We start from the raw sequence: 55680 nt of genomic DNA, 5'->3' as shown, positions 1-55680 counted from the left end.
TCGTGATGCGGTCGGGATTGGCATTGCCGCAATGAGGGCAGTTCGGACCATGAGGCCAATGAAGGCTTTCAAGGTGCTCGCGGGCCTTGTTTTCGTCAGTGTAGATCGGATCGGTGAGTTTCATGGGACCGCCTCTGAATTGAAGCGATCCTATCAAGTAAGCCGTGGTACGTCAAGCCGATAATTGCCGTTTTGGCAGGTTGACGCAAATGGCCGCGGTCGGCGTTGTCTTTGCAATCGCCGTTGCTGCACGCATCGTCTTCAAACCCGCCGCCGACACTGTGCTGTTTTTCTACACCACGCCAATCCTGTTTGAGTTCCTTGCCGGCATGGCTCTCGGCCACCTGGTCCGCGGGCTGACGCGTTTGCCTGTTTTCCTGGGTGCCTCGGCAATCGTGTTCGCCATCATGTCCGTGCTGGTGATGGTACTTGGCTTCAACTTGCCGCGAACCCTTGCTCAGGGAATCCCGGCGTTGATCCTTGTCGCGGCTTGCATCAGCCTGGAAAGCTACTTCCGGCTTTTTGCTCCTCGCGTGCTGGCAATATTGGGCGATGCTTCCTACTCTCTCTATCTAACGCACCCTATCGTGCTGCTTGCGACCGCTCCTGTCGTTGCAAGCGCCAATCTGTCACCATGGCTTGCAGGCGTGGTTATTGTCACCGCCTGCATTGCCGTCTGCCTGGCCAGCTACAGTTTTATTGAAAAGCCGCTTTTGGCCATATCGCGGATGAGCCGTTCCGCCCATCAGGTGAAGGCGCAATGAGTTGCTGCTGCGCCCCCACCAACTTGGTCGGCGTGCTATGGAGGTGCGTTGCACCTCTTGCGCACCCTCGAACACAGCGCGTCCCGAACGGCGCTGTCCCGCCAGCCTCAAACCGGCGGCGCTGAACCTCCAAAGGTGTCCTGAACACAAAAAAACCGCCTCGGCGGGCGGGTCGTCGGTGTGAATCAGCACCATACCCAAATTAGTAGCATAGCTGCCGGCACAAAGCAAGAACAAAATGTGGCGACATCGACGAAACTGCCGATAGGCACAGCGGCACGGCGGATGACATGGCTCTTGCCGTTATTAAAAATCTCTCATAAGGTATTTTCATATCAGAAAGAAAATACGATAGTTTCTTTCCTTTTATGAAAGCCTGAGCGTTTGCGGGAACATCTGGATCAGACCGACCGGCGACTGGTCAAGCTGCTGTCGCAAGATGCGCAGCTTGGCGTCAACCGCCTCGCCGAGAAGATGGCGATCTCGGTGCCGACGGTGCGCATGCGGCTGCGCAACCTGCTCGACCGCAACCTGCTCAAGATCGTCGGGCTGCTCAACCTGACCGAACGCCCCGAGCTGATCTCGGCGATCGTCGGCATCAATGCGCAGGGACGCGGCCGCGCCCGGGAACTGGCGCAGCGCATCTCCGAACTGCCTTTCGTGAACTCGGCCGCCGTCGTCACCGGACGCTTCGACATCATCGTCGACGTGACCGTGGCCGGTGATGTCGCCGATCTCTACCGCGTCACCAGCGAGCTGATCCCCGGCGCCGGTGAGCCGGGCGAGGTCGTGCGCAGCGAAACCTTCGTCGTCATGGCGTCCTGCAACAAATGGGTCAGCCTGCCGGAAGGCTGCTGGTCGGACGAGACGCGGAAGGAAATGGCATGAAGATCGCGGTTCTCGGCGGCCTAGGCCTGCAAGGCCGGGCGGCGATCGCCGACCTCGTTGCCAGCGACGGTATCGAGCAGGTGGTCTGTGTCGACACCGCAACCGACGGCGCTGCGCGGCTTGGCGGCCTGACCGACCTTGCCCAGGTGCGTTTCGTCGTGCCGGAGGGCGCGATCGGTCCGGTGCTGGCCGATGTGATGAAGGACGTCGACGCGGTCATCGACCTGTTGCCGCAACCGCTGATGCGCGAGGCGGTGCAGGCGGCGATCGCCACGCGCACGCCGCTGGTCACCACCAATTACGGCAAGGCCATCGGCGACCTCGCGCCCGAGGCCGAAAAGGCCGGCGTTTCGATCGTGACCGAATGCGGGCTCGACCCCGGCATCGACCTTGTGCTCTACGCGCGCGCCGCAAGCCAGTTCGACACCATCACCGCGATCGATTCCTACTGCGGCGGCATTCCCGAGCCGAAAGCGGTGGTCGAGCCGCTGCGCTACAAGGTGAGCTGGAATTTCGACATGGTTCTGGTCAGCCAGAACCGCGACAGTGTACTGGTCGAGAACGGCAAACGGGTCGATGTGCCGGCCGCCCGCCAGCACGACAATCGCTTCATCCACGAGATCGAGGTGGCGGGGCTGGGCAGGCTGGAAGCCTTCCCCAATGGCGACGCGCCGCATTATGCCGGCATGCTCGCCGCCGCCAAGGGGCTGCAGCGCTCCGGCCGCTATTCGCTGCGCTGGCCCGGCTGGTCGGCGTTCTGGGCGCCGCTGAAGCAGCTCGGCTTCCTGTCCGAGGACAAGGTGCCCGGCACCGGCGTTAGCCCACGCGAATTCCTCGGCCGGCTGCTCGGCCCGCAACTGCAATATGGCGCGGACGAAAAGGACCTTTGCGTCATGCGCAACGTCTTTGTCGGCAGCGAAGGCGGCCGCCGCAAGACGGTGACCTCGGAGCTGGTCATCGAACGCGACCTCGCCTCCGGCCTGTTCGGCATGAGCCTCGGCGTCGGCTATCCCGCCAGCATCGTGGCGCAGATGCTGGCACGGCGCGAGATCGCCGCGCCCGGCCTGCTCAACCCGCTGCTGCATGTGCCCGATGGCCGCTTCCTCGATGAGCTCGCCAGGCGCGGCATCAATGTCGCCGAAACGGTGAGCTGGGATTGACGATTTTCGAACGGTGGTTGCCGCCGGCAACGGCGCCGCCGCTCAAAAGGCACCCCGATGGGGTGAAACAACAAGTGGAACAACAAACGACAACAAGGAGGAATGCCCAAATGAACATTGCCAAGCTTTTCATCGCCGGCCTTGCGCTCGCCGGCCTCACCGCTGCCGCCAGTGCGGGAACGCTCGACGAGATCACCAAGCGCGGTGAGTTGCGCGTCGCCGTGCAGACGCAAGGACCACCCTTCTCGCTGGTGGGTGCTGCCGGCGAACGCACCGGCAGTTCGGTCGAACTCGCCGAACTGATGGCCAAGGAAATGGGCGTCAAGATCACCTTCCTCGACTTCGACTGGGACGGCCTGATCCCGGCGCTGCTGTCGGGCAAGGCCGATCTTCTGGTCGCCGACATGACCCCGACACTGGCGCGTGGAATGAAGGTCGCCTTCACCAAGCCTTACATGTACACGGGCAGCACAGTCTTCACCAAGGCTGGGACCGCCTTCAAGTCCACCGAGGACTGCAAGGCCAAGGGCACCAAGATCGCAGTGCTACTCGGCGCCACCGGCGAGAAGGAAGCCAAGGCCGCCTTCCCCGATGCCGACATCAAGAGCTACAAGGGCGGCGGCCCGCTGCTGCTCGACGCCGTCAACAACGGCCAGGCCGATTGCGGCGTCAACGACGTCTCGGCGGTCAAGGGCCAGTCGACCGCCTATCCGGCCGGCAGCTTCATCATCATGCCGGACATGCTGTCGAAGGAGCCGCTGGCCTTCGCCACGCGCTATGACGAGCAGGACCTGCTGGTCTGGATGAACCTGTTCCTTGACCAGGTCAGCCTCGACGGCCGCCTGCAGAAGAACCTCGATTACTGGGTGAATTCCGACGCCTGGAAGAAGGATCACTGAGTAGAGTGAATGGTGAATGGTGAATGGTGAATAGTAAGTAGGGAGTAGGGAGTAGGGAGCAGAGAAGAGCTACTCGCTACTCGCTACTCGCTACTCGCTACTCGCTACTCGCTACTCGCTACTCGCTACTCGCGTACGCCCTACTCACTACTCACTATTCACTATTCACCATTCACTATTCACCATTCACTATTCACATTCACCGCCCCACCATGCTCGAAAACTTCAGCTTCCGCACCATTGTCGAATATCTGCCCCTGTTCGGGCAGGGCCTCGTCACGACCGTGTGGCTGTCTGCGCTCTCCTTTGCCGGCGCGCTCGCCGTCGGCATCGTGCTCGCCGCGATGAATTTGCAGCGCGGCCGGCTGTTCCGCGTCCCGGCCAAGGCCTATATCGACGCGGTGCGCGCCACGCCGCTCCTGGCGCAGCTTTATTTCCTCTATTTCGGCCTGCCGCGGCTCGGCTTCGTCCTGCCCGAGCTCGTCGTCGGCATCTTAGCCCTGTCGCTGAACAGCGGCGCCTACGTCGCCGAGATCATCCGCGCCGGCATCCTGTCGATCCCGCGCGGCCAGGTCGAGGCCGGCGTCGCTTCGGGCATGACCTATGTCCAGCGCATGCGCCTGGTCATCCTGCCGCAGGCGTTCAAGGTGACGATCCCGCCGCTGCTCGGCCAGGCAATCGTGCTGGTCAAGGATTCCGCGCTGTTGTCGCTGATCTCGGTCGCCGAACTGACGCGTGCCGGACAATTGCTCGCCTCCGACCGCTTCATGCCGGCCGAAGGTTTCATCACCATCGCCGCCTTCTACCTCCTGCTCTATTACGGGCTGAAGGGACTGGCGGCGCTCTCCGGGCGCTGGCTCGGCCTCGCGGGGGCACGGACATGATCTGGCAGCAGCTGCAAAGCATCGCTGGCAGCTATCCCCTCGCCTTGCGCGGGCTCGGCATGACCGTGGTGCTGTCGCTGATCAGCCTCGTGCTGGGCACGCTGCTCGGCTTTGGCCTCGGCATCCTTCGAACCGGCGGCAACCGGCTGATCAGCGGCGCGATCGGCGCCTGGGTCGACCTGATCCGCGGCACGCCGTTCCTGGTGCAGATCTTCCTGATCTTCTTCATCCTGCCGGAACTCGGCATCGAGCTCGACGCCTTCACTGCCGGCATCATCGCGCTGACCAATCTGGCCGCCTGCTTCATCTGCGAGATCGTCGTCGCCGGCATCCGCTCGGTGCCGACCGGCCAGGTCGAGGCAGCACTTGCGTCCGGCCTGTCGCGCTGGCAGCGCATGCGCCAGGTGGTGCTGCCGCAGGCGATGCGCATCGTGCTGCCGCCGCTGGTCGGGCAATATGTGCTGCTGATCAAGGATTCCTCGGTGGTCTCGGCCATCGGCCTCACCGACCTTACCCGCGTCGGCTGGCTGGTGGTGCAGCGTGTGCCGAACGGCCTGCTGGTCTTCTTCCTCGTCGGGCTCGGTTACTTCATCGTCTGCTACCCCCTGATCATGCTGGCACGCCGGCTGGAGCAACGCATGGGCGCGGCGCATGGCGAGGTGCAGTTGTGACATCGAACCTCAAGGGTCCGGCAATATGACCAAAACCGGCATGATCGAATTTCGCGGCGTCAACAAATGGTTCGGCACGCTCAACGTGCTCAGGGATATTACGTTGAGCGTCGAGCCGCGCGAAGTGGTCGTCGTCTGCGGCCCGAGCGGCTCGGGCAAGAGCACCCTGATCCGCTGCATCAATGGGCTGGAGACGATCCGGGACGGCGACCTGACGGTCGACGGCCAGCGCCTCGGCGACCCCGCCACCAACATGACGCGGCTGCGCACCGAGATCGGCTTCGTCTTCCAGTCGTTCAACCTCTACCCGCACAAGACGGCGCTCGAGAACGTCACCCTGGCGCCCATCCATGTCCGCAAGATCCCGCGCGCTGAAGCCGAGAAGGCCGGGCGCGAATTGCTCGCCAAGGTCGGCCTCGCCGACAAGGTGAACGCCTATCCGGCGCAGCTGTCTGGTGGCCAGCAGCAGCGCGTGGCGATCGCGCGCTGCCTCGGCATGCGCCCCAAGATCATGCTGTTCGACGAGCCGACCTCGGCGCTCGATCCCGAGATGATCTCGGAAGTGCTCGACGTCATGGTCGCCGTGGCCGAGGAAGGCATGACCATGATGGTGGTGACGCACGAAATGGGCTTTGCCCGCAAGGTCGCCCAGCGCGTCGTGTTCATGGACGCCGGCGCCATTGTCGAGAGCGGCACGCCGGATGAGTTCTTCTCCAACCCGAAGACCGACCGCAGCCGCGCTTTTCTGAGCAAGATCCTGCGGCATTAGGGCTAACAACTCAATTAGCTGACTGCCGGCTGCGACCGAGATGAGTGGAAATCGACCTTAGGACTCGCGCACCGTGACCTTGGTCACAGCTCTGTCGCCACGCTCAATCTTAATGCGCTTGTCACTCGGGATAGGCGGTGGAGCTACGTTAGCAATCTTTCCATCCTCTAACCGATCCGCAGTCAAAAGCTCTTCCGCTCTCGCCGTCTTTAGGCGCTCTAATTGATTGATATACAATCCTGACATGCCGGCCTCCCAAACGAAAAAATCGGACAAGAATATTGTTAATAGCGAGCAGGCAGGCGGAAGAAGCAACTTGCGAATTAGAGAAAGCGCATCACGCTTTCAATATAGCGGCCGAGTCCCTGGCCCTCAATATCAACTAACGGACGTGGTTTACACAGCATGCCGAGAGGTCTGCAGAGGGTTCAACTCGGTCGTTCAGAATGATTGGGTTTTGACCTAAAACGTCAGCCGGCCGTGGCCGGCGTCTTCAGCCAAACGTCGCCAGAGGGTCGGCGCTGATCTCGACCCAGCCGACGGGCTGAAAGAAGCACAGTTCTGGCTCGATGACGCCGGCAGAGCCGATGGTCCCGCCAGCGCAATTCCTTTCTCTGCCCGTTTTGGACCGACGCTTCTCAGAACGCGAAATCCGCGGACTGAACGACATCGGCTGGGAGCCAGGTTTCATGAACTTGCAAGATCTCGGGCCCCCGGCTGTAGCCGCGATCGCGGACCACCATCGTCGTGACCCGGCCATTGTTCGGTTGATCGGAGTCCTTCGCGTCGCGTTGCCATTCGTGGTAGTTCACGACCGCCAGGTCGGCGCTTTGATGGCTGATCCGGATGTCGCGTATCTTGATACGGAAGGCCGGATTCGATCCGTAGATGCTCTTCATGTAACCTGCGAAGTCTTTTTTCCCGAACGCCCTGCCGCCTGGCATGATGGCGACCAGATCTTCGCTGATCCGGTCGAGCGCGTTCTTCTTGAACGTCGCATCGTCGCCACGACATCGGCCCGTCACCCAGTCGGTGAAGAATTCGTGGATGTCGTGGATCGTCGCTTCGATTTCCTTCGTTTGAAGGGACATTTTTTCCTCCTGTCTTAAGATGATGCTGGATCAGGCGCTTTGTGCTGTGGCTTGCCCGACCGGACGCTCCTTGAGGACAGCCCGTACCACGCGAGCCACAGGCACATGAGAAGCGAGGAAATCAGCCAGATCGGACCTCCGATGCCGATCCCGAGCTGCTCACCGAGTGTCCACCCGGTTGCCGAAAGGATACCGAACGCCGAGCCGACGATCGCGGCCCATCGGGGCAGTATCCCGACGTCATCGCGGGCGTCGTGATACGCGACAAGCGCTGTCGCCAGGGCGAGCGCCCAGACTCCGTTACCCATGCCGCCGGAAAACGCCCACCAGGTCATGAAGGCGTTGGTGTCACCCCGGTCGGCCGCGACCGCGACCACCGATGCCTCGGCGACTGCGGTGGAGAACGTGGTCAGGGCGCCGAGAGCCATCACCATCCAGGCAGAACTCAGCATCGGCGAATGCCGGACCCGGGGGTTGAGCGCCAGGTTCAGGAACGAAGCGCCGGCGATCAGGAACAGCGCCGCTGCCGCCGTCCAATGGACCGTAGCCCATCGCCCATGGCCCTCGGCGATATTCTGCATCTGAACAGACAAATCCGCGTCCGGTGGCCCGTGGAAGACGAGCGCAGCCGCCAGCAGTAGCGTTCCGGTGGCGAGCCAGACACCGCCCGGCCCGCTCATGCTGTTATTATTCGTTGGCATCGGGGAAACCTCCTGTGGCCTTTACCACGCCATGAGGTTTAGACCCGCGCCACGGTTGCCCGCTTCGGCGTAAGTACCCACGCAACGAGGATTTTGGGGTTGGGTAGGATTACCCAAACACGTCCATGCCGATCAGGGCGTGCTCGACCGCATAGGCCGTGGCTGCCGCGCGCGTGCGCACGTTCAGCCGCGTCAGGATATCGCTAACGTGACGGTCTACCGTCCGCTGGCTCAGACCGAGCTCGCCGGCAACTTCCGGGTTGGTCAGGCCTGACGCGATCAGGCGCAGAACCTGCGTCTGTCTGGGGGTGAGAACTTCGCTGCCTGTCGCCGTCATAGTGACCCGCAGCTTGCCGGCAACGGCTTCGTCGGGGCGCGCGCCGAGCTCGCGGAAAAGTCTTATCGCTTCGTCCAGTTCGGTCCGCGCCGCTTCAGTATCGCCGGTTGCGAGACAGGCCCGCGCTGTCAGCACCCGCATCCGGGCAAGATGATAGGGCGCCCGAAGCTCCCAGAGGATCGCTACCGCGCGCCGGATATGGGCCAATGCCTCCGCGGCTCGACCAGCATGGATCAGCACCCGCGCGGTAGCCTCAGCGGCTGCGGCGCGGACTGCATCCGCGGAATATTGGCGCGCGCAGTCGTGCAGTGTTTCGCACAGCTCCCAAGCGTCATCGGCCGAACCGATAGCGAGAGTGATTTCCACCGCAGCCGGCAAGAGGCGGAGTTTGCCCGGCATGTCGTCGACGGACTGCAGTGCGCGGCGGATCGCCGAAAGGGCCGGCTGCTCGTGCCCCTGCTGAAATCGCATAAGCGCCAGCCCCGGCTGCGGATCGAACCCGAGCCTGCTCGCTGCGCGATAGGCGGCATCGGCCTCGTCCCATTGGCCGCGGAGGCGAAATACCTCGCCCTTCTGGTAGAATGCCGGACCGGCGTGGTGCTTCGAGGGCCCCTGCTGAAGGCGGATGCTGGCGACACCGGCCTCGCGGCCGGCCTCGTCCCAGTGGCCGTCGAGGATCAGGATTTCGGCCCGGTGGATCAGGCATCTGCCGGTGAAGGCAACGATGTCGGGCTGTCCCGCGCACCATCCGACCAGCGCCGATGTCCATTCCCTCGCCCGGCCCGTGGCATGAAATTTCTGACAGATCTCGATCACGCTGCAGTAGACCAGCCCGGTGACGATCGGCGAGAGCCGGCCCGAGGTGACCGAAACCATCACCTCGTCCAGCAGTTCGAAACCGCGCACATAGTCGCCGCGCAGGATCAATATCCGCCCCTGAAGGTGGCGCGCGATAGCCAAGAGGTCCGGATCTTCGCAGCGCTGTCCGATCTCCGCGGCACGTGTTGCGTGCGCGAATGCTTCGTCCGGACTGTCGGCGGCGAGGCTTTGTTCGACCATTGGGAGCTGAAGGTAACCGTGTTCTGCACATTCCTGCGTATGATCCTCGACCAGCCGGTTGGCGCGCGTCAGCCATCCGCTGCCTTGGGCGAATTCACCGCGAAACATCAGGGTGAGCCCGATCCAGAAGCCGCAACGCGCTGCGGATCGTTCGCGTCCGTTCCGGAGATGCTCTTCGAAGGCCCTTTCGTAGTCCCGAACGAATTCCTCCTCGCGCCCAAGCATGTAGGCGGCTTCCCCGAGGCGCTGGAGCTCGGCGCCGCCAAGTTCACTGCAGCGGTCTCTGTCTGACAGTTCGCGGTGAAGCCTGGACCAATCGCCGCGATTGGCTAGCTCCGCATACGGATCCGATGCAACTGCACCGTCTTCCGGCGACTTGTCGGGTGATCGGTCGGAGGGCGCGGGCATAGCCTCAGAATAGCACATATCTTGCTGAGGAGGTGGCGCCAGGTTACCAACGTGACAGAAGTTCGTTTCGGGCTCAATCGAGCCGTTCATCGCGTCCGCCGCCGAGGACCGGGAACGGTGATGGAATGCTGCCATTCGTCTCGTCGATGGGAACGAGTAGGTAGCGCCAATATCGCGACATTCATGGCGCTTCTCAAAAGCTCCCCTCGCGCAACGGCTCGAATCGACCCATTTCTGCCGTTCCGATATCGGCCTCACCACCTCCAGGGCGGACATTCACCCATTATTCGGCGAAAAATCTCGTTCCGATCAAAGCCGCCCTACTTCGTTGCAGCGGCTGCGGCTCGCCCGAGCAGGTGGCTGACAGCTGAGCGCAGGAACATTCGGCGCGCCGCGTGACCATGGCTGGTTCCTCTCACGATTCCCTGAACGATATCACTGCGTATCGGTGCTCAATTCGGCCCGCTTCTCATCCGACACGACTGCGAGGTCGAGCACCTTCTGCAATTCGGCCGCATGGCGGAATGACGGTTCGGCCTGGAGGCCGCTGCGCACCGCATCGACGAAGCGCTGGTAGTTGGTCTGCACCGTTCCGGCGTCCAGAACTTGCCATTTGGCGTTCTCGACATCCTCGCCGATGCAGGCTTTCAGCTCCGAGCCGGTCAGATTGTGCACGACTTCGATGCCACCCTTGTCGCCGTAGATGCGCAGTCGGAGCTCGTTGAGATGGCCCGTCGCCCAGCGGCTGGCATGGACGACGCCGAAAGCGCCATTGCTGAAATCGAGCGCCATGGTGAAACTGTCGTTGGCGTCGAGCTCGTATTCGCCGATCCGGTTGCCGGGCGCCTTGTCGAAGGACCGCAGGCGGCAGAACACATGGTCGATGTCGAGCGCCGCGCCATAGCTGGCGAAATCGAGAATGTGAATGCCGACGTCACCCAGCACGCCATTGGAGCCATGGCCGCGCGACAGCCGCCACAGCCATTTCGGATCGGTGCGCCAGTCGCCCCAGAACTTGGATATCAGCCAGCTCTGCAGATAGGACGCCTCGACATGCCTGACCGTGCCGATCTCGCCTGCCAGCACTATGGCGCGCGCTCTCTGCAGCGGCGCGACATTGCGATAGGTCAGGTTGACCATGTTGATGATGCCGGCCCGCTCGGCCGCATCGGCCATTTCACTGGCCCTCTGGTAATTTTCGGCGAGCGGCTTTTCGCACAGCACCGGCTTGCCCGCCGCGATCAGCATCATGGTGGTCGGATGGTGGATGCGATCGGGCGTCACGTTCGCCACCGCGTCGAACTTGCCCCATGCCAGCGCCTCGTCCAGCGACGCGAAGCGGTTGGGGATACCGTAGATGTCCGAAAACTTGTCGACGCGCGTGCGGTCGAGATCGACGGCGCCGATCAGTTCGACGCCCTCGATCTTGCCGAACTGCCTGGCGTGCTCCTCCGCCATCCAGCCGGTTCCGAGTATCAACAGACGCATGATTCTTATCCTTAGGACAGGGCTTTATCTTCTTGTTCGATCATGGATTTGGCCTAGCGAAAGCCGGCTTCGCCCGCGGAATGAAGTTTTCCGCCGCGCTCGACGATCGGTTCGAGCGCCTTCTCCACCGGTACGTTCGGCGCATCGAGGATGGCCGGATTGGAGCCTTGCGGGTTGTGCGCCCATTTCACCGCATTGCGCAGCACCTTCTGGACATTGGCCTCGTGATAGGTCGGATAGGTCTCATGGCCTGGCCTGAAATAGAAGATGTTGCCGGCGCCGCGACGATAGGTCAGCCCCGACCGGAACACTTCTCCGCCCTGGAACCAGGAGATGAAGACGGTTTCGAGCGGCTCCGGCACGGCGAACTGCTCGCCGTACATCTCCTCGTTCTCGAGCTCGAAATACTCGCCAAGTTCCGCGGCGATCGGATGGCTTGCGCTGGTCACCCAGAGCCGTTCGCGCTCGCCGGCCTCGCGCCATTTCAGCGTGCAGGGCGTGCCCATCAGCTTCTTGAAGATTTTCGAGAAATGGCCGGAATGGAGAACGATCAGCCCCATGCCTTCCCAGACGCGGCGCGCCACGCGCTCGACCACTTCGTCGGCGACGGCGCCATGGTCCTTGTGCCCCCACCACAGCAAGACATCGGTCTCGGCCAGACGGTCGGCCGGCAGCCCATGCTCCGGCTGCTCCAGCGTTGCCCACGACACTGATATCTCCGGGTCGAGCTTCAGTGCATTGGCGATCGTCGCATGCATGCCGTCGGGATAGATGCCCGCGACCACCTCGTTGGTCCGCTCATGGATGTTCTCGCCCCAAACGACAGCGCGTATTGTCATGATGTCCTCGTGATTGTTTGAAGCTGGAGCCGCCCCTACGGGTCAGTCATAATATCCTCGGCCGGGAATGAAAACCGTTTCGCGGCCGGCTGCTGACAATCTGTTGGAAATCCGGCGGGGAAGTCCACACTGCAAAGCCAGCGATGCCGGCGGGACAGCGCCCCCCTCTGTCCTGCCGGACATCTCCCCCACTTGGGGGGAGATTGGATATCACGCCGGTTTTCGCAAATCGCCAACGTTGCAGGAATGAGCGGAGCGTGAAAACTGCCGATCTCCGCCCTCGTGGGGGAGATGTCCGGCAGGACAGAGGGGGGCGCGAAGGAACGCTACAGAGCGGCTTTCATTCTCCGCCGCCCGCGAGCAATCTAAGCGCCTCGCCCCTCTTGGGCGACGCGTGTCAGCGGCTTCGACAGCCGCGGCACGACTACAAGCCGCTTGATCTTGCCCTTCTTGTAGGCGGCGAGGAAGCGGGCATAGTCCTTGAAGACGACGCAGCCATTGGATTCGGCGCGCCCGCCGCGCAGCATGTAGGTGTGGGCGAGCAGGCCGTCGCGGCCATATTTGTTGCTGCCGCTGGCCGGCGTCAGACGGATCGCCTCGACACCGTGAAAGCGCGATTCCCGCATCGTCAGATTGTAGGTATCCGGCGGCGTCGGGCCGACATTCTTCTTGTGGACGTAGCGTGGCTGGTCGACCATCGCGCCCAGTCCCGAATGTGCCTCCAGCCGCGAGCCGTCGGGCATATAGACGGTCTTGGCCGAGATGTCGTAGACGGCGACGCCAGTACCCATGTTGGGCGTGGTGAACAGGTTCCTGAAGGCTCCGCCGAGACCGCCGGAAGGCATGTCGGGCTTGGCATAGGCCAGCATGTCGCCGCCCTGCGTCTTCGACCGTTTGCCCGGCTTGCCCGACACGGCCGGCACTGCCGCTTGTGACGAATTGCGAGGCGACAGGCTGCCGGGTAGCGTCTCGGCCGGCGGAGCGTCGGCCGTCTGCACCTTGCTCGCCCTGGCGGTCCTAGAGGTCTGCGCCTTGGGCGGCTCCGTTTTCGATGCTTGATCCTTTTGCGCCTGGGCCCTTGGCGCCTGGTCTTTTGACGCCTGATCTCTTGACGCTTGAGCCCGCGGCGCCTCGGCCGGCTTATCGATGTCCGCCCGCGGACGCAGCGTCGGCAGCGGAATGCTGTCGGGCATGTCGTCTTGCGGCGGCAGCGAGGCTAGCTGGACCTCAGGTTCTTGCGGCTCTTGCGAAGCCGCGGGCTCGCTTGCCGCGATGGCTGCCGGGAGCACATCGATCATCTGCTCCGGCAATGTATTCGCCAGCGCCAGCGCCAGGCGCGACGAGCGTTCGATCTCCGCCACCTCCGGCCCGAAGCGCACCGGTGCCGGGCCGTTCGGGTCGGGTATGCGTACCGGCTCGGCGAACCGGGCGTGGGCCGGCAGGCTGGCGAGCATGACGGGAGAGCGGGCTGAGGCACGGGCAAAGGCGGCGGCAAGCTTTTGCGGCGACAGCGCGGCCTTGGCGACCACGTCGTCGAAGCTCGATTGCCGCGACGCATCGGCGACAAGCGGCACGGTGTTGCGCTTGAGGCGGGCCGATTTTCCCTGGTGGACGAAGTTCGACGCCGACCGCAGGCAGTTGGCATCGCACCCGTGCTGCAGCAGCTTGGCCGACAGCGCCGCGTTGGCCGCGGCCCATGTCGGGGCCTGCGCCTTTGCAAGGCTGCGGCGAGGATCGGCAAGCGCGATGGTGCGCGGCGCGAGCAGGCTTTGCGGGAGACCGTTGGAAGCGGCGGTGAGCGAAGTTCCCATCGAATAAAGGCCGGCCAAGGTCGCCACCGACCATAAAGCAATGGCTGCGCCGACGGCCGGAACCGCGACCCAGCGCAGGCCGGGCCTCATCGAAGTCAATCCAGTTGCAGGACTGTCACCCCGGGTTTTCGCACTTACAAACGCCATTCAACCACTCTCAATCGGCCGATGCCGGCTAGCGGATTTCGCAGCCGTGACATTCACAGTTCGCCTGGTGCCCCCAGCACGCTTCGCGTCTGTTGCCGATTGATTCAAAAGATGGACAAAGTTGGTTAACCAATCCCTCTACCGACCGCCGATTGGGCGACGGTCACACCGAAAAACGCCCTCCAAAACCTGCATAGTTGGCAAAACTGCCCTCCAATGATGACTTTGCTGCCCGTTTTTGTCGGCCGAGTCAAGAAAGCGAAATGACTAGACCTTGCTGGGCGGAGTCGGCCATGGCTGCGAAAGTGAAGCCGGGCCGACCGGAATCTTGCGGCCGGCAGCCGCCGCCATCAAGCCCCGGCGATCGGTCAGACCGGCGATTATCGACCTGGCACTTGTCGACCTGCCACTCGGGCGAATGAACGTTAATGTCTGAGAATTCGGGATAGCGGCAAGATGTTTGCCGCACAGCAGCTGAATGTCGCCAAGTGCCGGAGCGGGATATCCAACACCTAGGCCACAGCCACCACTATGTGAGCCTGGATTTTGGCAGCAACCTCGCCGCTGCCATGCCTGTCTGCAATCGCGGCTGCGGCGTAGTCGGTTGCAGCGTCCAGTTTTCCCGCCTCTCTGGCCTCGATTTCATTGCGAAGGAGAGTGCCCTGGCAATAAGCAACGGCCGGAAGACGCGGCGAGGAGGCACGGCTTTGTTCGGCCCTCGTCTCGATCACCACACCGGAAAAACCTGCGTCCTCCAGCTCGCTACGGATCAGTGCCGTATCGTGGTAGCCATGCGGCGTGCGTGCCAGAAAGCGCGGCGGATCGTTCGGAAAAATCCTTGCGAGAGCGTTCGTCACATCGTCGGCAAACACGTTCTCCTCGATGCGATCCCATACGCTGAATAGAAAATGTCCTCCGGGCTTCAGGACTCGCCGGGCTTCGCGGTAGGCAGATGAGCGGTTGGGAAAGAACATCGCGCCGAACTGACAACAAACGAGATCGAAGGCCGCATTTTCAAACGGTAGCGCCAGAGCATCCGCCTGACGCCATTTGATGCGATCGTCGGGAGCTTGCCGCGAAGCGGCGTAGTCGAGCATCGGCTGGTTGAGGTCGGTTACGACATAGCTTGCATCGGCGGACAGTTTTGGCGCCAATGCGCGGGTGACAACCCCGGTGCCCGCGGCGGTTTCCAAAACGGCGCTTGGCGACAAGGACGCTGCCCGTCGTGCAAGATCTGCGGCGAACGGCTCGAAAATCAACGGCACCATATAGCGGTCGTAGTTTTCCGGAATTGAGCCGGCGAATACCTTGTCCGTTTCCAACATTGCTATCCCCCGCCGTCCGTTTGATGGCTCGTCAGCATAGCATGGAATTGTTTGCTATTCGGTCGCATTCGACCGGGAGGCGGTTCGCTCCCGGAAGCTCCGAAACGCCGTGCTGCAATTATCTGCATATGTGTTAATATATTGTGGTCATGCGCATTGGTGCGTGGCCAAACATAAAATGGGAGGATGCGATGAAAACCATAAATCGCAGGTCTGCAATCGCGCTCGGCGTGACGGCGGCAGCGGTAACGCCTTTGTTCACGCTGGCGGCTGCTGCAAAGGTCAAGAAATACGGCCCGAAGGAAGGCAAGGAGATAGCCCCCGGCGTCAGATTGGTCGAGGTCGGCACCGGCAATTCCGATATCCCCGCTTACAAGAGCATCTCAATTGTCGATATAGTCTTTCAGCCCGGAGCAGCCGCCCCTCAAATGGTGATGGACAACGACATGGTCTGCACCATTGCTGCCGGTGAATTCACGATCAAGAAGGCGGACAAGAAATTCAAGCTCAAGGAAGGTGACGTGTACACCTGCTCCAAGGGCAAGACCGACGAGGCAGCCAACACCAGCAAGGTGGTCGGCATCCACCGCATCGCCGTCTTGATACCTGCCTAGGGCATGCCGCCGAAAATCGGGCCCGCGTCCTCCATCAGGGACGCGGGCCTTTTGATGACGTGCGTGGCCTTGAGCGGTTCATCGTTTCACCGCTTCGACCCGGTCGACTTCGTCCAAGTGTGGTGAGGCTCATGCTGTTCATGGTTTTCCTCCGATTTTACTTATGAGCGGTTCTCCCTCCGCCCGCTTTGAAAGGGTGCGATTATATTAGAGATCGCGCAGGTTTCCGGCTGACTGCTGCATTGGCGGAGTGGCAATCGGCAGCGCGCTGAGCGTTTTGGAGTTCACGAAATGGCCCGGTGCTCTTCCCGAGCTGCCCCCCAGACCTCGCGCGCCGCGTCTGCATTCAGTGCCGGGATTCCCAGGCCGACGATCAGATCCGGCCACGCCGAGCGCCACAGGAAGGCCGTCACCAATCCGGCCAGTATGATCGCAACATTGGCGACCGCATCGTTGCGGGCCGAGAGGAATGCCGCCCTGGTAAGACTGCCGCTGTGATGGCGGTAGCGCGCCAACATGTAGGCGCATGACAGATTGACCGCGAGAGCGCCCAACCCCGCCAGCGTCAGAGCCGTTGGCTGCGGCGGCACCGGCATGTTGAACTTTTCCCACGCGGTCCACAGCGTCGCCAGGCCCGGCACCAGCAGGATAAGCGCCAGCGCCATGCCGACCCGCGAGCGGGCACGCAGCGACCATCCCATGGCGAGCAGTATGAGGAGATTGACCGAGGCATCTTCCAGAAAATCGACGCTGTCGGCGAACAGCGACACCGAGCCGATCGCCAGCGCGACGGCGAATTCAATGCCGAAATAACCCAGGTTCAGCAGTGCGACGACAAGCACCACCCGGCGAAGGCCGTCCGACGTGATGGCTTGCTGCATGGTCTGCCCTAACACGATGCCGTTGTCGCTCTTACCAGCTGCTCTTCCACCGCAACAGCCGCATGGCATTGGCCGTCACCAGCACCGTCGCCCCGGTGTCCGCGAGAATGGCGGGCCAGAGGCCGGTGATGCCGGCGATCGTCGTCACCAGGAACACTGCCTTCAGGCCCAACGCAATGGTGACGTTCTGCTTGATGTTGGCCATGCTTGCTTGGGACAGCCTGATCATGGCCGCAACGTCGCCGACGCGTCCATGCAGCACCGCAGCGTCAGCCGTTTCAAGAGCCACATCGGTGCCGCCGCCCATGGCAATGCCGACATCGGCCGCGGCAAGTGCCGGCGCATCGTTGATGCCGTCGCCGACCTTGGCTACCCTAAGCCCCTGCCCCTTCAACTCGCCGAGGATGCGCTGCTTGTCCTCCGGGAGCAGTTCGGCGCGCGCCTCGATGCCGAGCTGTTTGCCAATGGCAGCCGCCGTGCGCTTATTGTCGCCGGTTAGCATGACTGTCCTGATGCCTGCATTGGTCAGCGCCTTTAGCCCGGCGAAAGCATCCGGCCGGGGTTCGTCGCGCATGGCAATGAAGCCGGCCAGCGCGTTGTCTACAAGCAGCACCGCCACTGACTTGCCTTCATCGTTCAATGCCACGATGCGTGCCGCCTGGTCTGCTGGCAGCAGGTTTATCTCGCCCGCCGCGACTGGCGATCCCAGAAACAGGTTCTTGCCGCCGACACGACCGATAACCCCTTTACCGCCGATCGCTTTGGCTTCGGCGGCAGGCGGCACGGGAATGTTGCCGGCTTTGGCCCTTTGGAGGATGGCCAAAGCGAGGGGATGGCTCGAGCCGATCTCAAGCGCTGCCGCGAGCGAAAGGATGTCGCGTTCACTGGCACCCACCGCAACGACATCGGTGACCTGTGGCTTGCCGAGCGTCAGCGTGCCGGTCTTGTCGAGCGCCACGGCGGTGATGGTCGCGAGCCCTTCCAGCACCGCCCCACCTTTCATCAGCAGGCCGCGCCGGGCTCCGGCCGAAAGCGACGCCGCGATCGCCGCCGGAACTGAAATGACCAGCGCGCACGGGCAGCCGATGAGCAGCAGCGCCAGCCCCTTGTATATCCATTCGTTCCAATCGCCGCCCAAGAGCAGCGGCGGTGTGGTGGCCACGAGCGCCGCGACGGCGACAACGCCGGGCATGTACCAGCGCGAAAAGCGATCGATGAAGCGCTCGGTCGGCGCCTTGTTTTCCTGCGCCTCCTCGACCAGCTTGATCACGCGTGCAATCGTGTTGTCTGCGGCGGTCGCCGTCACCTTGACGCGCAGCACGCCGTCGCCGTTGATAGTGCCGGCAAAGACCGTGTCGCCGACGTCCTTGCGCACCGGCACGCTTTCACCGGAGACGGGTGATTCATCGATGGCGCTCCCGCCTTCGGTGATCTCGCCGTCAGCCGGAATCCGGTCGCCCGGCCGCACGAGGATGATGGCGCCCACAGCCAGGCTTTCTGCCGGCACCTCGCGGGTCTGGCCGTCTTTCTCGACGAACGCGGTTTTGGGAACGAGAGTCGTGAGCGCTTGAATACTGGACCGTGCGTTGCCGGCCGCAACCCCTTCGAGCAACTCGCCGATCAGGAACAAGAAGACCACCGTCGCCGCTTCCTCGCCGGCACCGATGATGACGGCCCCGGCCGCCGCCACAGTCATCAGCATTTCGATTGTGAACGGAATGCCTGCCGCTGCGGCCATGGCCGCTCGGCGCGCGATCGGAGTCAGGCCGAGCAGCATTGCGGCGATGAAGGCCCACTGGCCGGTCGCGGGCCAGGCGTAATCAATCGCGAAAGCCACGGCCAAGGCGACTCCGCTGGCGATGGCCAGGCGGCCCTTGGCGCTGTCCCACCATAGCTCCGACGCCGGCGCATCATCGTTATCATGTAACCCCGCTACGTTCTCGTCGTGATTGCGCCTTCCGTCGGCATGGTTGTCGGCGGATTGATCGGACGCCGGCGTCCCAGACTTGGAGGTCAGCGGAGCGACGGCGTAGCCGAGGCCGGTGACCTTCCTCTCGATCGCGCCGAGATTGCTTTCGGGAGTATGAGTGACCGTCAGAGTGCCCGCCGAAACGGATACGTTGATGTCCTGAACACCAGGCATCCGCCGCACGGCCGTATCGATTTTGCTGGCGCAACCGGCGCAATCCATGCCTTCCACGCGGTAGCGGGTCTGTTGTTTGGTCGCAGCCATGGTGAACCTCTTGTATCTTCGACCGCGACGCTACATCCTCTAGCGACTAGAGGAGCAAGCGAAAATGCCAGCAGGTATGACCATCGGTGAAGCGGCCCGACACAGCGGCGTGAAGGTTCCAACCATCCGCTACTATGAGCAGATCGAGTTGCTTCCTGCCCCTGCCCGCAGCGAAACCAATCGCCGGCATTATGAAGCGGCAGACTTGCGCCGGCTCGCCTTCATCAGGCACGCGCGCGAGTTGGGGTTCGAGATCGAAGCCATCAGGGCGCTGCTGACGCTGCAGGATAATCCCAGCCAGCCTTGTGCGACCGCCGACGCCATTGCCCAGGCGCGTCTGGCCGACGTGGTTCAGCGGATACGCAGCCTTACAGCATTGAAAGCCGAGCTGGAGCATATGGTCGAAGGCTGCCGGCACGGAAAAGTCTGCGAATGCCGTGTCATCGAGGTGCTGGCGGATCACGATAAATGCGAGCATCCTCACCATTGATTTGCCAGAGCAGAGCTCGCGTCAGCCCCGATGTCGCGGCATCCGGAGCTTGCAAAAGCCGCACTTTACGGTCAACCTGAGCGGATGATGGCGCGCCTGTCACCAAAACACCTCCTGGTCATGCTTCTCGCGGTCGTCGTGACCGCCGGGTTCAGCCTGTCCGCCGCTCAAGCTGCCGTCATGTCGGCCAGGATGGCAGTCGACGGGCACATGACCATGGCCGCAGATACCGGCACCACCGACGCCGACATGGCCAAGATGGCCGATGCCAGGGACGGTGACTGCAACGCTTGCCTCAAGGGCTCGGCCGGCAATGACAAACCGATGCAATGTGCGCCGACCTGTGTCGCACCGGTTCTGGCGGTGCTGCCGGAGGCTCTCCCCGTGACGGGACTGCCGCAGCCCGAGCTGCCGTCGGCGCGTCCCGCCCCGTTCCTGCACGGGCGAAGTCTGCTGCCCGAGCCATTCCCTCCAAGACCCAGCGCTCTCGTCTGACGCCGTTTCTGCCGTTCCACGGCTGATTAGCGGCGTTTGATCGCCCGGTTGCGCGTACTGCGCAGCGGGCGCGGTAGCAATTCAATCGACGTCGCGACGTTCGCCGTCGGTTACCGCAAGGGTCACAAAAGTGAATTCCGTTTCAAATCCGTTCATAACGCGCCGCAAATTCCTGCTTGCGGTAGCAAGCATTGCCGCCGCGCCGATCCGCCCTGCGCTGGCGATGGCCACGGGCGAATACCGGATCAGGGTGGCGCCGGGCCAGGCACGGTTCGCCGGCCCTGATGGTCCGCGCACTCCGGTATGGGCCTATGATGGCACGATCCCCGGCCCGACACTGCGCTTGCGCCAGGGGCAGCCCGCTCGGATCATCGTCGAGAACGGACTGGACGAAGACACCACGGTTCACTGGCATGGCATCCGGCTGCCGAACGCCATGGATGGCGTGCCCGGCCTGACGCAGAAGCCGATCAGGCCAGGTGAAAATTTCATCTATGAATTCACCCCGCCCGATGCCGGCACCTTCTGGTATCACCCGCACGCCAACAGCCTGGTCCAGCTCGGCCGTGGCCTTGCCGGCGCACTGGTCGTCGAGGAGGTCGAGCCGGTCGCCGTCGACCGTGACATTCTGTGGCTGCTGCAGGACTGGCGGCTTGCGGCCGATGGACAGATCGCCGGCGGCTTCGGCAGCGCGATGGATGCCGCCATGTCCGGCCGCGTCGGCGGCCTCGTGACCCTCAACGGTGCGCCGCCGGCGGACCAGAAGGTGCGGGCCGGCGAGCGCGTCAGGCTGCGGCTCGCCAATGCCTCGCTTGCCCGCATGATGGCGCTGCGCTTCGAAGGCCACCGTCCGGTCGTCGTCGCCATCGACGGCCAGCCCTGCGATCCGCATGAACCGGAGGGCGGTCGCCTGGTGCTGGCGCCCGCCATGCGCATCGACATCGTGCTCGACATGCAGGGCCACCCCGGCAGCCGCCACGCGGTGATCGACGATTTCTACGACGGCCTCGCCTATACGCTGACCACGCTGGCCTATGACGCAGCGCCGCCGCTGAGAACCCATCCGCTCGACACGCCTGTCGGCCTGCCGCGCAACCCCTTGCCCCAGCCCGACCTCGCTGGCGCCGAGCGCCAGGAGATCGTGCTGCAGGGCGGCATGATGGGCGGCGGCAAGCTCAAGGGCGTCGGCGGCATGATGGGCATGGGGATGATGGGCATGAACGGCGGTGCGGCCTGGGCGATCAACGGCATGTCGATGACCGGCGACGGCCATGCCGGCATGGCGCCGCAGTTCACGCTGTCACGCGGCGCCACCTGCCATCTCACCATGCGCAACGAAACCGCCTGGTGGCATCCCATGCATGTCCACGGCTTCAGCCTGTCGGTCATCTCGCGCAACGGCTCGCCGGTGCCGCACCGGCAATGGCAGGACACGGTGCTGCTCGCCCCCAAGGATACGCTCGAATGCGCCTTCGTCGCCGACAATCCGGGCGACTGGATGCTGCACTGCCATGTCGCCGATCACCAGATGGCCGGCCTGATGACGGCGTTCCGTGTGACCTGAAACTTTTATCCAACCAAGGAGAACTGCAATGAAACTGACCTACCGACTTGCCGCCCTGTCCCTGCTGATCGCAACGCCGCTGCCCGCCTTCGCCGCAACGATCAACGCCGTCATGTACAAGAACCCGCAATGCAGCTGCTGCGAGTCCTACGCCAACTATCTCGAGCACAACGGCTTCAAGGTCGACATCAAGCCGGTCAACAATCTCTCCCAGATCAGCAGCGATGCCGGCGTGCCGGCCGACCTCGAAGGCTGCCACACGCTGATGGTCGACGGCTATATCGTCGATGGCCTGGTGCCGGTCGAGATCGTCAAGAAGCTTTTGACCGAGCGCCCTGCCATCACCGGCATAACGCTCGCCGGCATGCCGGCCGGCGCCCCAGGCATGGGTGGCGAGAAGCAAGGCCCCTTCGTCGTCTACGCCTTCACCAAGGACGGCAAGGCGCCCACCGTCTACGCGACCGAGTGAGGACATTGTGAGCAAACTGGCCATGGTCCTGGTTGGCATGCTGCTGGCGTTTTCGTGGCCGGTATCAGCCGCTGAGCCGCCGCAGAACTTTGCCGTTCACGAGGCGCCCGTCCCCGTGCCGGAAATCAGCTTCGAGGATGGCAATGGCAAGCCGAAAATGCTTGCGGATTTCCACGGCAAGGTCGTGCTGCTTAACGTCTGGGCGACATGGTGCGCGCCCTGCCGCAAGGAGATGCCGACGCTCGATCGCCTACAGGCCAAACTCGGCGGTCCGGATTTCGAGGTCGTCGCGTTGTCCATGGACCGCGCCGGTCCTGAGATTGTGAAGAAGTTCTTCGCCGACATCGGCATCAAGCACCTCGCCCTCAACATCGACGTCTCGGGCAGGGCCATGTTCGCCATCGGAAGCGTCGGCCTTCCGGCAACCCTGCTGGTCGACCGCGACGGCAAGGAGATCGGCCGGCTGATTGGGCCGGCCGAATGGGACGCCCCCGACATGGTCGACTTCATCCGCAGCCGCATCGCCGCCAAGTGAGAAAGGGACAGATATGTTCGGGCTAAAGGCTCGCTGCGTTGCATCGGCTTTGAACGAATGGAGGTGCTTGCTGCTAAACGTAATTGCCATTGCGGCGCTGACCGCGGGCTTTTCGTATCAGGCGCAAGCCCACTCGCTCGACGAAATCGACGCCACGCTTGAGGCCGACGAGAAATATTTCCAGCCGATCGACAAGCCGGCGCCTGATTTCACGCTGCGCGCCGCCGACGGGCGTGTCGTGCGGACGGCCGATCTGCGCGGCAAGGTGGTCGTCCTCCACTTCATCTACACGTCGTGCCCGGATGTGTGCCCCCTTCATGCCGAGAAGATCGCCGAGATCCAGAAAATGGTGAACGGCACGCCGATGAAGGACCGGGTCAGCTTTGTGACCATCACCACCGACCCGACCAGGGACACGCCGGACGTGCTCAGCAAATACGGGCCGGCGCACGGGCTCGATCCCGTCAATTGGCTGTTCCTGACCACGATGGAGGATCAGCCGGAGGATGCGACCCGCAGACTGGCGGAGGCCTTCGGCCACAAGTTCACGCTGACGGATGATGGTTATCAGATGCACGGCACCATCACCCATGTGATCGACAAGGAGGGCCGCTGGCGGGCGAATTTCCATGGCCTGGATTTCGCATCGGTCAATCTCGTCACATTCGTCAATGCGCTTACCAACAATGTCGAGCGCCCGCACCATGAGCAGGAAACGGGATGGTGGGCGAAAATCAAGGGCATGTTCTGAGGCATCATTTGCACGTGCCGGCGGTCCGGCGAAACAGAGGGAAGGAGAACCCTGTGACCCACAAGTCCAATCCATTGAGCGGAGCCGTCGGCAAAATGGCCCGTGCCGTCATGCTGGCCGGCGCGACGATCTGGCTCGCGCTCGGTCTCCACAATCAGGCGATCGCCGCGGGCGAGATGTCCCAGGACCAGTTCGACCAGCGCATTCACGACTACATTCTTGCGCATCCAGAGGTGCTCGTGCAGTCGCTGCAGAGCCTCGACGCCCGCCAGCGCGAGGCTGCCGCAAAAGAGGCGAAAGCCGCTTTGACGGACAAGGCGGACGAGATTTTCCGGGACCCGGCGAGCCCGGTCGGCGGCAACGCCGAAGGCGACGTCACCATGGTCGAGTTCTTCGACTACAACTGCCCCTATTGCCGGCAGGTTGCGCCGATCATGGCGCAAGCAATGGCCGACGATCCGCAGCTCAAGATCGTCTACAAGGAATTCCCGATCCTCAGCACGGATTCCGTATTTGCTTCCAAGGCGGCTCTCGCCGCAGTGCGCCAGGGCAAATACATGGCGTTCCACAAGGCCTTGTATGCGGTGAAGACGCGGGTGACCGAAGCGGTCGTGCTGAAGGTGGCTGCCGACGTCGGTCTCGATGTGGCTAAACTGAAGACCGACATGCAGCAGCCCGATATCCAGGCGTCGATCGACCGGAATACGCAACTGGCCCAGGCGCTGAAGATCAGCGGAACGCCAAGCTTCGTCGTTGGCGAGCAGATTTTCCCCGGCGCGACCGACCTCGCAACGATGAAGAAACTGATCGAGCAGGCGAGGACCAGCAAATGAGCCGAATATTTTGCCCAAACCGACGGACGGTTGTTCTGGGGAGCGCCTTTGGCGCCGCTGCGGTCGTGAGCCTGCTCAAGGGGCCGGATTTGGCGATCGCCGCTGAGGATCCCGATCTGGCACGCCGTTTCAGATATCTCAGCCAGAACGGCAACAGCACGTGTTCGACCAAGTTCACGGAATCGATCGCGACCATGCCGGCAACGTCGCGGATCACGGGCTCGTGCTGCAGCCCGATGGAGACGAAGCGCTATGCCGAGCAGGTGAGCGGCCTGGCCAGGTACCGCGAGATTGCGATGATCCCAAGCGATCCGTACGATATTCCGGCCGGCATCGCACAGAAGATGATGCCCTACTACGATGTGAAACTCTCCGGCGAAGAGCAGCAGGCCTACGACTATGCGATGGCCAATTCCAACGAGAAAGGTCCATGCTGCTGCCAATGCTGGCGCTGGAAAGTGTATGGCGGGCTGGCGAAGTTCCTGATCCGCGAGCACGGTTTCACCGGCAAGCAGGTCGTCGACGTCTGGGATCTCTCAGACGGCTGCGGCGGAGGAGAGTAGAGCCGGGCGACAACTCGGCTGCGGTTCAACAAGCGCTCTCAACCTGTTCTAGCTTCTTGAAAGGAGCGCTTGACCTTCCGGTGGCTGGAACCGTTAGGCTCATTGCTAACTTCCGGAGGTCGTCCAATTGCGGACCGAACCATGAATGTCGAAAGGCAGCTACTGGCCCTGTCAGAGAGGCATATCGGCAAGGCAGATCAGATGTCGCGGAACACTTGCTGCGGGCGCTGGAGGCGCTGGATTAAAGCCCTGCCCTTTCGGAGTTACCGCGTGGCCAGCATGTTCTGGCAGAAGCCTATTATGAACTCGTTCGTCTATAGCATTGAACGTGCCTTGATTGACCGGCAAGCCACCGCCTTCGTGGGCTGATCGAGTTCGCCTTGACGGGCGTACATGGCGAACTAGTTCCCCTCGCAATCGCCGGTGGCAGCGGCGGCGGGAGGGATGGTTGTGATGATGATGGACGGTTCAATGTGGATGATGGGCGGCATGGCGCTCATTTGGGTCCTGGTGCTTGTCACCCTCGTGCTCGCGATCGCGGCGCTGGTCAAATATTTGCGAACCTGACGGCATAGGCAGTCGGGGTCAAAAGAGCAAAAAGGGCGGAAAGTTGTAGTCGTCATCGGAAGCAGCAGCGTCATCGGGTCGGCGTCGGAACTGGTCCGGCCCCTCGGCTCTTAACGTCTGTCGCCTTCGGCCCTCTCAGGAGTGGCAAATCGCCGGCTATGAGGTCTGGATGGCGAAGCGCAAAGACACGGTTATTGTTACCGGCAGCACCGGCTTCATCGGCTCGGCTCTGGTCAACAGCTTCGCCGACCGGTTTGCTCTCGTCGGCCTCGACCGGGCGGCGACGCGTCAGCCGCCGCCGGCCGCGGAGTGCGTCTGCATCGACCTGACATCGGAGGACGCCGTGGCAGCCGGCTTGGCGCGCGTGCGGACGGCCTATGGCGCCCGCCTCGCCTCGGTGATCCATCTTGCGGCCTATTTCGATCTCACAGGCGAACGGAACCCGCTCTACGAAAAGATTACGGTTGGCGGCACCGAGAAGCTCCTGCGCGCCCTGAAACAATTTGAGGTCGAGCAGTTTGTCTTCATGAGTTCGATGCTGGCGCACAAGGGTGGCCGACCAGGCGACATCATCGATGAGGATTGGCCGCTCGAATCGAACCTACCCTACCGCACCTCGAAGATCGAGACCGAGCGCCTGATCCATGAGCAGCACGGGGCGATCCCTGTCGTCTATGCCAGGCCGGCCGGCGTCTATGATGATCTCGGCCGTAACGCATTCCTCGCCAATCAGATTGCGCGTATCTACGAAGAGGATCCGACCGGGCATGTATATCCGGGTGACCTGCTCACCGGGCAGTCGTTCCTGCATCTGGAAGACCTCACCGATGCGGTGGGGCGCCTTATAGATCGGCGGAAGAAACTTCCCACGGAGCTGGCGCTGCTTCTCGGCGAGCCTGAGGTCATGGGCTACGGCGAACTTCAAGCCGAGATTGGTCGGTTGATCCGTGGCGAGAACTGGGAGACACGGGAGGTGCCGAAGGCGCTCGCCAAGGCGGGTGCCTGGGTCCAACAGGACGTGCTGGGCGAAGAATCATTCGTTCGTCCCTGGATGGTCGATATCGCCGACGACCACTACGCGATCGATATCAGCCGTGCCCGCAATGTCCTCGGCTGGCAGCCCCGGCATTCCCTGCGCGAGACGTTGCCGCGGATCGTCGACGCGCTCAAGGCAGATCCCGCCGGCTGGTATCGGGCCAACAAGCTCAACGCGGCCAAGGTGGCCGGCAGCGGAACAAAAGCGCGAGAGAAAGACAAGGCGTTCGAGGCCAAACACGACAAGATGAAACCCGGACACATGGCCGAGATGGCGGGGATGGGCCAGCAGATGCTGTGGGCTCATTTCCTGGTCATCACGCTTGGCGTGTGGCTCCTCACCAGCCCGCTTCAGTTCGCGCTGTTCGATCCGGCGGCGGCCGGCACTGTGCGTGACGTCACGCAAGAGCGTGGACTGTGGGAACCGGTGCTGCGCAACGCGCTCACCGGCTGGAGCGACATTGTCTCGGGCTTGCTGCTGATGCTGTTTGGCGGGCTCGCACTGTCGCCGCGTTTTTCCTGGGCGCAATGGGGCACGACGATCGCCGGCCTGTGGCTGCTGTTCGCGCCGCTGTTCTTCTGGACGCCGAGCGCCGCCGCCACCATGAACGACACGATCGTCGGCGCGCTGGCCATCGCTTTCTCGGTGCTCGTCCCGATGATGCCGGGCATGAGCCACGAAGGGATGATGGACGAGAGCACCGTTCCGCCTGGCTGGACCTACTCGCCGTCATCCTGGCTGCAGCGCCTGCCGATCATCGCGCTCGGTTTCTTCGGTTTCCTCATCGCCCGCTATCTCACTGCCTACCAGCTCGGCCATGTGGGTGCTGTCTGGGAGCCGTTCTTCCCCGGCGGAGACGGCAGGAACGGCACGGAATTCATCATCACATCCGACGTTTCTCGAGCCTGGCCAGTCGCTGATGCCGGGCTTGGCGCCGTGGCCTATATGATCGAAACCCTGATGGGCGCGATGGGCACGGCGACCCGCTGGCGCACCATGCCCTGGATGGTGACCTTCTTCTTCATCCTGGTGGTGCCGCTCGGCGGCGTCTCGATCTTCTTCATCATCATCCAGCCGATCATGATCGGCACCTATTGCACACTGTGCCTCATCGCGGCGGCGGCCATGCTGGTCATGATCCCGCTGACGCTGGACGAGGTGGTCGCCATGGGCCAGTACATGCTGCGCAGCGTGCGGGCAGACCGTCCGTTCTGGCGCACCTTTTTCCAAGGCGGGCCGGAGCCGAACGGCGAGGCGGACAAGAACGATCCCGGCTTTTCCGCCGCGCTTGCCGCACAGTCCGCCGCAGCCATTCGCGGTGTCACGTTTCCATGGACGCTGGTCGCATGCTGTATCGTCGGCGGTTGGCTGATGGTCTCGCGGCTGGTCTTCGGCACGGCCGGCGCCATTGCAAACAGCGATCACCTCTCGGGCGCCATGATCATCACGATCGCGGTCTGCGCCATGGCCGAGGTGGCACGGCCGTTGCGTTTCCTCAACCTGCCGTTCGGGTTATGGCTGATCGCAGCGCCCTGGCTGCTCGACGGCGCGACCAGAGGTTCGACATTGAACAATGCCGTTGCAGGGCTAGTTGTGATCGGCCTCAGCCTGCCTCGGGGGCGCCGAAGCCAGGAGCACTACGGCTCATGGGACCGCTATGTCGCCTAGACGAAGCCTGGAACCGGCTTGGTCTTGCCGCTCAGTTGCGCGCCCAGCGTCAGTGCCTGCGGGAAATTCTGGACGATCGCCGCCATCAAGGTGGCGCTGCCGGGGCGAAGGGCAATTCCGGCAACGGCCGCGGCGGCGTAGACCCGTATCGAAAACAGTCTTTTCCAGGCCGCCTCGTAGCGTCTGGCGGCAGCCTCGCGCCCTGCTCGGCCACTTGGCGCGCATGCGAGTTCGCAAGCCAGCAGCCAGCCGGACTGAAGCGCCATCGAGATGCCCTCGGCGATGACAGGATGAGACTCTCCGGCTGCATTGCCGACGCGGAAGATGTCCCCTTCGTAGCACGAGCGAATTCCCGGCCGGATCGGACCTGCGGCAAGCCACGGACCGTCGAGGAGAGCCGGTTCCAGGGCGTCCCGCACGCCCCGGCATGAATTCAGGAGATGCCGGGAGACCGCATCGGCGGCCGACACGTGGCTCCGTTGTTTGGGGCCATATTGTTTACGCAGCCGCGCGAGCATATCGCGCCGGATGCAGCACGAGATCGACAACCGGCCATGATCCGCCGAAACCATGCCGCCATAGCCGCCGGGGAAGGCCAGCAGAGGCATCAAATCCGGCGCCAGGGACGACCCGGTGAAATGTGCCTTGAAGCCGAGCAGGTCCGACGGCCGGTTGGCCTTGCCGAACTGGCTGGGCAATGGTCCCGGTTCCCACGAGCCGTGTGCGGCGACAATCACCGGCGCACGCAATATCGCCGCTTCATCCCCGGCCTGAATTCGCACCCTTTGCATCTCACCGTCCGGCTCGATGGCGACGGCGCGGCAGGGCTGGAAGATTTCGACACCCGCCGATCGCGCCGCCTGTAGAAGCAGAGAGTCGAGAATGTCCCGGCCGAGCGCCCGGCCGAAGCTGTCTTTCGCGCGAGGCCCAGCTCCTGCACGTGGCATTGCCGCCTCGACGCAGGTCTCGCCGGAAAACAGGCCGACGCGGCGGATTTCGGGGCCGGCATTGGTACGCCAGGCATCGCCGATCTCGAGCCGGTCGAGAAGCGCAAGATTGCTTGCCGAGATGTATTCGCCGCAGACCTTGCGGCGCGGAAATGCGCTTTTTTCCACAATTGCCACGGTCCATCCGCGCCGGGCCAGCGTGAGCGCGACGGATGTGCCCGCCGGGCCGGCACCAATGACGATCGCGTCATGGGTCGACAATCGCGTCATGGCTCGACACTGGCACTGGCGCCGACGAAGATGTGGGAAAACAGGCCGGCGCGCCGCTCCTCGACCGGTTTGCCGTTGGCCGCAAGCCAGAGACGGGAAAGCTCGCTGCCGCGAAAGCCGGCACGCACGCTTTGCGCCGCGTCGTTTCGTGTGACGTCGTTGGCGCCGATTGCCGGCAGAAGACGGGTCGCGGCCAGCGGCAGTTTCGCCCGCAGCGGCTCTGTCGCGATGAGCAACGGGGCTTTCGGCCTGATCAGCGAAAACAGACGCACGAGCTGCGCATCGTCGAGGTGATGCAGGAACAGATTGACGGTGACGGCGTCGAACCGCGCACCCTCGATCTTTCCTGCCCAGTCGAAGACATCGGCGGTGACGCCTTCGGCCCTCCACCCCAGCCTGTCAAAATCGCCGCGCAATTGCGCGGTGACGAGGCCGACGCGGTCGAGCATTACCAGTTCGACCCCAGGCCAATGCCTGGCCATGCGCCGCGCCACCGCCAGCATGAAGGAGCCATCGCCGGCGCCGATCTCCAGGATGCGGCGTGGCGGCGTTGGCACGAACCTCCTGAGCAACGACGTCATGATCGGCACCTGAAACATCAGCATATTGATGCGCCGAAGGTCGCGGCGCGCGGCCAGCGCTCGCGGATCTTCGGCCGCAAGTCCGTCGAGGATTTCCGGCGCAAGCTGCCGGTGCTCCAGGCCGCTCATGACACCGTTCGAAAGAGCATGGTTTCGGCCGTCAGCCCGGGTCCGAACGACATGCCGCAACCGAGCAGGCCGGGTGGCGCCTTCAACATCTCCTTCATCACGAACATGACGGTCGCCGACGACATGTTCCCGTATTCGCGCAACACCTCGCGCGATGGTTCCAGCGCGGTGGGCTCCAGTTCCAGGGCCCTTTCGACGGCGTCGAGCACCGAACGTCCACCCGGGTGTACGGCCCAAAGGTCGATGTCTTCCGTCGGCCGGCCGCCGAGCATGGCGGCCTGGCTGTTCCGCAACGCTTCATGAATCGCTGCCGGGACCTGGCCGGAAAGAACCATTTCGAAGCCGTGGTCGCGAATATTCCAGCGCATCAGATCCCGCCGCTCCCGCGCCACCAGACAGTGAAAGCTGTCGAGCTCGATGCCGGCCGGCTCGGCGGTGACGAGCGTGGCCGCGCAGCCGTCGCCCCAGAGGCAGAACGACAGCAGTTTTTCCAGTTCGGTGGTTTCGCGCAGATGCATCGTGCAGAGCTCGATATTGACCAGCAGGATCTTGGCCTGCGGGTCCGAGCGGACGATGTGACGGGCCAGCTTGAGGCCGTTGATCGCCGCGTAGCACCCCATGAACCCGATCATCGTGCGTTCGACACTATCGGGCAGCCCGCAACGCGCGATCAGCTCCAGATCGATGCCCGGCGCCGAAAAGCCGGTGCAGGTGGTGACGATCAAATGGGTGATGCGGGAAGCGTCATCGCCAAGCTGCAATCCGTCGATGCCCTTTTGTGCCAGAACAGGTGCAGCATCGTCGAACATCGCCATTCTCATGGCCGTTCCGGGAAACGCGCCCCGGATGAAGGTCCCGGCCAGGTCGGCAGTTGGTCCTTCTGGGTCGGACGCCGGCGCAAAGCAGGAATAGCGGTGCTCGATGCCGGCAAGATCGGCCATGCGTTCGAAGATCCTCCGCCGATCGGCCGCGAGCATGGAGGCCGCGAAACGCAGGTAGAATTGATGAACCTCGTGCTCCGGCACCGCCGTCGCGATCCGGTTGATATAGGCGTTGACGGGCATATTCTGTCTCCTCGGCGTGTGCACGGTGTAACGTGCCGCCGGAGGGTCCTTGCTCATCGTTACCCGGTGTCGAACACCGGGTTTTGAGCGCTGTTCGATAAACGTTTCCGAAAACTGATTTCTTCCCGAAGGTTCAGTGTGCGCTGTTGGCAGGCAAACGGTTGGAGCGGGCGGGCGGTTGCGTCGGGCATCCAAAATCGCCACATCATGTTGACCTTCCATCTACTGGAAGGTCTATTTCCTCCAATAAAGGAGATTTCCGCCATGAACATCGGCGTCGCATCCGAAAAATCCGGCCTGCCGGCCAAGACGATCCGTTACTACGAGGATATCGGGCTCTTGCACCCGGCCCGGACGGACAATGGCTATCGCGATTACTCGACGGCCGATATTCACCGGCTGCGCTTCCTGCAGCGCTCGCGAAGCCTGGGGTTTTCGGTCGACGAATGCCGCCAGCTGCTGTCGTTGTACCAGGACAGGGAACGTGACAGCGCCGACGTGAAGGCCATCGCGAGCGCCAAGCTGGTGGAGATCGACAGGAAGATCGCCGAACTGGTCGGATTGCGCGGCTTGCTTCACCAATTGGTCAGTCACTGCCACGGCGACGAGCGGCCGGATTGCCCGATTATCGACGAGCTGGCAGGACAAGGCGTCGCCCAGTGAGGTGGATTGAAAATCGGAGCGGCTGACGTGCAAACTTCGCTGTCATGCCGGCTTGTGCTGCCGCACGACCTTCCATTCATGCCAGATCAGCACCATGACGACAGCATCGAATACGGTCAGGACAAGCAGGCCGAACGAATGGGTGTAGGAGTAGCGGTAGACTTGATAGGACATAAATGCGCCCAGCGCCGCAAGCGATGCCGGATACGACCACAGCTTGCCTCTCAACAGCCCGACAACGAGCAGCAGTTTTATCAGGCCGTGGCTAAGCAGGTAGAAGGCATAAAACTCCTTGCTGGCGACGGAAAAGTGGCTTGCCATCTGCGACAGATAGCCAGCTATGAAATCGTTCGGATCTTCGATCAATTCCTCTTGGGTGAATGTATTGACCCAGGAGGCAATGGCGTCGGTGGTGACGACATAAAGCAGGATCCCGCCCACGCATTCGATCAGGGCATGCGCCCCTTTAAGCCAGATGCTGAGCTCGAAAATCTGATGGATGCGGCGTTCGTCTACTGCTTTCACAAAATTCACCTTGCGATCGACAACAGCGGAAACGAGAAACGATGGATGCAGCCCTAACCCACTGGATCAACGCGGCAGCCGGGATCAGCCCTTTTCTTGATAAGGCAATGATCGCCGTCTCACAAATCGGCGTTCCGCTGATGGTGCTGGCTGTTGCCCTGCAATGGTGGGCAAAGGCCGACCGCCACCATGTGCGCCATGCTGCCTTGTCCGCCGGCTTGGCGTTCCTGCTCGGTCTGGCGATCAATCAGTTCATTTTGCTATTCGTCCACCGGCTGCGGCCCTACGATGCCGGCGTGACGCATCTGCTGATTGCGCCCAGCGCCGACTGGTCGTTTCCCTCCGACCACGCGACAGCCAGCTTTGCGGTTGTTGCGGCTCTTGCAATGCAAGGTCTGCCGCGCCGGACGCTGGCCCTCTCCATCATGGCATTGCTGATCTGCTGGTCGAGAATTTATATCGGCACCCACTATCTCACCGACGTGATAGGCGGTGCCATCACTGGCGTCTTAGGTGCCGTTGTGGTCCGATTGGCCTATCGCGAGAACTCCCGACTGGACAGTCTGGTCACAAGAATTCTCTAGCTCCTTATGTGCCAACGATGAGACGAGCAGCTATCATAGCGGTCCTGTCGCTTGCCTGCGTCTCTGTCGTGCTCGCCGCCGCCCATTCGGGTCGTGATGCGGTCATCCAGGCTCGCCAGGCCTCGATGAAGGAAATGGCCGCGGCGGCAAAGGCGATCGCTGGGATGTTCGACGGCAAGCAGGCGTACGACGCCGCGGCCTTCAAGGCGGCGGCCGAGACCATCCGCGCCCGCACCGGCCCTGCCCTGATTGCCGAATTCCCAAGCGCGACATTGGGTGCGCCGTCAGGCGCCAGGCCGGATATCGACCCCGCCCGCGCGGAGTTCGAAGAGCTGGCTCGCCACATCGGGACGCTGGCCAGCGCCTTGGCCTCCGACGCCGAGCGGGCGCCGCCGTTTATCACCGACGACATGAGAATGGGTTCCGGCCTGGCAATGGGCGGTGGCAGCCTGCTTGGCAAGCGACCATCACTCGCGGAAGCCGATCCCACTAAATTGCCGGCGGAGCACCTCCTGCATCTCATCTTGCAGGATTGCTCGAGCTGCCATTCGAAGTTCAGGCAAAAGGTCGAGTGATAGCGTCAGCTTCGCTGCAGCTGACCCGCCATGAAATTGCGCCAGCCGCCGAAATGCGAAATCTCCTTTGCATCGGTGAGGCCGGCACTTTCGACGAGGAAGCCTTTCGGCGAAGTTCCGTCATCAAGCAGAAGCGTCCCGATGCCGAGCGGCGGCGGGATCGCGGCAACAAAGCGCCCGAAGGCTTGTGGCGAGAGCCGCCAGACTTCGACCTCGATCGCTGTCCCCTTGCCATTGCAGCTGCGCTCGAGCCCCGGTCGCGACACCGACTGGCCGGCGAGCGCATAAAGCCGGTAGAGCGGCGCCGTTCTTGCCGCCCGGGCGAAAATCGCGCCGAGCTGCTGCAACTGGCCGTTCAGCGCCATCCCCGATAGATGCGCGCCGACCACGGCCAGCTCGATCGTGCCCTCGTCCACGCCCGCCTGAACATCGCCGCGCTGCGGCTGCGGCCAGCCGGTAGCACCAAGCGAAAGGCCGCTTGCCGCATGGACATCCTGCGCAAGCGACGCCGGCAGATGGTCCTTGCCCGCCGCGGCAACTAAGGTGACGCTCATCGGCAGACCGTCGCTGCGGGTTCCGCTCGGTACCGAAATGCCGCACATGTCGAGCAGATTGACGAAGTTGGTGTAAGTGCCAAGCCGGCTGTTGGTGACGATGGGGTCTGCCAATACCGCTTCAACCGTGTAATGCGTCGGCGCGGTCGGCACACAGAAAAGATCGACCGAGGCGATGACCGGCGCCAGCCTGGCCTTGTAGCCTTGCAAGGCATAGAGCCCGTTGAAGGCGTCCGCGGCTGAAAGTGTTCGCGCGCCGCCGATGATCTGCCGCGTCACCGGATGCATGGCGGCCTCTTTGGCTTCCATGAAGTCCCTGATCGCGGCATAACGCTCGGCCACCCAGGCGCCTTCGTAGAGCAGGTTGGCGGTGGCGTAGAAATCACCGAACGGGATTTCGACCAGCCGGCAGCCCAGCGTCTCCAGCGAGGCAAGAGCCGCCTCGAAACCCGCCTGCATCGCCTCGTCGCCGAAGAAGGTCCAGTCCGCCCTGGCCGGCACGCCGACAGTCAGCACCGGCGGGCGCGCGGCAAGGCCCTGGACGCCGAGGTCACGCGAATAGGGGTCGGCGTCGTCCTTTGCCGCCGCCGCCTCGAACACGCGGTAGCCGTCATCGACGGTGAGCGCGAAGACCGAGATGCAGTCGAGCGTGCGGCAGGCCGGCACGACGCCGGCGGCCGACAGCGCGCCGACGCTCGGCTTCAGCCCGACGATGTTGTTGAGGCCGGCGGGAATGCGCCCCGAACCGGCGGTGTCGGTGCCGAGCGCGAAGGAGACGATGCCGCGCGCCGTCGCCACGGCCGAGCCGCACGAGGAACCGCCCGGCACCAGTTTCGGGTCGATCGCATTCCTCGGGATTGGATAGGGCGTGCGAACGCCGACCAGGCCGGTGGCGAACTGGTCGAGATTGGTCTTGCCGACAACCAGCGCGCCGGCGGCCTTGAGCCGCGCGACGACGGTGGCGTCTTTCGCCGGCAAGTAGGCATATTCCGCACAAGCCGCCGTGGTCGGCATGCCGGCGACGTCGATGTTGTCCTTGACCGCGAATGGCACGCCCCACAGCGGCTTTGCCGCGGGATCGAACGGGCCGAGCTTCTCTGCTTCGGCAAGCATCTCCGCCCTGCTCGCCAGATGGATGAAGATGCCCGGATCATCGGCCGCCGCGAGCCGCGCATGCACCGTATCGACCATCTCGCCGATGCTGACGCCGGCCTGATAGGCGGCGTGCAAGTTGCCTATGTCGAAGCGGATGTCGTTCATTTGGCCTCGCCCAGAATGACTACCGGCACGTTCCACTGGATGAGCACCACGCAGCCATCCTTCGTCCACACCGAGTGTTCGGTTCCGACCGGGTTCAGAATCACGCTGCCCGCGGCATGATCGCCGTTCTCGTCGCTCTGCGTGCCTTCCAGCACGATGATCGTCTCCAGCCCGGCATGGCGATGACGCGGCACGCTGGCGCCAGCCCGGTAGTTCAGGATGGCAACCGACGGTTCCATCGGCCCACCCTTGAGCAGCCAATGCACTGTGATGCCTTCGCGAAAATGCTCGAATGGCAGATCACGCCAGCCCCCTTGGATGAGAGCCGCGTATGCGACGTTAGGCATTGGAAAGTCCCTCGAGCACCTGGTCCGTCGTTGCCGTCCAGCCGACGATGGCGCCCTGCGCCCTGATCATGGCAAGGGCTGCCGCCTTGAACTCCGGAAAATAGCTCTCAGTGGCATCCTCCGCCAGAAGGCATTCATAGCCGCGGTCGTTGGCCTCGCGCATCGTCGTCTGCACGCAGACCTCCGTCGTCACCCCGGCAAAGACCAGTTGCTGTGCGCCAAGCCGCTTGAGGTCGTCGCCGAAGCTGGTGGCATAGAACGCGCCCTTGCCGGGTTTTTCGATGACGATCTCGCCAGGCAGTGGGGCAAGTTCATCGAGGATCGCCGTTCCCGGCTCCCCGACGATCAGCACACGACCCATCGGCCCGACATCGCCGATCCTGATCGACGGATTGCCGCGATTGCGCTTGGCCGGCGGCAGATCCGAAAGGTCTGCCTTGTGGCACTCCATCGTGTGGATCACCGGCAGGCCAGCGGCGCGAAACCCCTCGATCAGCCTCTTCACCGTCGGCACGATCGCCGTGACCCGGCTGACGTCATTGCCGAGGCTGGCGCCGAAGCCGCCGGGTTCGGCAAAGTCGCGCTGCATGTCGATGACGACCAGCGCCATCGCCTCGGGCTTGAACACAAACGGAAACGGCAGCGCCTCGATCCCAGCCATCAGTGATGTCCCGCCATGTGCTCGCCGATCGTCTGCACGCTCGCCTGCGCGATCGGCGTCTCGTAGACCAGCGCGCCGTCCGACATGACGAAGATGCGGTCCGAGAGCTCGAGCAGCTCATCAAGGTCCTCCGACATAAGGAGCACCGCGGCGCCGGCATTGCGCGCCTTCATGATGCGCGCGCGTATTTCGGCGACGGCGGAGAAGTCGAGGCCGAAGCAGGGGTTCGACACGATGAGCAAATCGACCTCGCCGGTCAGTTCCCGCGCCAGCACCGCGCGCTGCACATTGCCGCCCGAGAGCGACGAAATCGGCGAAGCGAGCGAGGCCGTCTTGACGTTGAACTGTTCGACCAGACGGGCCGCGTAGTCCCTGATCGCACTCATCCTGATCCAGTTGACCGGCTTGCCGGCCTCGTTGAGGTCGAAGGTCCGGAAGGCCATGTTTTCCGCCACCGTCATCTTCGGTGCGCAGGCATTGCGCAAGGGCTCCTCCGGAATGAAGCGGACATTGAGCGTGCGCGCCTCGCTGCGGCTGGCGCCATAGGGCGAGCCTTTCACCAGAACGTCGCCGCCATTGCGCGCCCGCTGTCCGGCAAGGACTTCGAGAAACTCCTTCTGGCCGTTGCCGGAGATGCCGGCAATGCCGACGATCTCACCCGACTTCACATCGAGTTCGCCGATGTCGATGGTTTTCAAACCGGTGCGGTCGGGCGCCTTCAGCGACTTTACCGTCAGCACCTGTCTGGCGCCGGCCGGCACCGGGGCGCGGCTGTCGAGTGCGGCGATCGGTTGGTCGCCGATCATCATCGCCGCCATCTGCTTGTGGGAAAGTTCGGAGACCTTTCCGGTTCCGGTCAGCCTGCCCTTGCGCAGCACGGTGATATCGTCGGCAAAGGCCGTCACCTCGTGGAATTTATGCGAGATCATCAGCACGGTGAGGTCGCCGGTCCTGGTCATCTCGCGCACCAGGCCAAGCACTTCGTGTGCCTCGCCGGGAGTGAGCACCGAAGTCGGCTCGTCGAGCACCAGGAAACTGCGGCCGAGATAGAGCTGCTTGATGATTTCGAGCTTCTGCTTCTCGCCGGCCGCAAGTTCCGCCACCTTGACGTCGAGCGGCAGCTTGAACGGCATACGCTGCATGAATTGCGCAAGTGCGGCGCGCTCCTTGCGCCAGTCGATGACGCCGGGCACCTTCTCGCGCGAAATGACCAGGTTCTCCGCGCCGGTCAGCGACGGGACGAGCGTGAAATGCTGGTAGACCATGCCGAGCCCCAATGCCGAGGCATCCTTCGGACTGGCGATCGCGACCTCGCGGCTCTCAACCAGCATGTCGCCGGCGGTCGGATGGTAAAAACCCATCATGCATTTGACCAGCGTCGACTTGCCGGCGCCGTTTTCGCCGAGCAGCGCATGGAACGATCCCGCCGGCACCTTGATCGAGACGTCGTCCAGCGCGGTGAAGGCGCCGAAGCGCATGGTCATGCCGATGGTCTCGACGCCGACGGCTTTCTTGCCGATGCTTCCGCTCAAGATCGTCTCCTCACGGCAGTTGCGCGACGAAGGATGCCGAATTCGACACCGCGCCGAACACGCCGCCCTGCATCTTGATCATCTTGATCGCGGCGAGATGGTTGCCGTAATCGGTCGCGCCGCAGCAATCCTCCAGCATCACGCATTCGAAGCCGCGATCGTTGGCCTCGCGCATCGTCGTGTGGACGCAGACATCGGTGGTGATGCCGCTCAGCACGATGTTTTCGATTCCGCGCTGGCGCAGGATCAGTTCGAGGTCGGTGGCGCAGAACGAGCCCTTGCCCGGCTTGTCGATGATCGGTTCGCCCGCCGCCGGATAGAGGTCGGGGATGATGTCCCAGCCGGGTTCGCCGCGCACCAGGATGCGCCCGCAAGGTCCGGGGTCGCCGATGCCGGCATTGATGCGGCGCGAGCGCCAGCGCTTGTTGGCCGGCAGGTCGGCGAGATCGGGCCGGTGGCCCTCGCGCGTGTGGATGATGGTGTAGCCCTTGGCCCGCATGGCTGAGAGCACCGACTTGATCGGCTCGATCGGCGCCCGCACCAGCGAAAGATCGTAGCCCATATGATCGACATAGCCGCCCGGCCCGCAGAAATCGGTCTGCATGTCGATGATGATCAGTGCCGTATTGTCCGGCCGCAGCTCGCCATTATAAGGCCATGGATAAGGGTCGGCATCGATGTAGCGCTGGATGATCTCGGCTCTGGCGTTCATCGGAAAAACTCCAGTCATTTGGTGATCGACAACTCCCCCGGCGCGCCGGCAAGCGAGCGGTTCGGCGACGAGGTGGCGATCATGATGATGAGCGTGAGGATGTAAGGTGCGGCGTAGAAGAGATAGTAGCCCTGCGTCACCCCGACCGACTGCAACGCCGGGCCCAGCGCGCCGGCGCCGCCGAACAACAGTGCCGCGGCAAAGCAGCCAAGCGGGTTCCAGCGCGCGAAGATAACCAGCGCCACCGCCATCAGCCCCTGCCCCGACGAGATGCGTTCGGTCCAGCTGCCGGGATAATAGAGCGACAGATAGGCGCCGCCGATGCCGGCGAGCGCACCGCCGACGCCTGTCGCAAGCAGGCGCACGGTGTTGGGATTGAGGCCCATGGCCCGCGCCGCATCGGAGCTGTCGCCGACGACGCGCACGATCAGGCCGGCGCGCGTATTGCGGAAGGCCCACCACAGGAACAGCGCAAGTGCGGCCCCGATCAGGAACAGCACATTGACGTTGAGCGCCGCCTGCACCTGCGGGATATCCGACCAGCCACCGAAGGCGATGGCCGGCAGGTCTGGTGCCGAGGGCTGGATGAACGGCTTGCCGAAGAAGAAGGCGAGACCGGAGCCGAACAGCATCAGCGCGATGCCGATGGCGATGTCGTTAACCCCACGGAATTTGCAGATCCAGCCATGGAACAGGCCGAAGCAAAGACCGGCACCTGCGGCAGCCAGCAGGCCGAGCCATGGCGAGCCGGTCATCACTGCGACCGCATAGGCGGTCATTGCGCCGAAGACCAGCGTGCCTTCGAGGCCGAGATTGATGCGGCCTGAGCGCTCCGTAATGGCTTCGCCGAGCGAGACGAAGATGAACGGCGTCGAAACGCGGATGGCGCCGCCGAGGATGGCGAGCGGCACGCCCCACAGGCCGATCTCGGTCGCGTCCATCAGGAGCCCCTCTTCCACAGATCGGGATTGAAGACCTTGAAGCGGCCGTAAAAGGTTTCACTGAACAGGATGACGACGAAGAGCATGCCTTGCAGCACCAGCACGGTGGCGTCGGGCAGGTCCATGCGGCGCTGGATCAGCCCGCCGGAAGCGCCAATACCGCCGAGCAGGAAAGCGACCGGGATGATGGCGAGCGGATTGTGGCGGGCGAGGAAGGCAACGAGGATGCCGGTATAGCCGTAGCCGGCGGCGAGCGAGGCGTTGGCGCTGCCTTGCACGGCGCCGACCTCCAGCATGCCGGCTAGCCCGGCAAAGCCGCCGGCGAGCCCGGTGAAGCCGACGATCAGCGGTCCGACGGCAAGTCCTTGTACCTGGGCTGCCCTGACATTGCCGCCGGCGATGCGAGCGGCAAACCCCCAGCGCGTCTTTTCGATCAGCAGCCAGGACAGGACGCAGGCGAGAATGCCGACGACCAGGCCCCAGTGCACGTCCATGCCTGGAATGTTGCCGATGCGGTAGGCATCCGCCAGCGGCTCGGTCGAGGGTTTGTTGAGCGAGGCCGGATCGCGCAGCGGCCCTTCGACCAGATGGTTCATCAGCGCGATGGCGATATAGGCCAACAGCAGGCTGGAGATGGTTTCGTTGACGGCGCGGTAGTGGCGGAGTGCGCCGACGGCACCTATCCAGGTGCCGCCGGCGACCGCGCCCGCCACTCCCATCAGCAGGATGACCACAAAAGACGGCGCGCCATTCGCCGCGACGCCGATGGCGGCGGCGGCGACGCCGCCCAGCACGATCGCGCCTTCGCCGCCGATGACGACAAGGCCGAGCCGGGCCGGCAGCGCCACGCAGAGCGCTGCCAATAAAAGCGGTGCTGCGCGCGACAGCGAGTTCTGGATCGAGAACCACGAACCGAAGCCGCCGCGCCACATCGTCTCGTAGAGTTGCACCGGCGACTTGCCGACCAGCGCGATGAATAGGCTGAACAGCACCATGCCGACGATCAGCGCCGCGAGCGGTATGACGAAGGCTTCCGCCCGCCGCGCCGCCCATTCGAGCGCCGCCGGATAATTCCTGGCGCCAAACAGCGCCGGTGCGCCCGCTGTGCCGACCGTGTCTGCCATGGCCCGTCTCCGATCCGGTTCAGGCGGTCGAACCGACGACGCCCTCGACCAGGTAATCCATGCTTTCGAGCTCGAGCGCGGTCTCGGCGAAGGCCTGGCCTTCGGTCGCCACGACAACGCCCTTGTTGCTCTTCAGCGGACCCTTGATGACGGAAAACCCGCCTTTCATCATTTCGGCCAGCGTGCCGTCGAACTGCTTGCGGGCGGCATCGCCGACGGCGGGGCCGAGCGGGCTCATCTTGACGAAGCCGTCGGCCAGGCCGCCGCGCGTGAAATTGGGCAGTGGTGTGCCGGCCACCAGATCGTCGACGAACATCTTGTAGACCTTGGCCCAGTTCCATTCCGCGCCGGTCAGGTATTTTTCCGGCGCCAGCGGGCTCTGGTTGGCATGATAGCCGCAGACGAAGGCGCCACGCCCGGCCGCCGTCTCGACCACCACCTTGGGGCTGTCGACATGGCAGGTGATGACGTCGGCACCCTGGTCGACCAGCGCATTGGTGGCCTCGGCCTCCTTGACCGCTAGCGACCACTCGCCGGTGAAAATCACCTGGCAGGTGATGGTCGGGTCGACCGAGCGCGCGCCGAGCAGGAAGGAATTGATGTTGAGCAGCACCTGCGGGATCGGCTTTGCCGCGACGAAGCCGAGCTTCTTGGTTTTGCTGGTGTGACCGGCGACGACGCCGTTCAGATACTGGCCCATGCCGATATAGCCGAAATAGGAACCGGCATTCATTGGATGCTTGTCCTTGTTCCACATGCCGCCGCAATGGCGGAACTGCACGTCGGGGAATTTCGCGCACATGGCGAGCATGTGCGGATCGAAATAGCCGAACGAGGTCGGGAAGATCAGCGACGCGCCGTCGAGGTTGATCATCGATTCCATCGTCTTCTGCACGTCGACCGTCTCCGGCACGTTCTCCTCCTCGACGACGGAAATGCCTTCGATCCCCTTCAGCGTGGCGGCGCCTTCGGCATGCGCCTGGTTGTAGCCGTAATCGTCCTTTGGCCCGACATAGATGAAGCCGACGGTGGCCGTCGCGGCGAGGGCCCTGCTGATCGGAAACGATGCGGACGCAAGGCCGAGCGCCGCTCCGGCGGCGGAGGTCTTGAGCAGGTCGCGGCGGCTAAGCATGAATCTCTCGGACATTGAATGCTCCCTCTGTGGGGCCTTTGGGGCCGGTTAACACCTCAATGAAAGAAGTGTATGCAATCAGCATGCCAGTTTCAGAAATGAGATTTATTCAGCAATATCAATGAGTGTGCCGATGTGGCCTGCACAAAGCCGGAGCAATTGCATACACTTTTTGCCTACAAAATCGCCAATTTGACATGAAGGCTAAAACATAGGCATACAGAGATGCGGAGGAATCGAAGCCGGTGAGTGGCTTACGGCTGCGCGAAAAAGACTGGACGGAGGAGACGTGTCGGGAAAGCGCAATTTGATCAGGTCGGGCACGACTGTCGATCAGATGGTGAGGGCGATCAGCGACCGGATCGTCACCGGTTTCCTGCGCCCGGGCGAAAAGCTCGACGAGGCCTCGCTCGCCGCCCGCTTCGACGTCTCACGCACGCCGATCAGGGAAGCGCTCAGCCGGCTCAGCGCCATGGGGCTGGTCGAAAGGCGGCCGAACCGCGGCGCCACCGTCGCCGTGGTGACGCAGGAGCACCTCGCCTCGATGTTCGAAAGCATGGCCGAGCTTGAAGCGATCTGCGCGCGGTTCTCGGCCGAGCGCATGACCGCTGGCGAGCGCCGCACGCTGGAGGCCGAGCACCAGGCCTCGGCGCGCTTCGTGCAGCTCGGTGCCGAAGAAGAGTATGAGCTTTTCAACACCGAATTCCACACCCGGCTCTATCGCGGCGCCCACAGCAAGCACATTTATGAACTGACCGTCATGACCCGCGGCCGCCTGGCGCCGTTCCGGCGCGCGCAATTCATGCTGCCCGGCCGGCTGGCCCAGTCATGGCAGGAGCATGACGCCATCGTCACCGCAATCATGCGCGGCGACAGTGCGGCGGCCGGAACAGCCGCCAAGGATCATGTCTCGATCGTCAGCGAGGCGAGCGCCGTCTTTGCCATCGGCGATCGCCCCAAAGGCAGGACCGAGCCGTTCCCGACATCGGCTTCCTAACCATCAATCGACCAGCACGGCGACCACGGCAGCGCAGTCGCCGGCCTTGACCAGCCCCGGAAAATGCCGCGCCGCCAACAGACCGGACATTTTGGCCCGGATCTCCTGCGGAGCGCCGCCGGTGCGGCCTATGGAATGGATACGTGCCAGCACCTGGTTCTCTGCCACCGGCTCGCCGAGATCGATCATCGTTTCGATCATCCCGTCGTCCTCGGCGAACGAGAAGCAATCGCCGGACGGCATGTCGAGCCAGCGGGTTGGCTGCATCTCGACCGCGCCGGCGACAATGCCGGCATGGCGCAAGACGTTGAGCACGCCGCGACGCGCGATCCGCACCGTCTCCGCGCGCGAAGTCCCGCCGCCGCCGAGCTCTGTGGTGATGAACAGCTTGCCCATCTCCTCGGCGGCAGTGTCGAACATGCCGACCGCATCGATCTCCAGCATCTTCATCGACCAGGGTGCGGAGAACGCTGCCACGGCAGCGAACCCCTTCGCTTCCAGCACCTTGTCAGGCCGGACGTGGGCGGCGCAGAACGGCACGAAGTCGAGCGTCTTGCCGCCGGAGTGGAAGTCGAGCGCGATGTCTGTACGGGGCAGAAGCTCGCGCTGGAAGTAATCGGCGATCTTCTCGGTCACCGTGCCGTCGGGCCGGCCGGGAAAGCTGCGGTTTAGATTGCCCTTGTCGATCGGCGAGGTGCGCGTGCCGGCGCGGAACGCCGGATAGTTCATCGCCGGCACGATGATGATCGTGCCGCTGACGTCTTTCGGGTCGAGCGTACGGGCGAGGTCATAGAGCGCCAGCGGCCCCTCGTACTCGTCGCCATGATTGCCGCCGGTGAGCAATGCGCTCGGCCCCTTGCCGTTGCGGATGACGCAGATCGGGATCATCACCGATCCCCAGGCGGAATCGTCGCGGCTGTAAGGCAGACGCAGGAAACCGTGCTGCACGCCGTCGCGCTCGAAATCGACGGTCGGCGTGATCGGTGACGGGCGAAGGCTGGACATCGGGCTCAATTCTTCACGACCAGTTTGCGCGGCACATTCGCCAGGCACTCGACGCCCGTCTCGGTGATCAGGATGGATTCGGTGATTTCCAGCCCCATCGTCTCAAGCCACAAGCCGGTCATGAAATGGAAGGTCATACCGGGCTTCAACTCGGTGCGGTCGCCTGGACGCAGGCTCATCGTGCGCTCGCCCCAGTCAGGCGGATAGGAAAGCCCGATCGGGTACCCGGTGCGGTTGTCCTTGACGATGCCGTACCGCTTCAGCACCGCGAAGAAGGCGTTGGCGATGTCCTCGCATGTGTTGCCGGGCTTGGCGGCGGCAAGTCCCGCCTCCATGCCTTCCAGCGTCGCCTTTTCGGCATCGAGGAATTCCTGCGTCGGTTTACCAAGGAACACAGTTCGGGAAAGCGGACAATGGTAGCGGTTGTAGCAGCCGGCAATCTCGAAAAAAGTGCCCTCGCCCGACTTCATCGGCCTGTCGTCCCAGGTCAGATGCGGCGCCGATGCGTCAGTGCCTGACGGCAGCAGCGGCACGATCGCCGGATAGTCGCCGCCAATGCCATCGACGCCGCGCGTGCCGGCATCATAGATCTCGGCGACCAGGTCGCATTTGCGCATGCCGACCTCGATCTTGTCGACAATGCGCTCGTGCATTGCCTCGACGATGCGGGCGGCCTTGCGCATGTAGTCGATTTCGGTCGGGCTCTTCACCGCGCGCTGCCAGTTGACGAGTGCCGTGGCGTCGACGAAGCGGGCATAGGGTAAGTGCTTCTGCAGCGCTGCGAAGGCAGCGGCCGAGAACCAGTAATTGTCCATCTCGACGCCGATGCTGAGCTTGCCCCAGCCGCGATCGGAGAGCACGCTGGACAGAAAATCCATCGGATGGCGCTCGGTCGACTGCACATAGTGGTCGGCATAGCCGATGATGTTGTCGTGCGCGAGATAGGCGGTGCGCTTGGCGCCGTTGGCGTCCTGGCCGCGCCCGTACCACACCGGCTCGCCCGACGGCGGCACGATGACAGCCTGGTGCACGTAGAACGACCAGCCGTCGTAGCCGGTCAGCCACGCCATGTTGGACGGATCGCTGACGATCAATAGATCGACGCCCTTGGCCTCCATGACCTTCCGCGTCTTGGCGAGGCGCTCCGCATATTCGCCGCGCGAGAATTTCAAATTAGGCTGCATTGTTCTTGGTCCTCTTTTGTTGGGCCTTGCGGCCAGCATCAGCTTTCGAAAATCGTACCGGTCTTGGCTGCACGCGCACGGTCGCGGGCGAGCGTGGCGATCGCCGTGTCCTGCACGCCGGTGCCGGTCAGGTCGGCGATGGTGATGTCGCTGTCCGAGCGCCGGCCATGCCTTTCGCCGGCGATGATGTGGCCAAGCTCGGTGATTTCGGCATCGGACGCCATCACGCCCGCCGCGATAGCATGGTGCAGTTCGCCCAGCCGGCGCGTCTGTTTGGCGCTATCGGCGACGTAGAGATCGGCCATGCGCAGGATCGCCGGCGCGATCTCGTTCTTGTGCTCGGCATCCGAGCCCATGGCAGTGATATGCTGGCCGGCGGAGACGAAGCCGGCCTTGATCAGCGGCTCGGTCGACGGCGTCGTGGTAACGATGATGTCGGCATCGGCCGCAGCCTTTGCCGCGTCGGGCTCGGCGTGAACGGCAATGCCCAGTCTTTCGGACAATGCGTCGGCCGCGGCCTCGGCCTTGGCGGCATCCCTTGCCCAGATGCGAGCCCCGGTGATCGGCCGCACCAGCATCAGCGCTTCGAGCTGCACTCCGGCCTGAACACCGGCGCCGAAGATCGCGGCAACGGAGGAACCCGGCCGCGACAGATGCTTGGCGGCAACCGCGCCGGCCGCCGCCGTGCGGATGTCGGTGAGATAGCCATTGTCGAGCAGCAGCGCCTCGACCAAACCGGTTTTGGACGACAGCAGCACCATCATGCCGTTGACGCTGGGCAGGCCGAGCTTGGGATTATCGAAAAAGCCGGGGCTGATCTTGATCGCAAAACCGTCGATACCCGGTACATAGGCGGTCTTGACGTCGACCTCGCCGCGATGCTCTGGAATGTCCAGCCGCAGGATCGGCGGCATCGCCACCGGCAAGGTAGCGAGCGCCCGAAACGCGTTCTCGACGCAGGCGATGGCATCAAGATCGAGCTTCACGATCTTGCGCAATTCAGCTTCGGTGAGGATCGTCATCCGGCTCATGCTGCGCTCTCCGCAATTGCTTCGCCGCAAATGATCTTGCGGTGCAGTGTCATATCGATGTTGCGGCCGGACAGAACGAGCACCGTCGGGCCATTCGCTTTGACCTTGCCGGCAAGCACGGCTGCGATGCCGACCGCGCCGGCGCCTTCGACGATCTCGCGCTCCTGTTCATAGGCATGGCGGATGCCGGTGGCGATCTCGTCCTCGCTGAGCAGGATCACATCGTCGAGCAGGTCGCGGCACATGGAAAAGGTCAGCCTGTTGTCGAGGCCTATGCCGCCGCCGAGTGAATCCGCCAGCGTCGGCAGTTCCTCGACCAAAACCGGATGTCCGGCGTCGAGGCTCGCCTTCATCGCCGCACCGCGCGCCATTGAAACGCCCATCACCTTCGTCGCCGGGCTGACGCCCTTCACGGCAGCGGCAACGCCAGCCGCCAGCCCACCGCCGGAAAGCGGCACCAGCACCAAGGCGGCGTCCGGAACCTGTTCGATGATCTCCAGCCCGAGCGTGCCTTGCCCGGCGACAACGGCAGGATGGTCGAAGGGCGGCAGCATGATCAGCCCCTCTTCCGCGACCAGCCGTTCGACCTCCCGCTGCGCATCGTCCTGGCTGTTGCCGACGATGCGGATCTCGGCGCCGAGCCGACGGATCTCGTCCAGCTTGTTCTGCGGCACCAGCCGCGACATGCAGATCGTCGCGTGGATGCCTTGCAGTCGAGCAGCATAGGCAAGCGCCCGGCCGTGGTTGCCGGTCGAGGCAGCGACGACGCCACGCGCCCTCTCCTCGTCTGTCAGCGAAGCGATAGCGTTCGAGGCACCGCGCAGCTTGAAGGCGCCGGTGGTCTGCCGATGTTCGAGCTTGAGATAAACAGGAGCGCCCAAGTGCTGGGAAAGACTCCGGGAAGGAACGGTCGGCGTACGCTCGATCTTGCCTGCGATGCGCTCGCGCGCGGCGCGGATATCGGAGAGGCTTATCCTGGACGTGGTCATGGCTCTGCAATCAGTTCAGCGGCAGCGTCATCAGACGGCCGAATTCAGGACGCGACATCTTATCTCCGCAAAGCCGCAGGCAATTCCAGGCCGTCGCCTGGTTGCTGGTGACGACAGGGCGGCCGATGGCCTCTTCCATACCCACAACCGCCGCCGCGGACCGCAGTGCCGTGCAGGACACAAACAGCGCGTCCGAGTGTTCGGCCGTCGCCTCGCGAGCCAGATCGACCAAGGATTTCGGCGCAATCCGCGCCATCTCGCGGTCGTCCTCGAAGCCGAGGCAAGTGAAGCTGGCGATCTCGAATCCATGCTCGCTGAAATAGGTCGCCATCGGCCGGCTGGTCTCGACCGTATAAGGGGTAAGAATGCTGATCGTCCTGGCGCCCAGCGCCTTCAGGCCGCGCACGCCGGCCATCGGCGGCGTAACCACCGGCGCGCCGGGTTTCGCGGCCTGCACCGCCGCCTCGATTTCGGCATCGCCGATCACGACGGAAGCTGAGGTGCAGGAATAGCAGATCGCATCGAGCGGCTCGTCGGGCAGGATCAGGGCCGCGGCCGCCGTCAGTGACGGCTGCATCTTGCGCAAATTGTCCGGCGTCGTCGGGTTGGCGTAGGGGATGCGCGCGACATAGATGCCGATGCGGTCGCTTGCCACCATGCGGTGAAAATCCGGTTCGCTCGTATGGTCGGTGGCAAGGATGATCAGGCCGACCCGCTTTTCCAGCGGACGCGCATCGAGCGGCGGCCGGGCCGAGTGCAGGCGGATATCGGGTGCAGCGCTCATCGTTCGATCCGCCCATAACGGTGTTCCAGCCAGCGCAGCAGCACCACCGAGAACAGGCTGATGGCGAGGAAGAAGGCGCCGACCAAGGTGATCGGTTCGATATACCGATAATAGGTATTGGCGACGCTCTTGGCCTGGTTCATCAGTTCCAGCACGGTGATCGCCGACAGCAGCGGCGTCTCTTTGAACATGGCGATGAAATAATTGGCAAGCGCCGGGATCATCGGGGGGATCGCCTGCGGAATGATGATGTGCGTCCAGGTCTGGGTGGCGTTTAGATTGCAGGCCTTGGCCGCTTCCCACTGGCCGCGGGGCACATTGTCTATGCCGGCGCGGTAGACCTCGGCCGTGTAAGTTCCGTAATGCAGCCCGAGACCGATGACGCCCGCCACCAGCGGCGGCAACAGGATGCCGAAATCCGGCAGCACGTAGAAGATGAAATAGAGCTGCACCAACAGCGGCGTGCCACGGATGAACTCGGCAAGGAAACCGACGGTGCGCGACAGAGCCCTGTTCGGCGACCGGCGCGCCAACGCGATGCCCAGCCCAACGATGGCCGCCAGCACCGAGCCGAGCAGCGTCGCCAGGATGGTGATCTTCACCCCCTCGATCAGCGTCGGCAGGATCTGCCGGACAAAATCCCAATCCCATTCCATTAGCAGGCCCGATCCATCATACGCGCACCCCGTCGAGGCCACGAGCCATGCGGCGTTCCAGCGACCGCACGCCCCAGGAGATGAGCAGCGCCAGCACGAAATAGATGACGAGGATGGTGCTGAACGGCACCAGAGTATTGCCGGTCTGCGAGCGCACCACCTGCGCCTGGAAGGTCAGGTCGGCGAGCGAGATTAGCGAAACGACGGCGGTGGCCTTGAGCAATTCAATGGCGTTGTTGCCGAAGGTTGGCAGCATCACCAGAAGCGCCTGCGGCAGGATGATATGGCGCATGGCTTGCCAGCGGCCGAGATTGAGGGCGGTGCAGGCCTCATATTGTTCGCGGCCGATAGACTTGATGGCGCCACGCACCACTTCCGCCGCATAGGCGCCGACATTGAGGCCCAGCGCCAGCACCCCGGCCTGCAGCGGCGTCAACGAAATGCCGGCAAAAGGCAGCACGAAATAAGCCCAGAACAGCTGCACGAAAATCGAGGTGCCGCGGAAGAACTCGATATAGGCGGTGGCCAGCGCGCGTAGCACGAAAAACCGCGACAGCCGCCCCAGCCCGGCAAGAAAGGCCATGACCAAGGCCAGCACCGACCCCATCAGCGTCAGCTCGATGGTGACAAGCGCTCCTTGCAATATCAGGCCGAAATAGCCGGACCATTGGGTCATTGGGGCTAAGCGTTTCCTCGCTTGGTGATCATTGCAGAACGCCGGCGCCGCCCCTCATCCGCCTGCCGGCACCTTCTCCCCGTTATAGGGACGGGGAGAAGGGTGAAGCTCCAGCGTTGACGCCCCCCTCTCCCCGTTTTTGACGGGGAGAGGCTAGGGTGAGCGGCACTTTTTACTTCGCCGAGCAGAGCTTGTCGCGGCTCGTCGACATTGCCGCCGCCGCCGAGAAGCCGTAAGGCTCGATGATCTTGGCGAACTCGCCGGACTTCTTCAGTTTCGCCAGCTCGACATCATAGGCGTCGCGCAGCGCTTCGTCGCCCTTCTTGAAGGCCGCGCCGTCGCAATAGACCGGCGCACCGACCACCGGCGCGATGACTTCGAGGTTCGGATCATTGGCTTTCTTGACCAGGTCGTTGATCGACAGCACGGGCAGCGAATAAGCATCGATGCGGCCGTCCTGCAGCATCTTCAGGCCGCTCTGGCCGTCCGGCACGACGATGACGCGCTCGCGCGGCACACCTGCGGTGAGCGCCAGCTTCTCTTCAGTGCCGCCACCCGGCGCGCCGATCGTGGCGCTCGCGTCCTTCGCGACGTCCTCGTAGCTCTTGAAACCCTTCGGGTTGCCCTTCTTCACCAGCATCGCCTCGGCGTCGCACAGCACCGGTTCCGAATAGGCGACCGCAGCACAACGTTCCGGCTTCATGAACAGGCCGGCAGTGACGACGTCGAAACGGCCGGCCTGCAGGCCGGGAATCATGGCGCCATATTCCGAGATCGAGGCGACGATATCGTTGACGCCAAGGCGCTTGAAGATTTCACGGGCAACGTCAGGCGCCGCACCCGAAACCTTGCCGTCGGCAGCGACCGCCGTATAGGGCGGCTCGTTGGCGATGGCGACGCGGGCAAAGCCTTGCGCCTTGAGCTCTTCGAGCTTGCTGTCGTCGGCCGAGCCGGCCGTCGAGGCGGCCAGCACCGCCGTCAGCGCAATACCGGCGACGCCGGCCAAAATGGCAAATTTCTTCATTGTTCCCAACTCCTTGTTTGTCTGTCTTCTTGGCTTGCTTGAGGCGTCGCCGCCTCGCATGGCAGTCAGACCCGATGTCCGGCCGCAATGATCTTCTTCAGGAAACCTTGCGTACGCTCCTGTTTGGGATGGCGGAAAATCTCGTCGGGCTTGCCCTCCTCGACTATTCTGCCGCGATCGAAGAACAGCACCCGGTCGGCGAAGTCATGGGCGAAACCCATCTCGTGGGTGACCAGCAGCATGGTCATGTCGGTCTCGGCGGCGAGCTTGCGCATGACGTTGAGCACCTCGTCGACGAGCTCAGGGTCGAGCGCCGAGGTGACCTCGTCGAACAGCATGATTTTCGGCGACAGCGCCAGCGCCCGCGCAATCGCGACGCGCTGCTTCTGGCCGCCTGAAAGCTGCGCCGGCATCGCCTTGGCCTTGTCGACCATGCCGACCATGTCGAGCAGTTCCATCGCCCGCTTTTCGGCGGCGGCCCGCGGCACGCCTTTGGTCAGCATCGGTGCCAGCGTCACATTGTCGATGACGCATTTGTGCGGAAACAGATTGAACAGTTGGAAGACCATGCCGATCTTCTGGCGCATCTTTGCCAAATGCCGTTCATCGGCCGTCAGCAGCCGGCCGTTACGCTCCATGTGGTACAACTGTTCGCCGTCGACCTGGATGTGGCCGCTGTCGATACGCTCTAGCGTCATCAGGATGCGCAGGATCGTCGTCTTGCCCGAACCCGATGGACCGATCAGTGCCAGCTTCTCGCCGGGCATGACTTGCATCGAGAGGCCGTCCAGCACCCTGAAGGTGCCGAAGCTTTTTGAAATGCCGTCGATCTTGATGATGGGAGCCGACAATGAATTTCCCGTGCTGGAGAAGCTTGCCTTTAACGATGCGGATCGCGGCAAATCATGTCAATCAAGAAAATGATATCATGACAATATTTCGGATTCCGCACAATTTCGCGCCATTTGTCGCCTAGATCGCAAGCAGGAGATGCTCGGGATCGCCGAGCAGAAGCTTGGTGACAACGCCGAGACCGGCACGCAGTTCCCCCTCCGTGGTCGAGCCCAGCGAAATCCGTACGGCTGGATGCCAAGGCATCTGCGAAATGCGAAACGACGTGCCGGGCGCGATCGCCACGCCCTGCAGGCGGGCCTGGGAAACAAAGCTTTCCTCGCCGCGATCATCGGGCAGTTGCAGCCAGACATGCAGCCCGTCGCGATGAGCCCGATAGTCCACTCCGGCGAGCACCTCGGCGGCGATGTCCAGACGCCGCCGCAAAGCCATACGCTGCCATCGAACGAGTTCCATCGCGGTGCCGTCGGCCACCCATTTGGTGGCGATCTCGGCCACCAACGGCGTCGCCATCCAGTTCGAGACGAGATGGCGATTGGCGACCGCGGCGACATAACGATCGGGCGCCGCGAGATAGCCGATGCGCAGGCCCGGCACCACGATCTTGGTGAAGGAGGTGACGTAGAGCGTGCGCTCGGGCGCGAAGGCGGCTACCGGCGGCGGCCGGTCCTCGACCAACGGGCCGAGGACGTCGTTTTCGATAATGGCGATGTCATGCCTGCGCGCAACGGCGGCAATCTGTTCGCGCCGGCCGGCATCCATCAGGGTAGCCGTAGGGTTGATCACCGACGGCTGCACGAACACGGCACGGATGTCCGACAGCCGGCAGGCCTCGTCCAGCGCTTCCGGGATCAGCCCATTGTCGTCGATCGGCAAACCCTCGAGATTGAAGCCGAGATAACGCGCCAGCGGGATCAGCGTGTGGTGACCGATCGCCTCGGTGGCGACGGTCGAGCCGGGCGGCGCCACGCTCATCAGCGCCACTGTCATCCCTGCGGTGGCGCCGTTGGTCAGGCTGATGTTCTGCGGCGACGCGTCGAGGCCACAGAGGCGTAGCCACTCGACACCCACCGCGCGGTGGCGCGGGAACACCATGTTCGGCCTGAACGACAGCGCCGAGCTCGACGGCAGGTTTTCGGCGAGCCAGCCCAGCGCCTGTCTCAGCCGCTCCAGATGCATCGGTTCGCAGACCGGCTTCAGGATGGAGAGATCGATGACCTCGCCCAGCCGCTCCGGCAGATAGGGCGGCTCCGGCTCGCGGCGCTGCGTCTGCACGAAGCTGCCGCGGCCGACCTCGCCGGACACCAGCCCGCGGCGGATCAGCTCCTCATAGGCGCGGCTGACCGTCTGCACGGAAAGTTGCAGATCGTCAGCCAACTGCCGGTGCGTCGGCAACCGAGCGCCATTGGCCAGGCGCCCGTCATGGATGGCGCGCGCGAACTGGTCGGCGAGCGATTGATAGGCCGGCCGCCGGATAAGAGCGGGATCTGGTCGCCAAAATGTCATGACTTATTAGAGATCGAAATCAGTGCAATTGACAATCGAAATAATGCGCCGTCATGGTGTCCGGCACTGGAAGTGGACGATCATGGCTGCAGCAAAACTCGATCCGATCGACCTGAAAATCCTCGACGCCATCCAGCGCGACGGCCGCATCACCAAGCTGGCGTTGGCCGAGAAGGTCGGCCTGTCGCCGACGCCTTGCTGGATGCGGCTGCGCAAGCTGGAAAAAGCCGGCATCGTCTGCGGCTATCATGCCAGGATCGCCATGCGCGCCATCGCACCGGTCGCCACCGTGCTGATGGAGGTGACGCTGGCTAGCCACCGCCAGGCCGATTTCGACCGTTTCGAGCGCGTCATCCGCGACATCCCCGAGATCGTCGCCTGCTGGTCTGTCGGCGGCGGCGTCGATTACCTGCTGAAGGTGATGGCGCGCGACATCGACGCCTATCAGCGGCTGGTCGACACTCTGCTCGAGCGCGAGATCGGCATCGACCGCTATTTCACCTACATCGTCACCAAGACGGTGAAGGAGGAGAGTGTGCTACCAGTGGCGGATCTGTTGCCGGCATCCTCCTGATACCGGAGAGATCGTCTGGCCGGGCAGGGCAATAGAGACAATCTCTCTACGTGCGGGCACGCAAACAGCCTCTCTGTTTGCGCGGCAGAGATAGTCTTGCGGCATCACCCGAACCGGGAGCCCGATGATGTCCGCACATTTTGCCCGCTCGCACCGCCATGAAGCGCTTGATCGCCTTGCCGACCGGCGGCTGCTGCGCGAACTCGCCTATGTCGCTGGCCACTGGACGGCGAGCGAGACCGCGGAGAGTTTCGAGGTGACCGATCCGGCCACCGGATCCACCGTCGCTTTCGTTGCCGCGCTCGATGCCCGGCAGACCACATTGGCGATCGATGCGGCATCGCGCGCCTTTCCTGCCTGGCGCGCATTGCTGCCGCAGGAACGGTCGAAAATCTTGCGAAAATGGTTCGATCTGATCGTCGCCGCCAAAAATGACCTGGCCCTGCTGATGACGCTAGAACAAGGCAAGCCGCTGAAGGAATCGCGCGGCGAGATCGACTACGCCGCCTCTTTCGTCGAATGGTATGCCGAGGAGGCCAAACGCCTCAACGCCGAAAGCGTCACCAGCCATCTGCCAAATGCCGAGATGGTGGTGCGACGCGAACCGCTTGGTGTCGTCGGCGTCGTCACCCCGTGGAATTTTCCCGCGGCCATGCTGACCCGCAAGGCGGCGGCCGCCCTCGCCGCCGGCTGCACCATCGTCGCGCATCCTTCCTCGGAAACGCCGCTGTCTGCACTGGCGTTGGCCGAGCTTGGCGAACGTGCCGGCCTGCCGGCTGGCGTGTTCAACGTTCTCACCGGCAAGGCTTCGACCATCGTCGGGCGGATGTGCGAAGATCCGCGCGTCCGCGCCATGAGCTTCACCGGCTCGACCGAGGTCGGCAGGTTGATCGCCGCGCAGAGTGCGCCGACGATGAAGCGTCTTGTGATGGAACTCGGCGGTCATGCGCCGCTGATCGTCTTTGCGGATGCCGATATCGACAAGGCGGTGAGAATAGCCGTCGACGCTAAATTCGCGACCTCCGGCCAGGACTGCCTCGCCGCCAACCGCATCTATGTTCAGCGTCCGATTTACGATCGTTTCTGCGCTGCTTTCGCTAAACGCGTCGAGGCATTGCGGGCCGGCAATGGCCTCGCCGACGACACCGAAATCGGACCCTTGATGCACGAACGCGCCGTCAAGAAGGTCGAGGAGCAGGTGGCCGATGCGCTCGCCAAAGGCGCGCGTTGCCTGACCGGCGGCAAGCGCCATCCTGCCGGGCCGCTGTTCTACCAGCCGACCCTGCTCGCCGACGTTGGAGACGACGCTTTGATCATGCGCGAGGAGACCTTCGGTCCGGTTGCGGCCGTGACGCCCTTCGACAGCGAAGAGGAAGTCGTCGCCCGCGCCAATGCCACCGAATACGGCCTCGTCGCCTATGTCGTCACCGAAAACGGCGGTAGGCAATTGCGCATGGGCCGCGCGCTCGACTATGGCATGGTCGCCATCAACCGCGTCAAGATCACCGGCGCGCCGGTCCCCTTCGGCGGCGTCAAACAGTCCGGCATTGGCCGCGAGGGCTCGCGCCACGGGCTCGAAGCCTTTACCGATCTTAAATACCTCTGTCTGGACGTGGCGTAAGCCGCGCCCGACACTTTTCCTCAGGAGTAAAAAGATGCTCGACCAGTCCAACGAACTCGCCGCCTGGGACCGCGACCACTTCTTCCATCCCTCGACCCATATGGGCACGCATGCACGGGGTGAATCGCCGACCCGCATCATCGCCGGCGGCGAAGGCGTCACCATCTGGGACAACAATGGGCGCAAGAGCATCGATGCTTTCGCCGGGCTATACTGCGTCAATGTCGGCTATGGCCGTCAGAAGATCGCCGACGCCATCGCCGCGCAGGCCAAGAACCTCGCCTATTACCACGCCTATGTCGGGCACGGCACCGAGGCATCGATCACCCTTTCCAAGATGATCATCGACCGCGCGCCGCAAGGCATGTCGAGGGTCTATTTCGGCCTCTCCGGTTCCGATGCCAACGAAACCAACATCAAGCTGATCTGGTACTACAACAACGTGCTCGGCCGGCCGGAGAAGAAGAAGATCATCTCGCGCTGGCGCGGCTATCACGGCTCCGGCATCATGACCGGGTCGCTGACCGGCCTCGACCTGTTCCACAACGCCTTCGACCTGCCGCGTGCGCCGGTCCTGCACACCGAGGCGCCCTACTACTTCCGCCGCGCCGACCGCTCGCTGAGCGAGGAGCAGTTTTCGCAATACTGTGCCGACAAGCTCGAGGAGATGATTCTCGCCGAAGGGCCGGAGACGGTCGCCGCGTTCATCGGTGAGCCGATCCTCGGCACCGGCGGCATCGTGCCGCCGCCGGCCGGCTACTGGGAGAAGATCCAGGCGGTGCTGAAGAAGTACGACGTGCTGCTGGTTGCCGACGAGGTCGTCACCGGCTTCGGCCGGCTGGGCACCATGTTCGGCTCCGACCACTACGGCATCAAGCCCGACCTGATCACGATCGCCAAGGGCCTGACCTCGGCCTATGCGCCGCTGTCGGGCGTCATCGTCTCAGACAAGGTCTGGCAGGTGCTGGTGCAGGGTTCAGACAAGCTCGGCTCGCTCGGCCATGGCTGGACCTATTCGGCGCATCCGATCTGCGTGGCCGCCGGCGTCGCCAACCTGGAACTGATCGACGAGATGGATCTGGTCAGGAACGCCGGCGAGACTGGCGCCTATTTCCGCGCCGAGCTAACGAAAGCCGTCGGTGGCCACAAAAATGTCGGCGAGGTACGCGGCGACGGCATGCTGGCGGCAATCGAGTTCGTCGCCGACAAGAACGATCGCGTGTTCTTCGACGCCTCGCAA

General features: G+C 63.4%; 57 protein-coding genes (2 of these 57 only partly in view). 25 read left to right on the top strand and 32 right to left on the bottom strand.

From position 1 onward, the window contains the following. On the bottom strand, nt 1-124 hold the 5' portion of the coding sequence (locus NKI58_RS05680; RefSeq protein ID WP_352784358.1) for an IS1595 family transposase. 812 nt of this gene lie to the left of the window's left edge; 124 of the gene's 936 nt are visible here — the first part of the coding sequence; the start codon lies at nt 122-124; its stop codon lies off the left edge, out of view. An 85-nt stretch (nt 125-209) separates the two neighbouring features. On the opposite strand from NKI58_RS05680, the gene NKI58_RS05675 reads away from it, so the two are divergent. From NKI58_RS05675 to NKI58_RS05645, 7 genes are all read left to right on the top strand, one after another. After that, nucleotides 210-764 carry an acyltransferase family protein gene (locus NKI58_RS05675; RefSeq protein WP_352784355.1) on the top strand — a complete coding sequence of 185 codons (555 nt, stop codon included), beginning with the start codon at nt 210-212 and terminating at the stop codon, nt 762-764. 384 nt (nt 765-1148) lie between these two features. Further along, nucleotides 1149-1652, top strand: a complete 504-nt coding sequence (locus NKI58_RS05670; protein ID WP_023677254.1) for an Lrp/AsnC family transcriptional regulator — start codon at nt 1149-1151, stop codon at nt 1650-1652. Continuing rightward, the gene (locus NKI58_RS05665; protein WP_352784352.1) at nt 1649-2812 is read left to right on the top strand and encodes a saccharopine dehydrogenase family protein; all 1164 of its coding nucleotides are present in this window, start codon (nt 1649-1651) and stop codon (nt 2810-2812) included. Before NKI58_RS05670 ends, NKI58_RS05665 begins: the two co-directional genes overlap by 4 nt. A 110-nt stretch (nt 2813-2922) precedes the next feature. Beyond that, complete coding sequence (locus NKI58_RS05660; protein ID WP_352587204.1) at nt 2923-3711, top strand: ABC transporter substrate-binding protein; 789 nt, start codon at nt 2923-2925, stop codon at nt 3709-3711. 212 nt (nt 3712-3923) lie between these two features. Further along, complete coding sequence (locus tag NKI58_RS05655) at nt 3924-4595, top strand: amino acid ABC transporter permease (protein ID WP_352475651.1); 672 nt, start codon at nt 3924-3926, stop codon at nt 4593-4595. Beyond that, nucleotides 4592-5266, top strand: coding sequence for an amino acid ABC transporter permease (locus tag NKI58_RS05650; RefSeq protein WP_023677250.1), 675 nt, complete (start codon nt 4592-4594; stop codon nt 5264-5266). The genes NKI58_RS05655 and NKI58_RS05650 overlap by 4 nt, the downstream gene beginning before the upstream one ends. A 25-nt stretch (nt 5267-5291) precedes the next feature. Further along, nucleotides 5292-6035, top strand: a complete 744-nt coding sequence (locus tag NKI58_RS05645; protein ID WP_352578457.1) for an amino acid ABC transporter ATP-binding protein — start codon at nt 5292-5294, stop codon at nt 6033-6035. 638 nt (nt 6036-6673) lie between these two features. Here NKI58_RS05645 and NKI58_RS05640 read toward each other — a convergent pair. The 3 genes from NKI58_RS05640 to NKI58_RS05630 form a co-directional block, all read right to left on the bottom strand. Beyond that, nucleotides 6674-7126, bottom strand: coding sequence for a nuclear transport factor 2 family protein (locus tag NKI58_RS05640; protein WP_352784342.1), 453 nt, complete (start codon nt 7124-7126; stop codon nt 6674-6676). Nucleotides 7127-7140: 14 nt separating this feature from the next. Further along, a complete protein-coding gene (locus tag NKI58_RS05635; protein WP_352826568.1) occupies nt 7141-7827 on the bottom strand; it encodes a hypothetical protein in 687 nt (228 codons plus the stop codon). Nucleotides 7828-7936: 109 nt separating this feature from the next. Next, nucleotides 7937-9223, bottom strand: a complete 1287-nt coding sequence (locus NKI58_RS05630) for a LuxR C-terminal-related transcriptional regulator (RefSeq protein WP_352635985.1) — start codon at nt 9221-9223, stop codon at nt 7937-7939. On the opposite strand from NKI58_RS05630, the gene NKI58_RS05625 reads away from it, so the two are divergent. Then, entirely contained in the window at nt 9212-9514 is a 303-nt protein-coding gene (locus NKI58_RS05625; RefSeq protein WP_198023562.1) for a hypothetical protein, read from the top strand. The genes NKI58_RS05630 and NKI58_RS05625 overlap by 12 nt on opposite strands. A gap of 552 nt (nt 9515-10066) precedes the next feature. Here NKI58_RS05625 and NKI58_RS05620 read toward each other — a convergent pair. The 4 genes from NKI58_RS05620 to NKI58_RS05605 form a co-directional block, all read right to left on the bottom strand. Continuing rightward, nucleotides 10067-11119, bottom strand: coding sequence for a Gfo/Idh/MocA family protein (locus tag NKI58_RS05620; RefSeq protein ID WP_352784332.1), 1053 nt, complete (start codon nt 11117-11119; stop codon nt 10067-10069). A gap of 53 nt (nt 11120-11172) precedes the next feature. Next, the gene (locus tag NKI58_RS05615; RefSeq protein ID WP_352784329.1) at nt 11173-11958 is read right to left on the bottom strand and encodes a ThuA domain-containing protein; all 786 of its coding nucleotides are present in this window, start codon (nt 11956-11958) and stop codon (nt 11173-11175) included. Between the two features lie 365 nt (nt 11959-12323). Beyond that, complete coding sequence (locus NKI58_RS05610; RefSeq protein WP_352784326.1) at nt 12324-13859, bottom strand: DUF2778 domain-containing protein; 1536 nt, start codon at nt 13857-13859, stop codon at nt 12324-12326. A gap of 569 nt (nt 13860-14428) precedes the next feature. Then, nucleotides 14429-15241 carry a class I SAM-dependent methyltransferase gene (locus tag NKI58_RS05605; protein WP_352569094.1) on the bottom strand — a complete coding sequence of 271 codons (813 nt, stop codon included), beginning with the start codon at nt 15239-15241 and terminating at the stop codon, nt 14429-14431. 191 nt (nt 15242-15432) lie between these two features. On the opposite strand from NKI58_RS05605, the gene NKI58_RS05600 reads away from it, so the two are divergent. After that, nucleotides 15433-15855, top strand: coding sequence for a hypothetical protein (locus NKI58_RS05600; protein ID WP_352755614.1), 423 nt, complete (start codon nt 15433-15435; stop codon nt 15853-15855). Between the two features lie 284 nt (nt 15856-16139). On the opposite strand, the gene NKI58_RS05595 is transcribed toward NKI58_RS05600, so the two are convergent. Continuing rightward, complete coding sequence (locus NKI58_RS05595; RefSeq protein ID WP_352853089.1) at nt 16140-16736, bottom strand: cation efflux transmembrane domain-containing protein; 597 nt, start codon at nt 16734-16736, stop codon at nt 16140-16142. A gap of 31 nt (nt 16737-16767) precedes the next feature. Further along, on the bottom strand, nt 16768-18969 hold the full coding sequence (locus NKI58_RS05590) for a heavy metal translocating P-type ATPase (RefSeq protein ID WP_352826567.1): 2202 nt from the start codon (nt 18967-18969) through the stop codon (nt 16768-16770). Nucleotides 18970-19033: 64 nt separating this feature from the next. Between NKI58_RS05590 and NKI58_RS05585 the strand changes: the two genes are divergently transcribed. The 9 genes from NKI58_RS05585 (at nt 19034) to NKI58_RS05545 (ending at nt 27940) form a co-directional block, all read left to right on the top strand. After that, nucleotides 19034-19459 (top strand): MerR family transcriptional regulator, encoded by a 426-nt coding sequence (locus NKI58_RS05585; protein WP_352853088.1) that lies wholly within the window; start codon nt 19034-19036, stop codon nt 19457-19459. A gap of 87 nt (nt 19460-19546) precedes the next feature. Next, the gene (locus NKI58_RS05580) at nt 19547-19954 is read left to right on the top strand and encodes a hypothetical protein (RefSeq protein WP_352826566.1); all 408 of its coding nucleotides are present in this window, start codon (nt 19547-19549) and stop codon (nt 19952-19954) included. A gap of 130 nt (nt 19955-20084) precedes the next feature. Continuing rightward, nucleotides 20085-21518, top strand: coding sequence for a multicopper oxidase family protein (locus tag NKI58_RS05575; protein ID WP_352853086.1), 1434 nt, complete (start codon nt 20085-20087; stop codon nt 21516-21518). Nucleotides 21519-21546: 28 nt separating this feature from the next. Further along, a complete protein-coding gene (locus NKI58_RS05570; protein WP_352452325.1) occupies nt 21547-21987 on the top strand; it encodes a DUF411 domain-containing protein in 441 nt (146 codons plus the stop codon). 7 nt (nt 21988-21994) lie between these two features. Further along, complete coding sequence (locus NKI58_RS05565; protein ID WP_352784315.1) at nt 21995-22522, top strand: TlpA family protein disulfide reductase; 528 nt, start codon at nt 21995-21997, stop codon at nt 22520-22522. 67 nt (nt 22523-22589) lie between these two features. Further along, a complete protein-coding gene (locus tag NKI58_RS05560; protein ID WP_352904388.1) occupies nt 22590-23273 on the top strand; it encodes an SCO family protein in 684 nt (227 codons plus the stop codon). A 53-nt stretch (nt 23274-23326) separates the two neighbouring features. After that, entirely contained in the window at nt 23327-24106 is a 780-nt protein-coding gene (locus NKI58_RS05555) for a DsbA family protein (protein ID WP_031211922.1), read from the top strand. Next, complete coding sequence (locus tag NKI58_RS05550) at nt 24103-24669, top strand: hypothetical protein (protein WP_352455400.1); 567 nt, start codon at nt 24103-24105, stop codon at nt 24667-24669. Before NKI58_RS05555 ends, NKI58_RS05550 begins: the two co-directional genes overlap by 4 nt. Before the next feature lie 736 nt (nt 24670-25405). Beyond that, nucleotides 25406-27940, top strand: a complete 2535-nt coding sequence (locus NKI58_RS05545) for an NAD-dependent epimerase/dehydratase family protein (RefSeq protein WP_352853084.1) — start codon at nt 25406-25408, stop codon at nt 27938-27940. Here the strand turns inward: NKI58_RS05545 and NKI58_RS05540 are convergent. From NKI58_RS05540 to NKI58_RS05530, 3 genes are read right to left on the bottom strand one after another with little or no spacing between them, the layout of a single operon-like run. Beyond that, a complete protein-coding gene (locus NKI58_RS05540; RefSeq protein ID WP_352784306.1) occupies nt 27937-29157 on the bottom strand; it encodes an NAD(P)/FAD-dependent oxidoreductase in 1221 nt (406 codons plus the stop codon). The genes NKI58_RS05545 and NKI58_RS05540 overlap by 4 nt on opposite strands. Then, entirely contained in the window at nt 29154-29867 is a 714-nt protein-coding gene (locus NKI58_RS05535) for a methyltransferase domain-containing protein (protein ID WP_352784304.1), read from the bottom strand. The genes NKI58_RS05540 and NKI58_RS05535 overlap by 4 nt, the downstream gene beginning before the upstream one ends. After that, complete coding sequence (locus NKI58_RS05530; protein WP_352784302.1) at nt 29864-30931, bottom strand: type III polyketide synthase; 1068 nt, start codon at nt 30929-30931, stop codon at nt 29864-29866. The genes NKI58_RS05535 and NKI58_RS05530 overlap by 4 nt, the downstream gene beginning before the upstream one ends. A 264-nt stretch (nt 30932-31195) precedes the next feature. Between NKI58_RS05530 and cueR the strand changes: the two genes are divergently transcribed. Further along, entirely contained in the window at nt 31196-31594 is a 399-nt protein-coding gene (gene cueR / locus NKI58_RS05525; RefSeq protein ID WP_352784300.1) for a Cu(I)-responsive transcriptional regulator, read from the top strand. A 42-nt stretch (nt 31595-31636) separates the two neighbouring features. Here the strand turns inward: cueR and NKI58_RS05520 are convergent, their stop codons facing one another. Continuing rightward, complete coding sequence (locus NKI58_RS05520; protein WP_352853082.1) at nt 31637-32128, bottom strand: DUF2127 domain-containing protein; 492 nt, start codon at nt 32126-32128, stop codon at nt 31637-31639. Nucleotides 32129-32160: 32 nt separating this feature from the next. Here NKI58_RS05520 and NKI58_RS05515 point away from each other — a divergent pair, with 32 nt between their 5' ends. Continuing rightward, entirely contained in the window at nt 32161-32703 is a 543-nt protein-coding gene (locus NKI58_RS05515) for a phosphatase PAP2 family protein (RefSeq protein WP_352455394.1), read from the top strand. Between the two features lie 17 nt (nt 32704-32720). Continuing rightward, a complete protein-coding gene (locus tag NKI58_RS05510) occupies nt 32721-33278 on the top strand; it encodes a cytochrome c (RefSeq protein WP_352455393.1) in 558 nt (185 codons plus the stop codon). 5 nt (nt 33279-33283) lie between these two features. On the opposite strand, the gene atzF is transcribed toward NKI58_RS05510, so the two are convergent. The 8 genes from atzF to NKI58_RS05470 are packed head-to-tail and all read right to left on the bottom strand — an operon-like array spanning nt 33284 to nt 41556. Then, nucleotides 33284-35092, bottom strand: a complete 1809-nt coding sequence (gene atzF, locus NKI58_RS05505; protein ID WP_352784293.1) for an allophanate hydrolase — start codon at nt 35090-35092, stop codon at nt 33284-33286. After that, a complete protein-coding gene (locus NKI58_RS05500; protein WP_352455391.1) occupies nt 35089-35439 on the bottom strand; it encodes a cupin domain-containing protein in 351 nt (116 codons plus the stop codon). The genes atzF and NKI58_RS05500 overlap by 4 nt, the downstream gene beginning before the upstream one ends. Further along, nucleotides 35432-36100: a cysteine hydrolase family protein gene (locus NKI58_RS05495; RefSeq protein WP_352455390.1), complete on the bottom strand. Its 669-nt coding sequence runs from the start codon at nt 36098-36100 to the stop codon at nt 35432-35434. Before NKI58_RS05495 ends, NKI58_RS05500 begins: the two co-directional genes overlap by 8 nt. Beyond that, nucleotides 36100-37632, bottom strand: a complete 1533-nt coding sequence (locus NKI58_RS05490) for an ABC transporter ATP-binding protein (protein WP_352853081.1) — start codon at nt 37630-37632, stop codon at nt 36100-36102. Before NKI58_RS05490 ends, NKI58_RS05495 begins: the two co-directional genes overlap by 1 nt. Nucleotides 37633-37642: 10 nt before the next feature. Then, entirely contained in the window at nt 37643-38344 is a 702-nt protein-coding gene (gene biuH / locus NKI58_RS05485; RefSeq protein WP_352784287.1) for a biuret amidohydrolase, read from the bottom strand. 14 nt (nt 38345-38358) lie between these two features. Then, nucleotides 38359-39285 carry an ABC transporter permease gene (locus NKI58_RS05480; protein WP_352569074.1) on the bottom strand — a complete coding sequence of 309 codons (927 nt, stop codon included), beginning with the start codon at nt 39283-39285 and terminating at the stop codon, nt 38359-38361. Further along, nucleotides 39285-40409, bottom strand: coding sequence for an ABC transporter permease (locus tag NKI58_RS05475; RefSeq protein WP_352784283.1), 1125 nt, complete (start codon nt 40407-40409; stop codon nt 39285-39287). The genes NKI58_RS05480 and NKI58_RS05475 overlap by 1 nt, the downstream gene beginning before the upstream one ends. A 19-nt stretch (nt 40410-40428) precedes the next feature. Continuing rightward, the gene (locus tag NKI58_RS05470) at nt 40429-41556 is read right to left on the bottom strand and encodes a BMP family ABC transporter substrate-binding protein (RefSeq protein WP_352784278.1); all 1128 of its coding nucleotides are present in this window, start codon (nt 41554-41556) and stop codon (nt 40429-40431) included. A gap of 322 nt (nt 41557-41878) precedes the next feature. On the opposite strand from NKI58_RS05470, the gene NKI58_RS05465 reads away from it, so the two are divergent. Next, nucleotides 41879-42538 (top strand): GntR family transcriptional regulator, encoded by a 660-nt coding sequence (locus NKI58_RS05465; RefSeq protein ID WP_023677208.1) that lies wholly within the window; start codon nt 41879-41881, stop codon nt 42536-42538. A gap of 3 nt (nt 42539-42541) precedes the next feature. Here the strand turns inward: NKI58_RS05465 and doeB are convergent, their stop codons facing one another. The 10 genes from doeB to ehuR all read right to left on the bottom strand — a co-directional run bounded on the left by doeB (nt 42542) and on the right by ehuR (nt 52245). Next, on the bottom strand, nt 42542-43543 hold the full coding sequence (doeB, locus tag NKI58_RS05460; protein WP_352784276.1) for a N(2)-acetyl-L-2,4-diaminobutanoate deacetylase DoeB: 1002 nt from the start codon (nt 43541-43543) through the stop codon (nt 42542-42544). A 5-nt stretch (nt 43544-43548) separates the two neighbouring features. Then, nucleotides 43549-44727, bottom strand: coding sequence for an ectoine hydrolase DoeA (gene doeA, locus NKI58_RS05455; protein ID WP_352784274.1), 1179 nt, complete (start codon nt 44725-44727; stop codon nt 43549-43551). Between the two features lie 38 nt (nt 44728-44765). Then, entirely contained in the window at nt 44766-45758 is a 993-nt protein-coding gene (locus NKI58_RS05450; protein ID WP_352784272.1) for a cyclodeaminase, read from the bottom strand. Further along, the gene (gene eutB, locus NKI58_RS05445; protein WP_352826560.1) at nt 45755-46747 is read right to left on the bottom strand and encodes a hydroxyectoine utilization dehydratase EutB; all 993 of its coding nucleotides are present in this window, start codon (nt 46745-46747) and stop codon (nt 45755-45757) included. The genes NKI58_RS05450 and eutB overlap by 4 nt, the downstream gene beginning before the upstream one ends. Nucleotides 46748-46757: 10 nt before the next feature. Continuing rightward, the gene (gene eutA, locus NKI58_RS05440; RefSeq protein ID WP_352455380.1) at nt 46758-47531 is read right to left on the bottom strand and encodes an ectoine utilization protein EutA; all 774 of its coding nucleotides are present in this window, start codon (nt 47529-47531) and stop codon (nt 46758-46760) included. Further along, a complete protein-coding gene (gene ehuD / locus NKI58_RS05435) occupies nt 47528-48187 on the bottom strand; it encodes an ectoine/hydroxyectoine ABC transporter permease subunit EhuD (protein ID WP_023677202.1) in 660 nt (219 codons plus the stop codon). Before ehuD ends, eutA begins: the two co-directional genes overlap by 4 nt. Before the next feature lie 16 nt (nt 48188-48203). Further along, entirely contained in the window at nt 48204-48863 is a 660-nt protein-coding gene (ehuC, locus tag NKI58_RS05430; protein ID WP_254819481.1) for an ectoine/hydroxyectoine ABC transporter permease subunit EhuC, read from the bottom strand. 172 nt (nt 48864-49035) lie between these two features. Further along, entirely contained in the window at nt 49036-49887 is an 852-nt protein-coding gene (gene ehuB / locus NKI58_RS05425; RefSeq protein ID WP_023677200.1) for an ectoine/hydroxyectoine ABC transporter substrate-binding protein EhuB, read from the bottom strand. A gap of 65 nt (nt 49888-49952) precedes the next feature. Beyond that, the gene (gene ehuA / locus NKI58_RS05420; protein WP_352699431.1) at nt 49953-50738 is read right to left on the bottom strand and encodes an ectoine/hydroxyectoine ABC transporter ATP-binding protein EhuA; all 786 of its coding nucleotides are present in this window, start codon (nt 50736-50738) and stop codon (nt 49953-49955) included. A 121-nt stretch (nt 50739-50859) separates the two neighbouring features. Continuing rightward, nucleotides 50860-52245: a MocR-like ectoine utilization transcription factor EhuR gene (gene ehuR, locus NKI58_RS05415; protein ID WP_352784264.1), complete on the bottom strand. Its 1386-nt coding sequence runs from the start codon at nt 52243-52245 to the stop codon at nt 50860-50862. Between the two features lie 82 nt (nt 52246-52327). On the opposite strand from ehuR, the gene NKI58_RS05410 reads away from it, so the two are divergent. The 3 genes from NKI58_RS05410 to NKI58_RS05400 all read left to right on the top strand — a co-directional run. After that, nucleotides 52328-52819, top strand: a complete 492-nt coding sequence (locus NKI58_RS05410; RefSeq protein WP_031211913.1) for an Lrp/AsnC family transcriptional regulator — start codon at nt 52328-52330, stop codon at nt 52817-52819. 127 nt (nt 52820-52946) lie between these two features. Continuing rightward, on the top strand, nt 52947-54440 hold the full coding sequence (locus NKI58_RS05405) for an NAD-dependent succinate-semialdehyde dehydrogenase (RefSeq protein ID WP_352784262.1): 1494 nt from the start codon (nt 52947-52949) through the stop codon (nt 54438-54440). A gap of 34 nt (nt 54441-54474) precedes the next feature. After that, a protein-coding gene (locus NKI58_RS05400; RefSeq protein WP_352784260.1) for an aspartate aminotransferase family protein crosses the window boundary here: on the top strand, nt 54475-55680 show its 5' portion. The gene runs 174 nt beyond the window's last position; 1206 of the gene's 1380 nt are visible here — the first part of the coding sequence; its start codon is at nt 54475-54477; its stop codon lies beyond the right edge, outside the window.

Origin of the sequence: Mesorhizobium sp. M0522 (assembly GCF_040321085.1) — a bacterium.
Taxonomy (GTDB): domain Bacteria; phylum Pseudomonadota; class Alphaproteobacteria; order Rhizobiales; family Rhizobiaceae; genus Mesorhizobium.
The sequence above is the reverse complement of the archived record's forward strand: the minus strand, read 5'-3'. Positions and strand labels throughout refer to the sequence as shown.

What these genes read in the sequence shown, in the direction of transcription:
- NKI58_RS05450 (WP_352784272.1), bottom strand. Translation starts at nt 45,758, where the DNA reads ATGAGCCGGATGACGATCCTCACCGAAGCTGAATTGCGCAAGATCGTG.
- NKI58_RS05535 (WP_352784304.1), bottom strand. Translation starts at nt 29,867, where the DNA reads ATGAGCGGCCTGGAGCACCGGCAGCTTGCGCCGGAAATCCTCGACGGA.
- NKI58_RS05660 (WP_352587204.1), top strand. Translation starts at nt 2,923, where the DNA reads ATGAACATTGCCAAGCTTTTCATCGCCGGCCTTGCGCTCGCCGGCCTC.
- NKI58_RS05510 (WP_352455393.1), top strand. Translation starts at nt 32,721, where the DNA reads ATGAGACGAGCAGCTATCATAGCGGTCCTGTCGCTTGCCTGCGTCTCT.
- NKI58_RS05465 (WP_023677208.1), top strand. Translation starts at nt 41,879, where the DNA reads ATGGTGAGGGCGATCAGCGACCGGATCGTCACCGGTTTCCTGCGCCCG.
- NKI58_RS05650 (WP_023677250.1), top strand. Translation starts at nt 4,592, where the DNA reads ATGATCTGGCAGCAGCTGCAAAGCATCGCTGGCAGCTATCCCCTCGCC.
- NKI58_RS05600 (WP_352755614.1), top strand. Translation starts at nt 15,433, where the DNA reads ATGAAAACCATAAATCGCAGGTCTGCAATCGCGCTCGGCGTGACGGCG.
- NKI58_RS05540 (WP_352784306.1), bottom strand. Translation starts at nt 29,157, where the DNA reads ATGACGCGATTGTCGACCCATGACGCGATCGTCATTGGTGCCGGCCCG.
- NKI58_RS05570 (WP_352452325.1), top strand. Translation starts at nt 21,547, where the DNA reads ATGAAACTGACCTACCGACTTGCCGCCCTGTCCCTGCTGATCGCAACG.
- ehuC (WP_254819481.1), bottom strand. Translation starts at nt 48,863, where the DNA reads ATGACCCAATGGTCCGGCTATTTCGGCCTGATATTGCAAGGAGCGCTT.
- NKI58_RS05640 (WP_352784342.1), bottom strand. Translation starts at nt 7,126, where the DNA reads ATGTCCCTTCAAACGAAGGAAATCGAAGCGACGATCCACGACATCCAC.
- NKI58_RS05675 (WP_352784355.1), top strand. Translation starts at nt 210, where the DNA reads ATGGCCGCGGTCGGCGTTGTCTTTGCAATCGCCGTTGCTGCACGCATC.
- NKI58_RS05615 (WP_352784329.1), bottom strand. Translation starts at nt 11,958, where the DNA reads ATGACAATACGCGCTGTCGTTTGGGGCGAGAACATCCATGAGCGGACC.
- NKI58_RS05550 (WP_352455400.1), top strand. Translation starts at nt 24,103, where the DNA reads ATGAGCCGAATATTTTGCCCAAACCGACGGACGGTTGTTCTGGGGAGC.
- NKI58_RS05410 (WP_031211913.1), top strand. Translation starts at nt 52,328, where the DNA reads ATGGCTGCAGCAAAACTCGATCCGATCGACCTGAAAATCCTCGACGCC.
- NKI58_RS05665 (WP_352784352.1), top strand. Translation starts at nt 1,649, where the DNA reads ATGAAGATCGCGGTTCTCGGCGGCCTAGGCCTGCAAGGCCGGGCGGCG.
- NKI58_RS05635 (WP_352826568.1), bottom strand. Translation starts at nt 7,827, where the DNA reads ATGCCAACGAATAATAACAGCATGAGCGGGCCGGGCGGTGTCTGGCTC.
- ehuD (WP_023677202.1), bottom strand. Translation starts at nt 48,187, where the DNA reads ATGGAATGGGATTGGGATTTTGTCCGGCAGATCCTGCCGACGCTGATC.
- NKI58_RS05630 (WP_352635985.1), bottom strand. Translation starts at nt 9,223, where the DNA reads ATGGTCGAACAAAGCCTCGCCGCCGACAGTCCGGACGAAGCATTCGCG.
- doeA (WP_352784274.1), bottom strand. Translation starts at nt 44,727, where the DNA reads ATGCAGCCTAATTTGAAATTCTCGCGCGGCGAATATGCGGAGCGCCTC.
- NKI58_RS05585 (WP_352853088.1), top strand. Translation starts at nt 19,034, where the DNA reads ATGCCAGCAGGTATGACCATCGGTGAAGCGGCCCGACACAGCGGCGTG.
- NKI58_RS05405 (WP_352784262.1), top strand. Translation starts at nt 52,947, where the DNA reads ATGTCCGCACATTTTGCCCGCTCGCACCGCCATGAAGCGCTTGATCGC.
- NKI58_RS05470 (WP_352784278.1), bottom strand. Translation starts at nt 41,556, where the DNA reads ATGTCCGAGAGATTCATGCTTAGCCGCCGCGACCTGCTCAAGACCTCC.
- NKI58_RS05475 (WP_352784283.1), bottom strand. Translation starts at nt 40,409, where the DNA reads ATGGCAGACACGGTCGGCACAGCGGGCGCACCGGCGCTGTTTGGCGCC.
- NKI58_RS05605 (WP_352569094.1), bottom strand. Translation starts at nt 15,241, where the DNA reads ATGTTGGAAACGGACAAGGTATTCGCCGGCTCAATTCCGGAAAACTAC.
- doeB (WP_352784276.1), bottom strand. Translation starts at nt 43,543, where the DNA reads ATGTCCAGCCTTCGCCCGTCACCGATCACGCCGACCGTCGATTTCGAG.
- ehuB (WP_023677200.1), bottom strand. Translation starts at nt 49,887, where the DNA reads ATGAAGAAATTTGCCATTTTGGCCGGCGTCGCCGGTATTGCGCTGACG.
- NKI58_RS05655 (WP_352475651.1), top strand. Translation starts at nt 3,924, where the DNA reads ATGCTCGAAAACTTCAGCTTCCGCACCATTGTCGAATATCTGCCCCTG.
- NKI58_RS05500 (WP_352455391.1), bottom strand. Translation starts at nt 35,439, where the DNA reads ATGCCTAACGTCGCATACGCGGCTCTCATCCAAGGGGGCTGGCGTGAT.
- NKI58_RS05515 (WP_352455394.1), top strand. Translation starts at nt 32,161, where the DNA reads ATGGATGCAGCCCTAACCCACTGGATCAACGCGGCAGCCGGGATCAGC.
- NKI58_RS05530 (WP_352784302.1), bottom strand. Translation starts at nt 30,931, where the DNA reads ATGCCCGTCAACGCCTATATCAACCGGATCGCGACGGCGGTGCCGGAG.
- ehuR (WP_352784264.1), bottom strand. Translation starts at nt 52,245, where the DNA reads ATGACATTTTGGCGACCAGATCCCGCTCTTATCCGGCGGCCGGCCTAT.
- NKI58_RS05545 (WP_352853084.1), top strand. Translation starts at nt 25,406, where the DNA reads ATGGCGAAGCGCAAAGACACGGTTATTGTTACCGGCAGCACCGGCTTC.
- atzF (WP_352784293.1), bottom strand. Translation starts at nt 35,092, where the DNA reads ATGAACGACATCCGCTTCGACATAGGCAACTTGCACGCCGCCTATCAG.
- NKI58_RS05610 (WP_352784326.1), bottom strand. Translation starts at nt 13,859, where the DNA reads ATGAGGCCCGGCCTGCGCTGGGTCGCGGTTCCGGCCGTCGGCGCAGCC.
- NKI58_RS05480 (WP_352569074.1), bottom strand. Translation starts at nt 39,285, where the DNA reads ATGGACGCGACCGAGATCGGCCTGTGGGGCGTGCCGCTCGCCATCCTC.
- biuH (WP_352784287.1), bottom strand. Translation starts at nt 38,344, where the DNA reads ATGAACGCCAGAGCCGAGATCATCCAGCGCTACATCGATGCCGACCCT.
- NKI58_RS05645 (WP_352578457.1), top strand. Translation starts at nt 5,292, where the DNA reads ATGACCAAAACCGGCATGATCGAATTTCGCGGCGTCAACAAATGGTTC.
- NKI58_RS05595 (WP_352853089.1), bottom strand. Translation starts at nt 16,736, where the DNA reads ATGCAGCAAGCCATCACGTCGGACGGCCTTCGCCGGGTGGTGCTTGTC.
- eutB (WP_352826560.1), bottom strand. Translation starts at nt 46,747, where the DNA reads ATGACCACGTCCAGGATAAGCCTCTCCGATATCCGCGCCGCGCGCGAG.
- NKI58_RS05620 (WP_352784332.1), bottom strand. Translation starts at nt 11,119, where the DNA reads ATGCGTCTGTTGATACTCGGAACCGGCTGGATGGCGGAGGAGCACGCC.
- NKI58_RS05580 (WP_352826566.1), top strand. Translation starts at nt 19,547, where the DNA reads ATGGCGCGCCTGTCACCAAAACACCTCCTGGTCATGCTTCTCGCGGTC.
- NKI58_RS05590 (WP_352826567.1), bottom strand. Translation starts at nt 18,969, where the DNA reads ATGGCTGCGACCAAACAACAGACCCGCTACCGCGTGGAAGGCATGGAT.
- cueR (WP_352784300.1), top strand. Translation starts at nt 31,196, where the DNA reads ATGAACATCGGCGTCGCATCCGAAAAATCCGGCCTGCCGGCCAAGACG.
- NKI58_RS05495 (WP_352455390.1), bottom strand. Translation starts at nt 36,100, where the DNA reads ATGGCTGGGATCGAGGCGCTGCCGTTTCCGTTTGTGTTCAAGCCCGAG.
- eutA (WP_352455380.1), bottom strand. Translation starts at nt 47,531, where the DNA reads ATGAGCGCTGCACCCGATATCCGCCTGCACTCGGCCCGGCCGCCGCTC.